This window comes from Fibrobacter sp. UWR4 (genome assembly GCF_003149045.1).
Taxonomy (GTDB): Bacteria; Fibrobacterota; Fibrobacteria; order Fibrobacterales; family Fibrobacteraceae; genus Fibrobacter.
On the sequence record NZ_QGDU01000025.1, the window covers coordinates 1 to 55,221 of the forward strand.

At 50.5% G+C, this 55,221-nt stretch carries 37 protein-coding genes; 13 read left to right on the forward strand and 24 right to left on the reverse strand.

Annotation, left to right across the window (positions count from 1 at the left end; all coding sequences use genetic code 11):
• Positions 1–123 precede the first annotated feature (123 nt).
• The gene (locus tag BGX12_RS10830) at positions 124–1,299 is read right to left on the reverse strand and encodes a mechanosensitive ion channel family protein (protein ID WP_109736075.1); all 1,176 of its coding nucleotides are present in this window, start codon (positions 1,297–1,299) and stop codon (positions 124–126) included.
• Positions 1,300–1,334: 35 nt separating this feature from the next.
• Between BGX12_RS10830 and BGX12_RS10835 the strand changes: the two genes are divergently transcribed.
• Positions 1,335–2,660, forward strand: coding sequence for a GTP-binding protein (locus BGX12_RS10835; RefSeq protein WP_109736076.1), 1,326 nt, complete (start codon positions 1,335–1,337; stop codon positions 2,658–2,660).
• A gap of 70 nt (positions 2,661–2,730) precedes the next feature.
• Here BGX12_RS10835 and BGX12_RS10840 read toward each other — a convergent pair whose 3' ends face one another.
• Genes BGX12_RS10840 through BGX12_RS10850 form a run of 3 tightly spaced genes read right to left on the reverse strand, consistent with a single transcriptional unit; the run spans position 2,731 to position 4,968 of the window.
• Entirely contained in the window at positions 2,731–3,468 is a 738-nt protein-coding gene (locus BGX12_RS10840; protein WP_109736077.1) for a glycosyltransferase family 2 protein, read from the reverse strand.
• The gene (locus BGX12_RS10845) at positions 3,461–4,519 is read right to left on the reverse strand and encodes an NAD-dependent epimerase/dehydratase family protein (RefSeq protein WP_233246369.1); all 1,059 of its coding nucleotides are present in this window, start codon (positions 4,517–4,519) and stop codon (positions 3,461–3,463) included. Before BGX12_RS10845 ends, BGX12_RS10840 begins: the two co-directional genes overlap by 8 nt.
• 14 nt (positions 4,520–4,533) lie before the next feature.
• Complete coding sequence (locus tag BGX12_RS10850; RefSeq protein WP_109736078.1) at positions 4,534–4,968, reverse strand: hypothetical protein; 435 nt, start codon at positions 4,966–4,968, stop codon at positions 4,534–4,536.
• Between the two features lie 198 nt (positions 4,969–5,166).
• On the opposite strand from BGX12_RS10850, the gene BGX12_RS10855 reads away from it, so the two are divergent.
• Positions 5,167–7,707, forward strand: a complete 2,541-nt coding sequence (locus tag BGX12_RS10855; protein ID WP_109736079.1) for a DNA gyrase/topoisomerase IV subunit A — start codon at positions 5,167–5,169, stop codon at positions 7,705–7,707.
• A gap of 88 nt (positions 7,708–7,795) precedes the next feature.
• On the opposite strand, the gene BGX12_RS10860 is transcribed toward BGX12_RS10855, so the two are convergent.
• The 4 genes from BGX12_RS10860 to dapF all read right to left on the reverse strand — a co-directional run bounded on the left by BGX12_RS10860 (position 7,796) and on the right by dapF (position 13,685).
• Positions 7,796–9,736 (reverse strand): NAD(+) synthase, encoded by a 1,941-nt coding sequence (locus tag BGX12_RS10860; RefSeq protein WP_109736080.1) that lies wholly within the window; start codon positions 9,734–9,736, stop codon positions 7,796–7,798.
• Between the two features lie 82 nt (positions 9,737–9,818).
• On the reverse strand, positions 9,819–11,336 hold the full coding sequence (locus BGX12_RS10865) for a sigma-54-dependent Fis family transcriptional regulator (RefSeq protein WP_109736081.1): 1,518 nt from the start codon (positions 11,334–11,336) through the stop codon (positions 9,819–9,821).
• A 71-nt stretch (positions 11,337–11,407) separates the two neighbouring features.
• The gene (locus BGX12_RS10870; RefSeq protein WP_109736082.1) at positions 11,408–12,616 is read right to left on the reverse strand and encodes an LL-diaminopimelate aminotransferase; all 1,209 of its coding nucleotides are present in this window, start codon (positions 12,614–12,616) and stop codon (positions 11,408–11,410) included.
• A 211-nt stretch (positions 12,617–12,827) separates the two neighbouring features.
• Positions 12,828–13,685, reverse strand: coding sequence for a diaminopimelate epimerase (gene dapF / locus BGX12_RS10875; protein ID WP_233246370.1), 858 nt, complete (start codon positions 13,683–13,685; stop codon positions 12,828–12,830).
• A gap of 267 nt (positions 13,686–13,952) precedes the next feature.
• Between dapF and BGX12_RS10880 the strand changes: the two genes are divergently transcribed.
• Positions 13,953–14,714 carry an SDR family oxidoreductase gene (locus BGX12_RS10880; RefSeq protein WP_109736083.1) on the forward strand — a complete coding sequence of 254 codons (762 nt, stop codon included), beginning with the start codon at positions 13,953–13,955 and terminating at the stop codon, positions 14,712–14,714.
• A 103-nt stretch (positions 14,715–14,817) separates the two neighbouring features.
• Entirely contained in the window at positions 14,818–15,981 is a 1,164-nt protein-coding gene (locus BGX12_RS10885) for an FISUMP domain-containing protein (RefSeq protein WP_109736084.1), read from the forward strand.
• Between the two features lie 76 nt (positions 15,982–16,057).
• Here BGX12_RS10885 and BGX12_RS10890 read toward each other — a convergent pair whose 3' ends face one another.
• Together BGX12_RS10890 and gltB are read right to left on the reverse strand one after the other, a co-directional pair.
• Entirely contained in the window at positions 16,058–17,410 is a 1,353-nt protein-coding gene (locus tag BGX12_RS10890; RefSeq protein WP_109736085.1) for a glutamate synthase subunit beta, read from the reverse strand.
• An 84-nt stretch (positions 17,411–17,494) separates the two neighbouring features.
• Positions 17,495–21,949, reverse strand: a complete 4,455-nt coding sequence (gene gltB / locus BGX12_RS10895; RefSeq protein WP_109736086.1) for a glutamate synthase large subunit — start codon at positions 21,947–21,949, stop codon at positions 17,495–17,497.
• Between the two features lie 469 nt (positions 21,950–22,418).
• On the opposite strand from gltB, the gene BGX12_RS10900 reads away from it, so the two are divergent.
• Positions 22,419–25,556, forward strand: a complete 3,138-nt coding sequence (locus BGX12_RS10900) for a GH116 family glycosyl hydrolase (RefSeq protein WP_109736108.1) — start codon at positions 22,419–22,421, stop codon at positions 25,554–25,556.
• Positions 25,557–26,360: 804 nt separating this feature from the next.
• Here the strand turns inward: BGX12_RS10900 and BGX12_RS10905 are convergent.
• The 3 genes from BGX12_RS10905 to BGX12_RS10915 are packed head-to-tail and all read right to left on the reverse strand — an operon-like array spanning position 26,361 to position 28,914.
• On the reverse strand, positions 26,361–26,921 hold the full coding sequence (locus BGX12_RS10905) for a hypothetical protein (RefSeq protein WP_146196319.1): 561 nt from the start codon (positions 26,919–26,921) through the stop codon (positions 26,361–26,363).
• Complete coding sequence (locus BGX12_RS10910; RefSeq protein WP_109736088.1) at positions 26,918–28,069, reverse strand: hypothetical protein; 1,152 nt, start codon at positions 28,067–28,069, stop codon at positions 26,918–26,920. The genes BGX12_RS10905 and BGX12_RS10910 overlap by 4 nt, the downstream gene beginning before the upstream one ends.
• Complete coding sequence (locus tag BGX12_RS10915) at positions 28,066–28,914, reverse strand: TIGR02147 family protein (protein WP_109736089.1); 849 nt, start codon at positions 28,912–28,914, stop codon at positions 28,066–28,068. The genes BGX12_RS10910 and BGX12_RS10915 overlap by 4 nt, the downstream gene beginning before the upstream one ends.
• Before the next feature lie 163 nt (positions 28,915–29,077).
• Between BGX12_RS10915 and BGX12_RS10920 the strand changes: the two genes are divergently transcribed.
• Together BGX12_RS10920 and BGX12_RS10925 are read left to right on the forward strand one after the other, a co-directional pair.
• Entirely contained in the window at positions 29,078–30,733 is a 1,656-nt protein-coding gene (locus BGX12_RS10920; RefSeq protein WP_109736090.1) for a glycosyl hydrolase, read from the forward strand.
• Positions 30,734–30,838: 105 nt separating this feature from the next.
• Positions 30,839–31,723: a phosphoribosylaminoimidazolesuccinocarboxamide synthase gene (locus BGX12_RS10925; protein WP_109736091.1), complete on the forward strand. Its 885-nt coding sequence runs from the start codon at positions 30,839–30,841 to the stop codon at positions 31,721–31,723.
• Between the two features lie 105 nt (positions 31,724–31,828).
• Here BGX12_RS10925 and ftsE read toward each other — a convergent pair whose 3' ends face one another.
• From ftsE to BGX12_RS15535, 5 genes are all read right to left on the reverse strand, one after another.
• Positions 31,829–32,518 (reverse strand): cell division ATP-binding protein FtsE, encoded by a 690-nt coding sequence (gene ftsE / locus BGX12_RS10930; RefSeq protein WP_073225386.1) that lies wholly within the window; start codon positions 32,516–32,518, stop codon positions 31,829–31,831.
• A gap of 21 nt (positions 32,519–32,539) precedes the next feature.
• Complete coding sequence (locus BGX12_RS10935; RefSeq protein WP_233246371.1) at positions 32,540–33,829, reverse strand: peptidylprolyl isomerase; 1,290 nt, start codon at positions 33,827–33,829, stop codon at positions 32,540–32,542.
• The gene (locus BGX12_RS10940; RefSeq protein WP_111361673.1) at positions 33,829–34,641 is read right to left on the reverse strand and encodes a hypothetical protein; all 813 of its coding nucleotides are present in this window, start codon (positions 34,639–34,641) and stop codon (positions 33,829–33,831) included. The genes BGX12_RS10935 and BGX12_RS10940 overlap by 1 nt, the downstream gene beginning before the upstream one ends.
• Before the next feature lie 33 nt (positions 34,642–34,674).
• The gene (locus tag BGX12_RS10945; RefSeq protein WP_109736093.1) at positions 34,675–38,760 is read right to left on the reverse strand and encodes a DUF3418 domain-containing protein; all 4,086 of its coding nucleotides are present in this window, start codon (positions 38,758–38,760) and stop codon (positions 34,675–34,677) included.
• A 239-nt stretch (positions 38,761–38,999) separates the two neighbouring features.
• Positions 39,000–39,146: a hypothetical protein gene (locus tag BGX12_RS15535; protein ID WP_158278226.1), complete on the reverse strand. Its 147-nt coding sequence runs from the start codon at positions 39,144–39,146 to the stop codon at positions 39,000–39,002.
• Between the two features lie 90 nt (positions 39,147–39,236).
• Here BGX12_RS15535 and BGX12_RS10950 point away from each other — a divergent pair, with 90 nt between their 5' ends.
• A complete protein-coding gene (locus BGX12_RS10950) occupies positions 39,237–40,376 on the forward strand; it encodes an SGNH/GDSL hydrolase family protein (RefSeq protein ID WP_109736094.1) in 1,140 nt (379 codons plus the stop codon).
• 26 nt (positions 40,377–40,402) lie between these two features.
• On the opposite strand, the gene BGX12_RS10955 is transcribed toward BGX12_RS10950, so the two are convergent.
• The 3 genes from BGX12_RS10955 to BGX12_RS10965 form a co-directional block, all read right to left on the reverse strand.
• Positions 40,403–43,855 carry an MFS transporter gene (locus tag BGX12_RS10955; RefSeq protein ID WP_109736095.1) on the reverse strand — a complete coding sequence of 1,151 codons (3,453 nt, stop codon included), beginning with the start codon at positions 43,853–43,855 and terminating at the stop codon, positions 40,403–40,405.
• A gap of 165 nt (positions 43,856–44,020) precedes the next feature.
• The gene (locus tag BGX12_RS10960; RefSeq protein WP_109736096.1) at positions 44,021–44,926 is read right to left on the reverse strand and encodes a hypothetical protein; all 906 of its coding nucleotides are present in this window, start codon (positions 44,924–44,926) and stop codon (positions 44,021–44,023) included.
• 108 nt (positions 44,927–45,034) lie between these two features.
• The gene (locus BGX12_RS10965) at positions 45,035–45,337 is read right to left on the reverse strand and encodes a type B 50S ribosomal protein L31 (protein WP_109736097.1); all 303 of its coding nucleotides are present in this window, start codon (positions 45,335–45,337) and stop codon (positions 45,035–45,037) included.
• An 88-nt stretch (positions 45,338–45,425) separates the two neighbouring features.
• Between BGX12_RS10965 and BGX12_RS10970 the strand changes: the two genes are divergently transcribed.
• The gene (locus BGX12_RS10970; RefSeq protein WP_109736098.1) at positions 45,426–46,040 is read left to right on the forward strand and encodes a hypothetical protein; all 615 of its coding nucleotides are present in this window, start codon (positions 45,426–45,428) and stop codon (positions 46,038–46,040) included.
• Positions 46,041–46,519: 479 nt separating this feature from the next.
• On the opposite strand, the gene hisB is transcribed toward BGX12_RS10970, so the two are convergent.
• The 3 genes from hisB to BGX12_RS10985 are packed head-to-tail and all read right to left on the reverse strand — an operon-like array spanning position 46,520 to position 48,641.
• Complete coding sequence (gene hisB, locus BGX12_RS10975; RefSeq protein ID WP_109736099.1) at positions 46,520–47,104, reverse strand: imidazoleglycerol-phosphate dehydratase HisB; 585 nt, start codon at positions 47,102–47,104, stop codon at positions 46,520–46,522.
• Between the two features lie 14 nt (positions 47,105–47,118).
• Entirely contained in the window at positions 47,119–48,075 is a 957-nt protein-coding gene (locus BGX12_RS10980; protein WP_109736100.1) for a RodZ family helix-turn-helix domain-containing protein, read from the reverse strand.
• Entirely contained in the window at positions 48,072–48,641 is a 570-nt protein-coding gene (locus BGX12_RS10985; RefSeq protein WP_109736101.1) for a nucleoside triphosphate pyrophosphatase, read from the reverse strand. The genes BGX12_RS10980 and BGX12_RS10985 overlap by 4 nt, the downstream gene beginning before the upstream one ends.
• A gap of 343 nt (positions 48,642–48,984) precedes the next feature.
• Between BGX12_RS10985 and BGX12_RS10990 the strand changes: the two genes are divergently transcribed.
• The 4 genes from BGX12_RS10990 to carB form a co-directional block, all read left to right on the forward strand.
• The gene (locus tag BGX12_RS10990) at positions 48,985–51,105 is read left to right on the forward strand and encodes a glutamine synthetase III (protein WP_109736102.1); all 2,121 of its coding nucleotides are present in this window, start codon (positions 48,985–48,987) and stop codon (positions 51,103–51,105) included.
• A gap of 460 nt (positions 51,106–51,565) precedes the next feature.
• Positions 51,566–53,236: a glutamine hydrolyzing CTP synthase gene (gene pyrG / locus BGX12_RS10995; RefSeq protein WP_109736103.1), complete on the forward strand. Its 1,671-nt coding sequence runs from the start codon at positions 51,566–51,568 to the stop codon at positions 53,234–53,236.
• A gap of 223 nt (positions 53,237–53,459) precedes the next feature.
• Positions 53,460–53,660, forward strand: a complete 201-nt coding sequence (locus BGX12_RS11000; RefSeq protein WP_109736104.1) for a hypothetical protein — start codon at positions 53,460–53,462, stop codon at positions 53,658–53,660.
• 16 nt (positions 53,661–53,676) lie between these two features.
• On the forward strand, positions 53,677–55,221 hold a 1,545-nt coding region (gene carB / locus BGX12_RS11005), incomplete at its 3' end, for a carbamoyl-phosphate synthase large subunit (RefSeq protein ID WP_109736105.1).

The window sequence follows — 55,221 nt, forward strand, 5'->3', positions numbered from 1 at the left end:
GAACAATCGGCCGAGAAAACGACTTGGATTTCTCACCCCATTAGAGTATATTTCTAGGCAAGTTAAACAAATTTACTTGGCGACTTAAATTCGCCAAAAAAATTCTACGAGTAAATCTACAAATTACTTTCTCAAATACCCTGCGTATTGGAACAAACTAAGTCCAAATTCCGGAAGCACTGCAATCAGGTGGTCAAAGATATCCGCCTGGATTGTTTCATAGGCCACCCACTGGGTAACATTAGCGAATGCATAAATTTCAAGAGGCAAGCCTTCAGGAGTTGGCGCCAGCTGGCGTGTCATCAAGGTCATGTCCTGCGCCACATTTTTTAAAGAGCGCAAATAGGCGGTGCAATAAGCACGGAAAGTTCCAATGTTGGTCATGTGACGGCTGTTCACCATGTCCAGCTCCGTAGGCACGGCACCCGCCCCATACTTAGCGGTAAATTCCGAAGCCAGCTCTACTCGTTTTTCATCCATGTAGGGTTTCAAGATTTCAATCTTGGAAAGGCGTTCAATTTCTTCTTCTGTCAAGAAGCGGATGCTCTGCTGATCAATGAAGAGAGAACGCTTTATGCGGCGACCACCGGATTCCTCCATGCCACGCCAGTTCTTGAAACTGTTGGTAATGAGGTCATAAGCAGGGATTACCGAAATGGTCTTGTCCCAGTTACGGATTTTCACAGAGGTAAGAGTAATGTCGATGACTGTACCATCGGCATGGTGGCGATCAATTTCAATCCAGTCCCCCTTACGCAACAGGTCAGACAGGTTAATCTGAATTCCGGAAACCACGCCCAAAATGGAATCGCGGAAAATCAACATGAGGACCGTTGCCGCGGCACCTAAGGCGGAAAGAATAAATACAGGACTTTTTCCGGAAACCTGGGAAACAATCACGATGGCACACACGCAGAAAATCGCAAGCTTAATGGCCTGGAAGATTCCATGCAAGGGTTTATTCATTGTCCGCTTGTTATTATCGTTCAGTGATTCCACCACATCAAAGATGGAACAGCCTACCGCAAAACCTACGAGGGCAAACCATACATTGGAAACGCGGATGCACAAATCATAAATCCAGGATGCCTGATCCAAAACTTCCGGAAGACCCGCACTAAAGATTCCTGCAGGAACAAGCTGCAAAACTCTGGAAAAGAACTTCTTTTCTACCAGCAAGTCATCAAACTTGTTGGGGGTCTTTTCGGCAATGCGCTTCGCAATGGGATTTACCACAAAAAAGCAGAATGCCAGGGCCACAAAGGTGGCTATGAGTAAAACCGCAAATTTAACATCCATAGCCTAAAAATAAAAAAATTGCTAGATTTGCGGCCATGAAGAAGTCAGTACCTATTACAGTGCTCACCGGTTACTTAGGAGCCGGAAAAACCACCCTCCTGAATTATGTTCTTAACAACCAGGAAGGTTATCACGTCGCAGTGATTGTCAATGACATTGGCGAAGTGAACATTGACCAGACCCTCATTGAAAAGGGCGGAAACATCACCAAGGCAGACGACGGCACCGTCGTCCCCCTTTCCAACGGTTGTATCTGCTGTTCTTTGAAGCAGGACATGCTGGAACAGATTGCCGAAATTCTTGAAACCGGCAAGTTCGACTACATTTTGATTGAAGCCAGCGGCATCTGCGAACCCGTACCTATTGCGCAGACCATCTGCATGGCTGGCGCCCAGCTGAAAAGCACCAAGGGAGAACCTCTCCCCTGCCATTTGGATAACATCGTCGCTGTTGTGGACGTACTCCGTCTCGCAGATGAATTCGGCGGTGGCGAAAAGCTCCTCCAGAAGGACCTGGAAGAAGAAGACATCGCAAACCTCCTGATCCAGCAGATCGAATTCTGCAACACCATCATCATGAACAAGGTGGATTGCCTCTCCAAGAACGACCTTGAAAAGGTGAAGGCCGTGGTGAAGGCTCTGCAGCCCACAGCAAAGATGATCGAAACCAACTTCGGTAAGGTGGAAATGAATGAAATCCTGGACACCAAGCAGTTTGATTTCGACAAGGTAGCAGAAGGAGCCGCATGGGCAATCGAACTGAACAAGATCGATGACGACCATGATGATGACGAAGACGAAGACGAAGACGAACACGATCATCACCACCATCATGACCACGACCATGATGACGAAGACCATAGCGATTGCGATCATGAACACGGCGTTTGCCATCACCATCATGATCACGACGATGAAGACCACAGCCACTGCGACCACGAACACGGTGTCTGCCACTGCGGTCATCATCACGACAAGGATCATCCCCATGGTGACGAATACGGCATTTCTACCTTCGTGTACGAACGTCGCCGTCCCTTTAACCGCAAGAAGTTCGAAGCCTTCCTGAACGACTACCCCAACAGCATTATCCGTACCAAGGGGCTTTTGTGGTTTAGCGACGAACGGGATGACAGTTTCCTGTTCGAACAGGCTGGCAAGCAGGCTACCGCACAGAATTTCGGCCGCTGGTTCGCCGCCGAGGACAAGGCTACCCAGCAGATGATTCTTTCCCAGAATCCCGACCTGAAGAAGGTTTGGGACGACGAATACGGCGACCGCATTATCCGCCTGGTGTTCATCGGCCAGCACATGGAAAAGAAGAAGATTATCGCCGTCCTGGACGATTGCCTGGACAAGTAAAAAGCCAATGCCGACCTACGTCGGCATGACCTTCAAAGATGAAAAGTGCCGGATGAACATCCGGCATTTTTTATTTCATCCAGAACCTGCGCCATACAAGACGCAGGCAACGAAGTCCGTAGGTAATTACATTCAGATTGGAAACTTCGTCTGCGTAAACCGTAGGAATGGGAAGTTCCCCCAAAGCAAACTTTCGGGCATCCGCAAGAACAATCAACTCTAAGTCAATATCAAAACTGGGGCTTAAGCGCTCCAGTTCAATAGTTTTCAGAAAGCTGGTGCGGTAAAGAATAAATCCGCTATGTCGATCCGTAAGAGGAGTCTTAAAAACCAGGTTTTCCAGCGCCGTCAGGAATGCGCCCCCAATGCGTTTATGGAGAGGCATGTTCCCCGCCTTGGCACTTCCTCGGGTCGCATGTCGGGAGCCTTGCAGCAGAGCAAATTTTTCTCCCGTAGGAGCACTAGCATTTTCAAGATGTTCCAGGAATTTATCCAGCAGATTTGCAGGATATTGACCATCCCCATGAAGGCACGCCACATACCTGTAAGATCCAGCAGTTCCTAACCGCAGGCCTTTTTTAACTACGGCACCGTACCCGCTATTCTTATCAAAGCGGAAATAAAACAGCGGGCGGTTGGGATGAGCCTTCACAAAAGCTTCATACGCCCCACGGGTATTATCCGTAGAGCCATCGTCAATGACTTGAACCTCGGAACGGGCCCACACACTTTCAGGAATAGCTGCAAGGACGTCTCCCAGAGTCTTCTCTACGTTATAGGCAGGAACAAAAATGAAGGTATCAGCCATTGCATTCCAGGGAATAATGGTTCACGAACCATTCCAGGGATTCCCTCAGGACAACGTCAAGAGGAGTCCTGGCGCGGAAGCCAACAAGGCGTTCCGCCTTACTCACATCCGGAAGGCGACGCATGGAATCTTCATAGCCAGCACCATAATATTCCTCTCCGGAAATTTCCTGCGGTTCTGGAATACTGGAAACGTCTACTCCGCGAATACCTGCGTAAATGCCACGCATCTTCTGGGCCAGTTCCGCAATGGACAACTCATTATCGGGATTACCCACATTAAAAGCCTGCCCCACGCAATTTTCGGGAGACGCCGTAAAGAGGGCGAACAGGAATTCTACCGCATCGTGTACGGAAGTAAAACTGCGTTTTGCAGCACCGCCGTTTACAAGGGCAAGGGGCTCCCCTCGCACAAGGGCGCTGGAAAAATTCGCCAGCACCCGAGGGATTCCTTCCCCATCGACGCCAGGCATATAGTCCATGTAGGGACCCACAAAGTTAAAGGGTCTCACCACCGTCCAGCAAAGTCCTTCAAGGCCAGCAATATAACGTTCCGTCAAGAGCTTTGCCGTAGCATAACTCCAGCGGGATGCCGTTACTGCGCCAAAGGTCAGGTCCGAAGAATCTTCCTTCAGGAGGTTGGAATCGGCAGATGTCTTCCCGTAAATTTCGGAAGTAGAGAAATGGAGCAGCCAGGAACCGCTTTTCCGGCAGGCATCCGCCAGACGGGCAGGATGGTCATAGTTGCTACGGATGACTTCCGCAGCTTCGTCCATGTAGCGGCTAGGCGTGCAGATTGCCGCCAGATTGATCACCACAGGATAGGCGGCCACTCGCTGAATCACCGAAGGATTGGCAAGATCCGCGCACAGGAATTCAAATCGAGGATTTGAAAGATGCTGCTGGATTCGGTAGGATTCCAGGTCCACGCCGAAAACCCGCCAATTGGTCCTTTCCAGCATTGCCTGAAGAAGATGACAACCAATAAAACCACCGCAGCCTACAACAGCTACGGTGATTGCTGGATCGTCAAATTTTAGGATTGGTTTCAAGGCGCTTGCAGCGATTATTCCGTCACGGTAAATGTAGCGGAGTTTGCACCCTTAGCCGGATTGGTGTAAGGAATCACTCGGATTAAGGCTTCCTTGGAAGGTTCAACAGATTCTTCACTCAGGACAACCTTCTCCTCGTAGCAGGTCTCGCCATCGGGCTTTTCGGGACCCACGGAGCCGTTTACCAGGCTCCTACCCTTGGTATTCGCATTGACGCGGTATTCAATATCGAAACCACCTGCGTCAAGATCAGTACCGAACACGACTGTAATCGTGTCACCGACCTTATAGGTATCACCAGCTGCAGGAGAAACCACCACAACGCCATCCTTTACGGAACAGTTGGTATCTGCGCCAGAAGAGGAAGTAGAGCCATCATCGCCACAGGCAACCAGCATGGAGGCGGCAGCAACTGCAGAAACCGCCATCAGAGAACGTACAAACTTCATGGAAAAACTCCTTATTTTTGCCGTAATATATAAAAAACCAGCGGAAAACGCCTGCGTCAAATCATTCCAAAGTAGACGTTTAACAAAGTTTTACCCATTTGAGCACCACTTTGACAGTTTGTGCCATTTTATTTTTCTACATTACGGGCCGTACGTAAAAAACTAAATTGTCCTTGTAATTTTTAAGACCTAAGATTTATGAGCGAAGAAAGACAAGATTCTACCCTAGGACTATCAAACGTAAACCATCTTGAAAAGCTTTATAACGGATGGTTTTTGGACTACGCCAGCTATGTGATTCTGGACCGCGCCGTTCCGTATTACGAAGACGGCCTCAAGCCGGTTCAGCGCCGCATCCTGCACTCCCTTTTTGAAAATCACGACGGACGCTACCAGAAGGTGGCAACCATCGTGGGTCGAACCATGGCATACCACCCCCACGGTGACGCATCCATTGGCGATGCCCTGGTGGGTCTCGGCCAGAAAGGTTTGCTGATTGATACCCAGGGTAACTGGGGTAACCCCTATACCGGCGACCGTGCAGCAGCACCCCGTTATATCGAAGGCCGCCTGACCCCGTTCGCAGTGGACGTGGTGTTCAATCCCGAAACTACGGAATGGATTCCCAGCTACGATGGTCGTAGCGAAGAACCGGTGACTCTCCCCGTCAAGTTCCCCCTGCTTTTGGCTCAGGGTGTAGACGGTATCGCCGTGGGTCTTTCCACCTACATTCTCCCCCACAACTTCCGCGAACTTTGCCAGGCAAGTATCGACTACCTCCGCGGCAAGAAGGTGGTTCTCTACCCGGACTTCTTTACCGGCGGCATTATCGACGTGTCCGACTACAACGACGGTCAGCGTGGCGGCAAGGTCAAGGTCCGTGCAAAGATCGAGAAAGTGGACAACAAGACTTTGGCCATTAAGGAAATTCCTTATGGCACCACCACCGTTAGCCTCATCGAAAGCATCGTGAAGGCAAACGAAAAGGGCAAGATCAAGATCAAGCATGTGGACGACAACACCAGTAAGGAAGTTGAAATCCTGATCCACCTGCAGCCGGGTACCGATCCCCAGGTGGCCATGAACGCCCTTTACGCCTTTACCGACTGCGAAAAGAGCCTTTCTCCCTGCACTTGCGTTATTGTGGACAAGCACCCCAAGTTCCTGGGCGTATCCGAAATTCTGAAGATGAATACGGATCACACGGTCCAGTTATTGAAATGGGAACTGGAAAACGAACGTAAGCATCTGGACGACAAGTGGCACATGACCAGTCTGGAAAAGATCTTCATCGAAAAGAAGGTCTACCAGGTCATCGAAAACGCCAAGAGCCGCGAAGAAATGGTTCAGCTCATTAACGACGGTCTTGCTCCTTATGTCAAGAAAATGCTCCGTCGTGAAGTTACCGAAGAAGAAATTTTGAAGTTGGCGGAAATTCCTATCCGCCGCATCAGCCGTTTCGACCGTAAGAAGGCAGACGAACTTTTGGCAGAACTGGACGAAAAGATCCAGCAGAACACCTACAACCAGGAACACATTACCGACTACACCATCGACCACTTCAAGAATCTCCTGAAGAAGTATGGCGAAGGCAAGGAACGCAAGAGCCAGATCGCTGAATTCGGTAAGGTGGAAGCGGTTCACGTGGCAATCGCCAATCAAAAGCTTTACGTCAACCGCAAGGAAGGTTTCCTTGGCACCGGCATGAAGAAGGAAGAATACCTCTTCGACGTGTCCGAATACGACGATCTGATCGTATTCAAGGCCGACGGTAGCTTCAAGGTTGTGAAGGTAAGCGACAAGGACTTCGTAGGTAAGGACGTCATCCTGGTGGAAAAGTTCAAGAAGGACGACGACCGCCACATTTACAACGTGATTCATCTGGACGGCAAGGATGGAGCCTACTACATCAAGCGCTTTAACGTGGGTGGCGTCACCCGCGACAAGGACTACTTCATGGGCAAGGGCAAGCCGGGTAGCAAGATCCTGTACATGTCCAGCAACATGAATGGCGAAGCCGAAGTGGTGGAAGTTACCCTGAAGCCCCGTCCCCGCACCAAGCTGAACTTCGAAGTGGATTTCAGCACCATCGAAGTGAAGGGCCGTGGCGCAATGGGCAACATCGTGACCAAGTATCCCGTAAAGTCCATCAAGCGTCTCCGTAAGGGTGTAAGTACCCTTGGCGCCCGTGTACTATACTTCGACGCACCTAGCGGAGTCATCAGCACCCAGAAGAAGGGTGACCGCATCGGTGAATTTGGAGAAAAGGACAAGGTCCTTATCGTGAAGGAAAACGGTACCGCCCGCGTTCACGATATGGCAGACCCGATTCTCGTTGGAACAGGCATCAAGTACATTCATAAGTACAATCCTGAACAGGTTTTCTCCATCCTGTACTTTGAAGGCGGAAACTTCAACTACATGGTCAAGCGATTCAATCTGGACGGCTGCCCCATGACTACGGAGTTCAGCCTGATTTCCGACCACAAGGATTCCAAGATGATTGAGTTCTTTGCCACTAACGACGCCAAGGAACTAATGGAATACCAGGTAGGTCGCGAAGTCCAGAAGGAAGAACTGGACCTTACGGAAGTAGCTGAAGTCAAGGGCTATAAGGCTCTTGGCAGCAAGTTCACCGCCAAGAAGGTCAAGCGCGTCAGCCGCATTTCTCCGGCAGATCCGTTTGACGACGGCTCCGAAGACAATGCCGCTAGCGACGATGAACCAAGTTTGTTCTAACAGCGGAAATCGCTCGTTAGAATACAAAAAGACTCTGGATTTTTTCCAGAGTCTTTTTTCGATAGCATCAACTGGTTTTGACCTAGCACTAATTTTCAAGCCAATCTGTGAAGCTTGCGTCCGAAGGCATTCTCCAGTCGGCACGGGGCGATAGACTAATGGTTCCTACCTTGGGACCGTCGGGAATGCAGCTGCGTTTGAACTGCTGGGTAAAGAAACGGCGAACAAAAAGCTTGAGGCAGCGTTCCAGTTCTTCGTCGGGATAGGAGCCGGCAAAAGCGTGCTTCGCCAGGTACAAAAGCTTGGCTGGCTCTGCACCGTACTTCGCAAAATGGTACAGATAGAAATCATGGATTTCGTAGGCGCCAAGGATGGATTCCGTCTTCTGGGCAATCTGGCCATTTGCATCGGCAGGAAGCAGTTCCGGAGAAACCGGAGTATCCAGAATATCACGAAGAACAAAGGATAGTTCGTCTGCAGTCTTTTCATCTGCAATAAAACTGCGGGCACGGTCTGCATACCAGGCAACCACATGACGCACCAATGTTTTCGGGATATCGCAGTTCACCGCATACATGGACATGTGATCGGCATTATAAGTGCTCCAGCCCAAGGCGATTTCAGAAAGGTCGCCGGTACCTACCACGATACCGCCTTCCTTGTTGGCCACATCCATCAGAATCTGGGTGCGTTCACGGGCCTGGACGTTTTCATAAGTCACGTTCAGAACTTCGGGATCATGACCAATGTCGCTGAAATGCTGCATGCAGGCATCCTTGATGCTTACGGTACGAAGTTCCACACCCAGCAGGTTTGCCATTTCTACCGCATTGTTCTTGGTGCGGTTGGTGGTTCCAAAACCAGGCATGGTGAGCACTAGTATTTCGGAAGCGGGGCGGTTCATCAACTTGAAGGTTTCCGCAATCACAAGCAGAGCCAAGGTAGAATCAAGGCCACCGCTCAATCCCACCACAGCACGCTTGGAATGGGACGCCTCCATGCGCTTGGCAAGGCCAGCACACTGGATGTTAAAGATTTCTCTGCAGTTTGCATCGCGAGCGTCAATATTCCCCGGAACAAAGGGCGTAGAGCAGATAAAGCGATTCAGTTCCTTCACATCCGGCAAGGGGCCGAATTCCGCTGCAGTAGCAAAATATGGCGTTGCATCAAAGTCCTGGAAAGAACCTTCGCTCAGGCGCTGCATATTCAGGCGCTGGACATCTACATCGGCATAAATGATTTCGGAATCACGACTGTAGTCCTTACGTTCCGCAAGCATGGAACCATTTTCAGCAATCATCAGATGGCCGCTGAATACCATATCGGTAGTAGATTCCTGCACACCGGCAGAAGAGTAGACGTAAGCAGCCATACAGCGGGCGGACTGGTTCATGACCAGGTTGCGGCGGTAATCGCCCTTCCCTACTAGAGCATCGCTGGCGGAAAGATTCAGAATCACATTGGCCCCAGCCAGGGCCAGCTCACCACTAGGCGGCACGGGAGTCCACAAGTCTTCACAAAGTTCAACGCCAAAGCAAATTTCGGAACCGCTACGGATGAAGTTGGTCACAGGTACATCGCCAAAGCCAGGGAAATCCCAAGTGATGCGGTCAGCGGAATTCAGCAGATCGCGACCACTATTGAAGTGACGCTTCTCATAAAATTCGCGCTGGTTCGGCAAATGAATTTTCGGAGTGACCGCAATCAGGTTTCCACGTTGCACAAAGGCAGCACAGTTATAGAGGCGGCCAAACATGCGCAAGGGCAAACCCACCGCCACGATCATATCGGTATCGGCGAATGCTTCCGCAATTTTCTGTAGACTCATATAGGCGTTCTTCAGCAACAGTTCCTGATGGAACAAATCGCTACAAGAATAACCCGTAATGCAAAGCTCCGGGAAAACCGTAACGGCAGCGCCTTCATCTTGAGCAAGTTTACCGCAACGAATAATTTCAGCGGTATTAAAGGCAGTATCCGCAACCTTCAGGTTGGGGCAAACAGAAGCAAATCGATAAAATCCGAACATGATTTAAATATAAAAAAGGTCCCCTGCAGGAGACCTTTTTTAACTCAAATAAACGTCCAAATTCGGCGCGGTTTTAACTCAACTACTTGTTGTTCAAGCCCAGCTTGTTCATGCGGTAGTTCATCATGCGGGGGCTGACACCCAGCTCGCGGCCTGCAGCGGAAATGTTACCGTTGTTGCGCTTGATGGCTTCGGTGATGAGTTCACGTTCGTAGTTATTCATCATCACATCCAGCGGGGCATTTTTCATTTCGGAGGAAATAATGGAGCCGGTGCTAAGGCTAGTCTGTAGCGAAGGCGGCAGGTTGTAGCTGTGGATGCAATCGTCGGCGGCTGTCAGCACGGCACGTTCCATGCAATTTTCAAGTTCACGGACGTTACCCGGCCAATGATAACTCATGAGCAAGTTGATGGCGGTTGTAGACAAACGAGCAACCTTCTTGTTGTAGCGCAAGTTCATCTTTTCGATGAAATGTTCTGCCAGCAAAATAATGTCGCTCTGGCGCTTTGCCAGGTCCGGCATAGAAATCGGGAAAATGTTCAAGCGGTAGAACAAGTCTTCGCGGAACAGTTTCTTTTCCATCAATTCTTCGAGATTGCGGCTGGTTGCAGCAAGGAAGCGCACATCGGAATGAAGTTCTTCGTTACTGCCCACGCGGCTGAAAGTCTTTTCCTGCAGGAAGCGGAGGAGCTTCACCTGGGTCTGCATGGTCAAATCGCCAATTTCGTCCAGGAACAAAGTACCGCCATTTGCAGCTTCTGCACGACCGATTCTGCGGTTCACAGCGCCAGTGAAGGCGCCCTTTTCATGACCGAAGAGTTCACTTTCCACAAGGTTTTCGGGAAGGGCGGCGCAGTTCAAGGTAATGAAAGGCTTATCCTTACGGCCGGACATGTTCACGATGGCACGGGCGATCATTTCCTTACCGGTACCGCTACCACCACGGATCAAAACCGTAGCATCGGAGGGAGCCACCTGACGGACCTGCTCGTAGACAATCTGCATTTCGCGGCAGTTGCCCACCAGATCAGAAGGATTGTTGCTGAGCATGTCGCGCAGCTTGCGGTTCTCTTCGCGGAGGGCGTCTTGCTCAGCGTGCATTTCGATGCATTCGTTGGCAGCGTCACCAGTGATGTTGGCGATAATTTCCAGAAGAGCCACGTCGCGGTCCAAATCCGTAGCGCCGTCCACCGGGCGGTCCACAGAAAGGGTACCGATCAAATCTTCGTCATGAATCAGAGGTACGCAAATGAAGGCCACCTGGCTATCGTAATTGCGGGAGCCAGTGCGGTTCAAAAAGCGGGAATCCTTGCGCAGGTCAGGAATCACATGGCTGCGGCGAGTTTCCGCCACATGGCCCGTAATACCTTCACCAATATGATACTGGCCCAGCTGCTTTTCGGCATCATCCAACCCGTGGGAGGATTCAATCTTCAGGGTATCCCCAAAACGCAGCGTAAAGGTGCCGCGAAGCATCCCCAGTTCCGAATCCAGAATGGACAGAACGTTGGACAGTAGCTTTTCCACGTTACGTTCGTGGATGATAGCAGCACTGATCTTTTGGATCACAGCGATTTCTGGGCCGATTGGTTGTTTCATAGGAGTCTCTTGGTTCGGAATCTAATTTTACATAAAATGTAAAACAAATTTTTTTCTAAGTCAACTTATTTTTAAAGTTTTTCCTTAATACGCTTCAGGGCCACCTTGGTCTGTTCGTGGTCGCCGAAGGCGGTCAAGCGGAAGTAACCTTCGCCGCAGGGACCGAAGCCCGAGCCCGGGGTACCCACCACTTCGCAGGTAACGAGCAAGCGGTCGAAGAAGTCGAAGGACTTTTCGCCTTCGGGCAACTTCCACCAGATGTAGGGAGCGTGTTCGCCACCAAATACGGTATAGCCGGCGGCGGTGAGTTCGGTGCGGATCATGGCGGCGGTGTCCATGTAGCCCTTGATCACAGCCTTAGTCTGTTCCCAGCCTACGGGAGTGTAGATGGATTCGGCGGCGCGCTGAACCACGTAGTTCACGCCGTTAAACTTGGTGCACTGACGGCGATTCCACATGGCGCGGAGCTTGCCCAGTTCGTGAGGAACGATGGTGTAAGCGCAACGGACGCCGGTAAAGCCAGCAGTCTTACTGAAGCTGCGGAACTCGATAGCGCAAGTGCGGGCGCCCGGAATTTCGTAAATGGAGTGAGGCAGGGATTCATCCTGGATGTAGCAGTTGTAAGCACCATCGAAGAGGATCACAGCGCCAGTTTCGTTGGCGTAGTCCACGAACTTCTGGAGGGTTTCGCGGCTAAGCACGGTGCCCGTCGGGTTGTTGGGGCTGCACAGGTAAATCAGCTGCACCGGGTTCTTGGGAAGGTCCGGCTGGAAATTGTTTTCGGCGGTAGAAGCCAGGTAGGTGACTTCAGAGAAATGGCCATCATCCTGCATAAAGCCGGTACGGCCTGCCATCACGTTGGAATCCAGGTAAACAGGATAAACCGGGTCGGGAATGGCAATCTTTACGTCGGCGGCAAAAAGTTCCTGAATGTTGGCCACGTCGCACTTGGAACCGTCACTGACGAACACATCGTCCGGATCCATTTCAACACCGCGGGGAGTATATTCGCCGCGGATGATGGCTTCGCGCAAGAAGTCGTAACCCTGTTCCGGACCGTAACCGCGGAAGGTGTCCTTGCAGGCCATTTCGTCAACAGCCTTGTGCATAGCTTCAATAGCGGCAGGGATAATGGGAGTGGTCACATCGCCGATACCCAGACGGATAATGTCGGCATTGGCGTGGGTGCCCTGATATTCCTTGATCTTCTTGGCGATGGTAGAGAAAAGGTAGCTGCCAGGAAGACGATCGTAAAATGGGTTAATGATAGATTCGTTCATAATTTAGGTTCCAGGTTCGAGGCTCGAGGCCCGAGTTTTTTTGTTTAAATTTTTCAAGTGAAGCGACGGATTCAATTGAGGATTGATGATTGACGATTATTTAGCTAGGCGGCTATACGACACTTTAAACTATGTTTATTAGTGGCAGTTATCCACTTTGTGGAGAAGCCGCGATTATTCTAATCATCAATTATCCATTATCAATTATCCATTATACATTACCTCTAAAGCATTCCTTCGCGGGACCGGTCATGAGGACGGGGCCGCCTTCTTCGTGCTTGATGTGGAGGGTTCCGCCATCCAGAATCACGTCGGATTCAAGGCCTACGCGGTTTGTACGCTGGGCCGCCACCAAAGTGGCGCAACTGCCGGTACCGCAAGCCATGGTAATGCCACAGCCCCGTTCCCACACGCGCATACGGATCTTGCCCGGTTCCATCACCTGGGCGAATTCAATGTTACAGCGGTCCGGGAACTGCTTGTCGTGTTCCAGAACGGGACCCCAGTTTTCCAGTTCCACCTTGTCGATGTCGTCCACGAAAATCACCGTGTGGGGATTGCCCATGGAAACCGTTTCGCCGGTAAAGTCAAAAGTATTTGCAGTCAGCTTGATGGTGCCCAGGAAGTCGCGAGGAGCACCCATATCCACACACACACGGCCATCGTCCAGAATGGTGGGCTTGATCAGGCCGCTCTTGGTGTGCAAAACAAAAGAAGTCCCGTTGCCGAGGCCACGAGACACAATAAACTTCGCAACGCAACGGGTGGCGTTACCGCACATGGCAGCTTCGGAACCATCGGCGTTAAAGATGCGCATCTCGAAATCGATGCCGTTACCCTTGCCGTCGCTAGTTGCGCGAATGTCCTTTTCGGCCACCACGTATTCTTCGGAACTCTTCAGGGGAGTCACCACCACCACGCCATCGGCACCAATACCGAAGCGACGGTCGCAAAGTTCAATGACACGCTGCTCCAGGTCCTTGCCCAAAGTCATGTCAAAAGATTCACCCGGCTCAACGAGAACAAAGTCGTTGCCCAGACCAGTCCATTTAGAGAATTTCAGAGACATAAATTGTAATCCTTATTTTCGCCATAGATACGCAAAAAACGTGCCACTTTTACATTTTTAGTAAAAGCAGCGAATTTCGTTAAATTTTAACGATTCCCGAAAATATGCGGATTTCAAGATTTGAAAGATATTACAATTTGTGTAAATACTATAATTTTGCTTTACATTTTATGTAAAGCAAAAGAAATAGGAATAAAATCTCCCCCTTTTCCGCTCATTACGGGCTTTTACATACAAACACTCTATTATTTTCTATACTTACCCGCCATGAGATACGCAGTGATTACAGGCGCCAGCTCGGGTATCGGCGCCGAATTCGCAAAAAATTTATCTGCCCGCGGTTATGGTCTTATTCTTGTAGCTCGCCGTGAGGATCGATTGCGCGCACTGGCCTCCGAATTAGGCACGCCTGCTGAAATTTTCACAGCAGACCTTTCACAGCAAACCGAATGCGATCGTCTAGGACAATTCCTGGACAATTTCGATATTGGCGTTTTCATCAACAACGCCGGTTTTGGAGATTGCGGATTTTTCCCGGAAACAGACCTGGAAAAAGAACTGCGTATGATTAACGTGAACATAGTGGCCCTGCACCTGCTTTCCAAGCTTGCAGTAAAAGTTCTTTCCAAGAAAGGAGGCCACCTTCTTAACGTGGGGTCCAGCGCAGGACTTATGCCCGCGGGTCCCTACATGGCCACCTACTACGCCACCAAGGCTTATGTGGTTAGCCTCACCCAGGCCATAGCAATTGAACTGGAAGAAGCACGATCTTGCGTTTCCGCCAGCGTCTTATGCCCAGGGCCGGTCAATACAGAATTCAATCACGTTGCAAACGTGCAATTTTCCCTGCCGGGAATTTCCGCAAAATTCTGCGCCAGCTATGCCCTAAAGCAAATGTTCAAGAAACAGACGATTATTGTCCCTGGCGTCATGATGAAGGCAGCGGGAATCGTAAGCAAAATCTTCCCCCGCCATCTTGTAGCAAAGATTGCAGGCAGTCAACAAAAGAAAAAAATCGGAAAAAAGTAAAATCAAAAAGGTCAGGCATCCAAATGCTAGACCTTTTCGGTAAACTACAAGATTTTCAAGAGTACCGCCCAGCAACTAGGTGGGATATTCATATTTTTGTACCATGAAGTTTTTGAATCTTTATTTGCTAATACTTATCGCATGTACACTCTTTTTCGCCTGCGATGATTCAACCAGCGCAAATTCATCGAACATCCAAAACGACACCGCAAAAGAAGATACGGTCTACGTCCAGGACACCATCCGCATCATTGATTCATTAAGCATTCACGACACCATAAAGGTTCCCGAGTATTTCAAGGACACCGTAAAAGTCAAGGATACCGTAAAAGTCAAGGATACCATTATCGTCCGTGACACGGTTATCAAGGAAGTCGACAATTGCACCATTTCTAACAACGACGACGGCTCCATCACCCTCACTTGCGGTGAGGACATCCATCAACTTTTTGAAGCACTCTGCGACGGGCGTCCTTACGATGCTCGCGTACAGGCTTGCAAAGACGGAAACGTCAAAGATCTCTGCGGAAACGAGGAATACGACAAGGGAACGTACCTTTGCGAAAACGGGAAACTGTACCCCTACTTTGTCGATTCCCGCGACAAGCAAGTCTACAAGACCGTGACCATCGGCGAACAAACCTGGATGGCGCAAAACCTCAATTTCAGGGCGGATTCAAGCTGGTGCGGTGGCGGCGTAGACCATACGACCACGGAAGGCGACTGCAATACTTACGGAAGGCTTTATAGCTGGACCACCGCCATGAACATTCCTGAAAAGTACGACACGACTAAAGCAGAGGGAACAGACCTTATCCAGAATCTTCACCGCGGCTTATGTCCCGTTGGATGGCACATTCCAGACATCAGCGAATGGAAGACCCTTTACAACTACGTTATGGAGCAAAATCCAGACGTACCTTACGATGTCCAGATGAAATCCGACAGTCTCTGGGAAAATAAAAGCACCGCAGATTACAAGTCTGCGGCACAGCCTGGCATGAACCTTACCGGATTCAACGTACTCCCCGCGGGAGTCAGGAGCAGATCCCCGCTCCATTGGGCGGCTGCAGTAAACAACGGCTTATTCATTAACGAATCCAACATTACCTATTTCATCACCGTCAGCGAAAGTACGGATTCTCATTTCAGTTACCAAACGTTCACTGGCTACATCTTATCAAATAACCACGCCTATCAAGTTCCAAACGAAAGCAACGGATATTCAAAAATGATGTCGGCATCCGTCCGCTGCATCAAGAATTAAGTTGACTTAATTCAACAAAGAAGGCCGCCAGCGATTTTTCGCCAGCGGCCCGTGTTGTTACACAAGGAACTCTTTATTAAAGTTTTGCTGTCTTTGCCTTTGCGTCGGCCATGGCACGAACCACCAGGGAGGCGCCGTTAGCGCAGTCACCTACCGCATAGATATTGCGGGAAGGATCCTGAACGATGGCGGTACGCGGGGTCAGTTCGAGACCCAGGTCCTTCACAATGCCGTCAGCAGGAACGCCGGTAAAGCCCATAGCCAGAACCACCAAATCCGCTTCGATGATTTCTGTAGAATTGGGAACTTCATTCGGCTTCAGAGGCTTGCCCAGCGGGCTCATTTCCCATTCCACCTTCACGGCTTCCACGCCAGCCACCTTGCCATCCTTCACAATGAACTGCTTGGAAGACACATTCCAGCGGCGTTCGCCACCTTCGTGATGGGCATAGCTGGTGCGCAGCATGTAGGGCCAGTCCGGCCACGGAGTAGACGGGGAACGGCCTTCAGGAGGCTTGGGCATGAATTCCACCTGAAGCACGCTCTTGCAGCCTTCACGGAGGGATTTACCCACGCAGTCGTTACCAGTATCGCCACCGCCGATGATCAAGACCTTCTTGCCCTTGGCATTGTACTTGTCGGGATTTTGCGGGTCGGAACCGTGCAAAAAGTCCAGAGCCAGATAGATACCTTCGGCATCGCGGCCCGGGATGTTCAAGTCACGAGCGTTGGGAGTACCGATGGCCAGGAACAGGTAGTCGTAATTCTTGCGGATGTATTCCGCAGAAATGTCCTTGCCGATTTCGCAATTACACACAAACTTAATGCCCGCAGCTTCCATCAGAGCCACGCGACGGTCAATGACTTCCTTTTCCAACTTCCAGTTAGGAATACCGTAACGGAGGAGGCCGCCAACCTTGGGCTTCTTTTCGTAGACAGTTACAGCGTAACCCTTACGGCGGAGGCTTTCGGCAGCAAAGAGGCCCGCAGGACCGGAACCGATGACAGCAACGGTCTTGCCGTTGGGAGCGGCGGCGGGCAGCTCCACCCAGCCTTCCTTGAAGGCGGTTTCAATCATGTACTTTTCCACCTGGCGAACCATGACGGCGTCATCGTTCAGCTGGCGGGTGCAGCTTGCTTCGCAGAGGGCGGGGCAAACACGTCCGGTAAATTCCGGGAAAAATGCGGTCTTGCTGATGATATCATAACCCTTACGGAGATCGCCAGCGGCAACAGCGGTATTAAATTCGGGAATGAGGTTACCCAGAGGGCAGCCTGCTCCATGGCAGAACGGAATGCCGCAATCAGCGCAGCGTCCGGCCTGAGCCTTGATTTCTTCTTCTGTGAAGAGGCGTTCTACTTCTTTCAAGTCCTTAACGCGTTCTTCTACGGGGCGGTACACGTCCTGAATTCTTTGTACTAAAGCCATAATATGATCCTTTTAAAGTGCGTTAAAAAGAAGCGACAACAGCGAAACCCTAAAATCAGGTTTCGCCGTCATCTTTAGTTGAATTTACTTTGCGGCCTGCTTTGCCAGGGCGTTGCGGTATTCCACCGGGAAGACCTTCACAAACTTCGGACGAGAGTTGTTCCAGTCTTCGAGAATGCGCTTACCCTTTTCAGAGCCAGTTGCTTCAACGTGCTGCTTGATGATATCGAGAAGTTCGGATTCACTTTCGGTACCCGGGAGCACGCTTTCCAAGTCAACGGAATCCACGTTGCAGCTCAAGTCAAAGTGACCCGTTTCGTCGTAGACGTAAGCAAAGCCACCAGTCATACCTGCAGCGAAGTTCACGCCAACGCGGCCAAGCACTACTACGCGACCACCAGTCATGTATTCGCAGCCATGGTCACCCACACCTTCGGTAACGAGCAACATACCAGAGTTACGAATACCGAAGCGTTCGCCAGCAAGACCGTTGATGAACACCTTACCGCTAGTACCACCGTAGCCGATGACGTTACCAGCGATCACGTTGTCTTCAGCCTTGAAGGAAGCGTTCTTGGACAGGCGAACAATGATCTTACCACCGCTGAGGCCCTTACCCATAAAGTCGTTGACTTCGCCTTCGATATCGAGAGTGATACCCGGGGCAAGGAAGGCGCCAAAGCTCTGACCAGCCACACCCTGCAAGTGTACCTTGATGGTATCTTCCGGCAGGCCCTTTGCACCAAAGTGTTCAGCCACTTCACCAGAAAGTTCGGTACCCACGGTACGGTCCACGTTGTGGATCATGGTAGAAAGTTCCACAGCCTTGCCGTTCTTCAAAGTTTCCTGTACGAACGGGAGAAGTTCACGACGGTCGAAGTTCACCAGTTCTTCCGGCACGTAGTTCGGGTCATGCTTCTTAATCTGTTCCTTACCGTTGCCAGCATCCACAGCGCTGAAGATCTTGCTGAAGTCCAGCTTCTTAGCCTTGTAGAATTCAACTGCGGTATTCACATCCAGGAGGTCGCTACGGCCGCAGGCTTCATCCAGGCTCCTGAGGCCAAGGCTTGCCAGGATTTCGCGGATTTCGTCGGCAATGAAGAACAGGAAGTTTTCAACGTATTCCGGCTTGCCCTTGAAGTGCTTACGGAGTTCCGGATCCTGAGTGGCGAGACCCATGGGGCACTGGTTGGTATGACACTTGCGGTCCATAATACAGCCAAGGCTTGCGAGAAGGTTGGTAGCAAAGCCGAATTCTTCTGCACCGAGAAGGGCTGCGATCACCACGTCACGACCAGTCTTCAGCTGACCATCCACCTGCAGCTTCACGCGGCCGCGGAGGTCGTTAAGAACCAGGGTCTGTTCTGCTTCTGCAATACCCAATTCCCAGGGAAGACCGGCATGCTTGATGGAAGTCAGCGGAGATGCGCCGGTACCACCGTCGTGGCCAGAAATGAGGACCACGTCAGCGTGAGCCTTGGCAACACCTGCGGCAACCGTACCCACACCCACTTCAGAAACCAGCTTCACGGAAACGCGGGCCTTGGGGTTGGAGTTACGAAGGTCATAGATCAACTGAGCCAAGTCTTCGATGGAGTAAATATCGTGATGCGGCGGAGGAGAAATGAGGGAAACGTTCGGGATGGAGTGACGGATGCGAGCCACAAATTCGTTCACCTTGTGAGCCGGCAGCTGGCCACCTTCACCGGGCTTTGCACCCTGAGCCATCTTGATCTGCAAATCCTTTGCCTTGCGCAGGTAGTCGATGGTCACACCGAAACGACCGGAAGCAATCTGACGGATGGCGCTGCTACGGATATCGCCGTTAGGAGCCGGAGTATCGCGATCCGGGTCTTCACCACCTTCACCGCAGTTGCTCATGGCGCCGTTACGGTTCATGGCGATAGCGATAGCTTCGTGAGCTTCCGGGCTCAAGGAACCAAGGCTCATGGCACCAGCAACAAAGTGCTTGATAATATCCTGGCGGGATTCCACTTCGGAAATATCGATGGGAGTAGTTTCCTTGAACTTGAAGAGACCGCGGAGAGTTGCGAGGCGCTTGGACTGATCATCGATCAGCTGAGTGTAAGTCTTGAACTTGGCGTAGTCACCACCCTGAACAGCCTGACGGAATGCGCCCAGAGACTGGGGAGTCCACAAGTGCATTTCGCCATCCTTGCGGAACTTGTACTGACCACCTTCCTTCAGGATCGGGCTTGCGTCCTTGAGGGAAATACCGTTACGTTCATCCACTTCGCGAGCGATTTCATCGAGGCCGATACCTTCGATGCGGCTTGCGGTACCCGGGAGGAACTTTTCAATAATTTCGTGATTCAAGCCAACAGCTTCGAAGATTTGTGCGCTGCGGTAGCTACGGAGAGTAGAGATACCCATCTTGGACATGATCTTCAGGAGGCCCTTGTCCACAGCCTTCACGTAGTTAGCTGCTGCGGTAACAGGACCCACATCCAGTTCGCCGGTGTGGCACATGTTGGTGATGCTCTGGAATGCAAGATAGGGGTTGATGACGGTCGCACCGAAGCCCAGGAGCAAGGCAAAGTGCATGACTTCGCGGACTTCACCGGACTGGACGATCAAACCGATTTCCGGACGGACGCCAGCTTCCACCAAGGTGCGGTTCACAGCGGCAGTAGCCAAGAGAGACGGCATGGGGACATAGCCCCAGTCCACGTTCTTATCGGAAAGAACGATAATGTTGAAACCTTCCTGAACAGCGCGAACAGCGTCGCCAGCTAGGTTCTGCAAGGCAGCTTCAAGAACTTCGCCGTTACCGCCCATGGGGAACTGCATCTTGAGAGTCTTTGCACGGAAGCACTTATCGCCGATGTTTTCGAAATGCTTGATTTCGTCTTCGGTAACGATGGGACGAGGAATCTTGATGAGGTGAGCCTGTTCCGGAGTTTCTTCCAGGATGTTGCCGTGGTTACCAATGTAGGTGGTAAGAGACATGACCAGTTCTTCGCGGATCGGGTCGATAGGCGGATTGGTCACCTGGGCGAACAGCTGCTTGAAGTAGTTGAACAGCGGCTGGGGCTTGTCGGAAAGGACGGCGAGAGCGGCGTCGTTACCCATGGAACCGATGGGTTCCTGACCGTTCTTGGCCATGGGCTGGAGGATAACGCTCAGGTCTTCTGCAGAGTAGCCGAAACGCTTCTGCTGGATCAGCAAGTCTTCCGGAACATCGGACGGGTTGATTTCGCTGAACAAACCGCGAACACTCATCTTGTTTTCGGCAACCCAACGACGGTAGGGCTTGCTACGTGCCACAAATGCCTTCATTTCGGCATTCTTCAAGATACGGTGGTTTTCAATATCCAGGTAGATGATTTCACCGGGTTTGAGACGGCCCTTTTCTTCCACGTCGGCATCGTTGATGTCAAGCACGCCAGTTTCGGAAGCCATGACGAACAGACCATCCTTACACAAAGTGTAACGTGCCGGACGGAGACCGTTACGGTCCAGGATTGCACCGGCGTTCACACCATCAGAGAATGCGACAGCGGCAGGACCATCCCAGGGTTCCATAAGCATGGATTCGTATTCGAAGAAGCCACGGACGTCGCGGCCCATGTAGTGCTTTGCACCCCAAGCCTGGGGCATCATCATGAGGATGGCATGCGGGAGGCTACGGCCAGCAGCCACCAAAAGTTCAAACATGTTATCAAGGCTTGCAGAGTCGCTCTGACCAGCAGCAATCAGCGGCAAGCACTTCTGAAGATCCTCGCCAATGCGTTCGCTCTTCAGGTGCGGTTCACGAGCCTTCAGGCTGTTCAGGTTACCGCGGAGGGTGTTGATTTCACCGTTGTGAGCCAGGTAGCGGAAAGGATGAGCCAGAGGCCAGGTGGGGAAAGTATTGGTAGAATAGCGCTGATGAACGAGAGCGATGGGGCTTTCGAAATCAGAATCGTTCAAATCCTTATAGAAGGCTTCAATCTGAATTGCAAGGAGAAGACCCTTATAGACGATGGTCTTGCTGGAGCAGGAACAAATGTACAGGCTTTCACAAGCCTTTTCAATCTGACGACGGAGAACAAAGAGCTTGATTTCAAAGGGATTCTTGCCATCAGCTTCCACCGGACCGAACTTGGAACCGTCGAAAATGTACTGACGGATATGCGGAAGGGTTTCGCGAGCGGTACGACCAATAGCCTTGGGGTCAACCGGAACTTCGCGGATCTTCAGGACCGGGCAACCTTCGGCAGCGGCAAGTTCCTTGATCTTTGCGTCATAGGAATCAGCTGCAACAGAGTTGTCCACGAAAACCATGGCCACGCCGTATTTTTCCGGAAGGTCGCTATAGAGCTTGCGGAAGAACTTATGGGGCATGGAAAGCAAAAGGCCAGCACCGTCACCCGTTTCCGGGTCGCCACCGGCAGCACCACGATGCATCAAACGCTTCAGAACAGTAATGCCCTGAAGCACAATCTGGTGCGATGCAACATTATTGATATTGGCTACGAGACCTACGCCGCAGGCGTCATGTTCGTTGGCCGGGTTGTAAAGAGCTTGAGCTTTCATTGTTTTTTCCTTGTGTTTTAATTTTTCCGCGTGCCATTTGCAAAATCCGTGCCAAATTTTCCAAAAAAACGTCCAAGGACCCAACAAAAATTGAAAAACTTTACATTTTAAGTAATATCAAGCACTTACAACAATAACAGCTGCAGTTCAGTTAGATCTTCCGCAAAATTGGCCATTTTTTATTTTACGAATTATGTAAAAACTTCTAGCGTTTTTCCAAAAATTGTAATAACACAAGAACGATAAACCACTGCAGACGAAGATTCGCACGCATTTAAAATGAATATAAAGGCATTCCATCGTTACATTCAATTTTGGGCTGAAGCAACCTGTTCCTAAAGAGTGGTGTTTACAAATTTTGTAAAACAACAGCTGTAAACACTTTCGCGTTTTTCAAAAATACTGGCGAGCCTGAAAAAGCTATAATTATGGATGAAAATTTTTAACCCTCCATTCAATGGAAATCTATATGAGCACTAAAGAATACCTTGCCGGCGCCAAGATGGCCGGTTCCGTCCAGAAGCTTATGACCCCGGGTCTTGCCGTGGAATTCATCCAGCCCTGGTACACCCCGCTTTCTACCACTCCGTCTACCACCGGTATCGCAGTGGGCGGCATTGGTTCTACCTTTACTGCAACTCCCGCAGGCACCACTCCCGTCATGAACGTAATGCCCGGTGTGCAGGTTCGTACCGAAAAGGCTTCCGATCTTCGCTTCAACAACTTCTTCTTCCGTGAAGCAGTGATTAGCGACAAGGCTCAGCTCGCGATATTCAACTTCGCAGCATTCACCACCTATCTGGGCAAGTTCGCCCTGGTGGACGCAAAGGGTAACGCACTCTTCACCGAAACGGATCAGAAGAAGGCTGAATCCAAGCTGAACAAGCTTGTTTCCGATAAGGAATTCCTGAAGAACAACATGGCCGCTTTCGAACGCTGGCATATCCAGTGGAGCGATCGCACCGCAGCTCTCCTCGCAAAGAAAGGCGCAAAGACCGAAGAAGTGAACCGTGCCGTTCTCATCGACTTCTTTGACGGTGTGGTTGGCGAAAAGATCGCTCGTCAGGGCGCCTTGACCGCTGCATGGGCAGACGACAAGACTTTCCTGGGTCAGGATGGTTACGATGCTGCTAAGATGCAGTACACCGCCCTCTACCCTGTTAGCGAAACCAAGTACGAAGGCAAGGGCGTTCAGATTACAAAGACCCAGTCCAGCTACGTGACTCCGGGTGACGAACGTCTCTCCAGCCTGCCGGTAAACGCAACTGTATTCACCTTGGAAAACACCACCAAGGAAACTCGCGAAATGACCATCGTCCAGGTTCAGGACAGTCTCTGCGGCTACTACGCCCGCAAGGACCGTCAGGGCGTGCAGGACTCCAGCTTCGTTCTGGTTCCCATGGCCAAGAACCCGAAGGCTGTTGCATTCGGCATGGAAGCAGCAGACGGACGTGAAGTCCGCGGTATCGAATTCTACAACGAAGAACAGCAGCCCGCATCTGACTTTAACGGCTGCATGGGCATTTCCGTTGCATGGAACAAGAAGGACAACCTGAATGTTTCCGTGAAGCCCATGTTCTACCAGGACGACGCCGCAGCTACCGTGAAGGCAGCCCTCCAGAGCGGTCGCGTCAACAACACCTTTGTGAAGAACGTTTACAGCGGCCGCGAAACCATCGCCGGCGCCATCGCAGTGACCGTGGTTCTCAAGCCCAAGCAGAAGGTTTCCTTCCAGTTCAACACCGTGCTGGACTTCCCGGAAATCAAGCTGGTAAAGCTCACCAGCCAGAAGAAGTACACCGCTTTCTATCCGGAAGCATACGGTCGCGTAGTCGCTATTCTTGACGAAGCTCTCGCTGCAGACAAGACTTTTGACGCACGCCTCAAGGCATTCGAAGCTCTGGTTCCCAAGGCCAAGGTTGCAAAGATCTACAAGGCCGCAAACAAGCAGGTCGAATTCAAGAGCCTCGCCATCAACACCTTGAGCTTCCTGGCCGAAGCTACCGTCTGGGACAAGGACGACCGCTTCCTGGTTCGCGAATGCGCAGACTATCCCTTCTTCAACTCTCTGGACGTTTACTTCTACGGCAGCTTCAGCCTGCTGGCTCTCATGCCCCGCCTGGACGGCGTTGTGATGAAGCGCTTTGGCGATGCAATCCTCGCCGTTAACGAAAACCGTCGTCGTCACCACGAATACGTGAACCTGCCCTTTGCAGATCTTCCGGATCCTAAGCTGGAAGGCCCCCGCGCTGTTCGCGGCGCCGTGATTCATGACCTGGGTAGCCCCTTCGATGCAGAACCGGATGCCTACGACTGGCACAACGTGAAGGAATGGAAGGATCTCGCTCCCAAGTACGTTCTGATGGTGCTCCGTCACTTCCACAAAACCAAGGACATGCAGTGCCTGGCTGATTGCAAGGAAGCTGTCTACGCAGCCATGGAATATCTTGAAAAGATGGTGAATGAAGGCGAAAACTTCCCGCTGACTCACGGTACCGACGACACCTTCGACAACCTGAGCTCTCACGGTATTTCCGTTTACTGCGGTTCTCTCTGGATTGCAGGTCTCCGCGCAGCAGCTAAGATTGCAGAACTCCTGGGCGACAAGGAACAGGCTGCCAAGTGGAACGAAAAATCCACCCTCGCAAACAAGGAATTCGACGAAGCCCTCTGGGACGAAAATGAAGGTTACTACCACTTCTTCGTTACCCCCATGGAACTGAAGGATGTAAACGTTGAAAAGTACGCAAAGCTCCGCGAAGCCGTGAAGGAATCTGTTGAACTTCCGGAATGCCCGAAGGCTGGCGTTGCAGCAATCAACGCTTGGCTCAACTCTGGCGAAATTCCCTCTGACGTTGAACTTTCCAAGTCTGAACTCCGCGGCCTCAAGAAGGCATGGCTCACCGCCCAGTGCAAGGAAGCCTTCACCGCTTCCTGGGAAAAGAAGATTGCTAACGACTGCGACGACGTGTTCGTTGACACACTCCTCGCCGACACTTACCTCCGCATGCTGGACCTGAAGCCCATCTGCGATGCTTCCAAGGCCAAGAAGAACCTGCTGAAGGTCTTCAACACCAACTACAAGGCCAACAGCCCGCTGATCGGCGCCGCAAACCTGGTTCACAAGGATGGCAGCCCGCTGGATGAATTCAACTTCCAGGCTCACGACGTTTGGATTGGCATTCAGTACAGCGTCATGACCGCTTGCATGATGCACGGACTCGTGAAGGAAGCTGCTGATCTGGGCGACTCCATGACCCGTAACCTCTACGATGAAGCTAAGGTTCCGTTTGCTGCACCGGAAGGCTTTAACGGTTCTTGCCGCCTGCACGCTGCCGCTCTCGTGGCAAACTTCGGTTTGTCTCAGGCCGCTGCAGACAAGATGCACAAGGCACTCCTCGCCAAGGGCGCACTCCTTGCTGATTCCCGCATTAGCCCGAAGCTGCCCCGCAACGTGGCCGCCTTCACCAAGGCATACGGCGCTATCGCTAAGGATGCAAAGGTTGACGCCGAAAAGTTGTTCACCCTCATGCACAGCACCGCTCTGAAGTACACCGCTGGTAAGTACTTCCGTCCTGGCATGGTGTTCGCTCTGCTCTATAAATAATCTTCGTTCCTCAAGGTAAGCTCGGACGTTCACAGGTCCTCGCCCCTTTGGGGCTGCGGATTGTTCACTTACCGACTTACCTTGCTCCACTACGAACTTATTTATATCGTTCGCTATTGTGAATGAACATCAAGAAGCGTCTGGTTACAGGCGCTTCTTTTGTTTGGCTTAACGACACACCTCCTTCCCCTGCACAATTACTTATACATGCCGTTTTTGCGGTTGTTCGCTCTGCTCTATAAATAATCTTCGTTCCTCAAGGTAAGCTCGGACGTTCACAGGTCCTCGCCCCTTTGGGGCTGCGGATTGTTCTCTTACCGACTTACCTTGCTCCACTACGAACTTATTTATATCGTTCGCTATTGTGAAAGAACATCAAGAAGCGTCTGGTTACAGGCGCTTCTTTTGTTTGGCTTAACGACACACCTCCCTCCCCTACGCAATTACTTATACATGCCGTTTTTGCGGTTGTTCGCTCTGCTCTATAAATAATCTTCGCTTCGCAAGATAAGCTCGGACGTCCACAGGTCCTCGACCACTTTGTGGTCTGCGGATTGTTCACTTACCGACTTATCTTGTTTCGCTACGAACTTATTTATATCGTTCGCTTTTGTGAATGAACTTAAGGAAACGTCTGGCTACAGGCGTTTCTTTTTTTTGTATAGCAAACTTTGGCTTAGCAACTTAATTGTAGTTGAGCTATTTTTTCGGTAAAACATCTGGAGAGATCCAGATGTTTTTCTTGTAAAAAGCAAAGAGGCGTCTGGGTTTCCAGGCGTCTCTTTTTAATGTTGCTTTGGGAGGTTATTTCTTAGTTGCGCATCGGGTGGCGATGTCCATGATATCTTTCTCCAGCTGATCGGGATTTTCGAAGACTTCCTTCATGAACTTCTTGACAGTGTACTTCTGCTTAATGTTCTGAACAACGCAGGAGCATGCACCGGAACCTACGCCACCGCCAAGGCATTCCTTGCTAATGGCATTTTCCATTTCCTTGGGGAACTGGGGCGGCAAGCATGTTTCAAGGAGTTCGAATCCTAGCTTGTTCATCATTTCTTCGTTTTCGCTTTCGTTTAGAAACTTCAGGAGAAGCTGCTGATTCTTGGCAAGACCATCATAGGCACAGCTACAAGTTTTTGCAGCGCCATCGGCACCCAGCCAGGCAACAGCTTCCGCAGTGCAGGACTGTACGAAATTTTCACGGAACATATCGTTCATCAGGAGCATCTGTACCAAAAACAAGTCATCTTCAGAAAGTTGAATTTCCTGATTTGTGGACAGATTACTTTGTGCGGATTGAGCGTTCTGTGCGAACGACATTCCCATTACTAGCAGGGGTATTACAGCGAGTCTTTTAAAAATCATGGCGTATAATATACAAAGTTCACGCCTTCGAACACGATTTTATCCACCTGAAGGAAGGAACCTTCCTGAATGAAAATGCTAAAGAGGGCAATTTCCTCTGCAACATCACTCCACGACTGCTGATTGACAGAAGGTCTTACGATTTCATCGCCAGTTTTTAGCACGACCTCGGTCCATTCTTCGGAGGGTTCCACATTCCAGAGCGCCTTATTAAAAGTATTCTCGGCAATCATCTGGCGGTGTTCCAGAGCCAGGGAGAAATTACAGTCGCTTCGATAAGTAATTCGCACGGCTGTCAAGCCGCTCATGTCAAAGAAGGTCGAATCAGTTCCCAGATGGGATCCCAGAATCACCATGCCGGAATCGCCTACGTCAAAGGTCGCAGAAAGGAATCGGCCCTGTTCCGCAGAGGAATCCAGAACCGCAGAAAACGGTTCTTTTTCACCAGGTCGCACCCACTTGCTATCCCCAATGGAAGTAAAATACCAGCCATGGTTCGGATAATATTTGGCCAGGTTATTTAGGCTATCACCATCCTCGAAATCCTCGAAGGTAAATATGCCTGCGCTATCCAGAACTATGGAATCAGGTTCCGTCTTAGGAGCAACAAGCAGGGTGTCCACAGCCTCCCCCGCTTCTAAGGACATTTCCGCTATAGAGCTATCCCCAAGCATCAGGCTAAAGTCACCTGCAGGAACATGGGCAAAAACAAAGGCACCATCCTGGTAAGATGCGGAATAGGGAGTGCCGGAAAGCATCATCTGTAGTTCCATGGCCAAGGCACTATCGGCACGGACAACCACAGACGCAGACGGAGACAGAGTCACGACGCTATCGTCCACATCAAAATCATTCCAGACCATTAGAGATGAGTCGCTACCGGCAATACCTTCTAGGTAGCAATCCTCCGAAGGAGTCTGCAAGTAAGCCATACCAGATTCATCGGTAACGGCGGAGTCCAGCTTGGCAAGGCCAACCCTGGAATAAAGGTTCACACGGGCGTGAGGCAAAGGCTGCTGGCCATCATCAGCCACACGGAGGGCAATGCCATTCGTAGTCTCGCTGGTAGCGCCTGCAGTACTGGATTCAGAGCCCGAGCAGGCCCATACCAACAAGGACGATGTCAAAGCAGCTAGCAGACGTTTCATGGTTCATCCTTCTTCATCATGGGGAACATCTGGAAATTTAGTTGAAAAACACTATCGCATTGTTCAGCCGGCATGGAATTGACCACATTTACGATGGACTTGCGAGCTTCCGCCAGAATGGTTCGAATCTGTTCGATTTTGGAAGAATCCAGGGCCATTGTCAAGGTACTGATATCCCGACTTTCCTTGGGAATATTTTCGATGGACTGTCGGGCAAGTTCCGTCACGCTTTTCTGATATTCACTGATGGATGCGCTAAGCCAGTGATCCTGAGTACGTACATGAGTTTCAGAAGGAACGATGCGACCATCAGAGCGAATTTCTGCAAGACCTAGCTGGAGAAGAGCGTCCACAGCAGTTGTCACCTGATTGGCGGTAAGCCTGGGAATGCAGGAATTCCCTAATGGGGCTGCATCCTGTTCACCATAATATTCATAAACATCCAGGGCGGAACGGATTACCGGGTAAAACCACTGCTGGAAATAGCGATAGCGGGCTTCGTCTAGCATACGGCAGCGAGAAGGTCGCATTTTCTGCAACGCCTCGAAATGCTTTCGGATATTTTCCGGTGTTTTCGCCTTGCTGTAGGCAACCATCTCCCTAAAGTACTCGGACTTGCCTTCCTTGAAATTAAAAAAGGCAATGATGGACTCCACGGAACTTTCGGACAGATGTCTTTTAGACTGTAAAATTTTCAGCAAAAGGCTAGCGTCAATGTCCACAGCAGAAGCAAACACGCGATAGCTGAAAGACGGATCCAGAGACTTTTCCAATTCGTAGAAATCCCGCAAAAAGACGCGGTAATCCAAGTAATCATATACATTTATTTTATTTCTAGCAAACATAAAAGTCTCTATAAAAATAGCATTTCTACATATACATCTATATTTATGACAGGAACGAATGTAAAAATTTTAACAATAATGTAGACATTTTTGTCCACACCTTTTTAATAAAGAGACTCCCCTTTGGTCCCACAGAGTTTAGTTTAAGGGGAAAGGAGTTCTTATGATTACAATGAAAATCGTTCTTTCTTTTGGATTGGCAGCAGCAGTTACAGCAAGTGCCGTTCAATACGAAGCGGAATCTGCCACCCTGGGCGGTACCGCAAAGGCAGTCTCCAGCGCAGGTGCATCGGGTACAGGCTACGCTGACCTGCAGGAAGGTTCCATCACTTTCGCCAATGTCCAGGCAGAAAAAGCCGGAAAATACAGCGTCAAGATCCACTACAAGGCCGGTGATTACAAGGCTAACTATATTGTGGTAAACGGAGCCACTTCCGGATCCGTGGATTTTAACGCAGCCGCCAATTGGACAGACGTAGAAGCCGTCGTCACCTTGAAGGCAGGAACCAATTCAATTGCCATTGAAAAGTATTGGGGATGGATTAGCGTGGATTACATAGATGTATCTCCCTACCAGAGCGCCGCTTTTGACATTAGTGCAGATCCTATAACGCCTAATGCAACAGCAAGCGCCAAGAAGTTGTACAGTTTCCTTCGCGAGAACTTCGGCAAGAAAACGATTAGCGGCATCATGACTGGCGACATGTCCGGTTACACCAAAGGCGCTGATTTCCGAACTCACGAAGACCCCAAGGACATTTTCACCCGTAGCGGCAAGTATCCTGCATTGGTGGGAGTAGACTTCCTGTTTGCAACAGGCCCCAAGGCTTCCGAATCCTGGTATACGGAATACACTGAAAAGGGCATTTCACTCGCAAAGGACTTGTGGGAACGCGGTGGTATTCCGGCCTTCACTTGGCACTGGAAGGACCCTCTGGACCAGAAGGATGCTTTCTACATCCAGAGCGCAGCAGGCTCTAACGAATATACCGATTTCGACTTTTCCACAGGCTTTAAGCCCGGTACAACCGAATGGAATACCGAAAGTGCAGCCTATAAGGGAATCATCGACGATATCGATCATATTGCCGATTACTTCCTGGAATTGCAGGAAGCTGGCGTCGCAGGCATTTTCCGCCCCCTTCACGAAGCTGGCGGTAAGTGGTTCTGGTGGAGCATCAACAGCGGAGATCAGTTCGCCGCTCTCTACCGCCTGGTATTTGACCGCATGGTAAAGGTCAAGGGCGTTCGCAACATGATCTGGGTATACAATCCCGAAAACAGCACCGTCACCAGCTGGGATCCGGGTAGCGAATACTACGACATTCTTTCTATTGACATCTACAACAAAGCCAACGACAACTCCAGCAACGCAGGCGCCTTTGAAAAGTTCAAGACCGCAAGCGGCGCCAAGAAGATTATTGCCCTCTCCGAAAACGGCCCCATCCCCGACGTGAACAACATGCACGCCGACGAAGCCGTATGGAGTTGGTGGATGCCCTGGTACGGTTCCTGGAGCGGGACCTGGCCTGGGGAAACATCCAATGCCCTCTGGAAGAGCAACATGGCTGATGAAAGAATCATCACCTTGGAAGATATGCCCGGCTGGGGAACTTACACCCCCAGCACCGGAGATTCTCCCCTGCGCTTGACCAAGGACCTTGAATTTAACGGATCTTCTCAAATTACGGGCGTTTACAACCTGAAAGGCCATTACATGGGAACCGAAAGTTCCATGAGCAAGTTGCCCCAGGGACGTTACATCGTCCGTAGTCAAAAGGATGGCAAAACCAATAGTTCTCTCTACATAAAGAAGTAATTCTACTCCCATCCCATAGTCGCCGGCCCAATGGTCGGCGATTTTTATTTTGACGTAATAAAATAAGGTAGCAAAACCAGCAGTTTTTACTAAATTTGGAGTACTATGAGCTTAAAATTCGAAACCCCGATTACTGAAGTCCCGCTGTTCCACCAGGGTAAGGTACGCGATATGTACGACCTGGGCGACAGCTTCCTGATGGTTGCTAGCGACCGTCTTTCCGCCTTTGACGTGGTTCTCCCCACCCCCATTCCGGGTAAGGGCAAGATCCTGAACCAGTTGTCCCTCTTCTGGTTCAAGCAGCTTGGCATGAAGAACCACCTGATCACTGCAGACGTGAATGAATATCCGGAAGTGCTGAAGAAGCACGCCGACTACCTCCGCGGCCGTTCCATGATCGTGAAGAAGGCTCGCCGTCATTCCGTGGAATGCATCGTCCGCGGTTACATCGTGGGTTCCGGCTGGAAGGACTACCAGAAGACTGGCCGTATTTGCGGTCACGTTCTCCCGTCCAACCTGCAGCTCTGCCAGAAGCTTGAACAGCCGCTCTACACTCCCAGCACCAAGCCGGATGTAGGCCACGACGAAAACATCAGCTTCGAACAGACCTTCGACATCGTCGGCGAAAAAGTTGCAACCACCTTGAAGAACATGTCTCTGGACATCTACACCAAGGCTCGCGACTATGCAGCATCCAAGGGTATCATCCTGGCTGACACCAAGTTCGAATTCGGTGAAATCGATGGCGAAACCGTCCTGATCGACGAAGTTCTGACTCCGGACTCCAGCCGTTACTGGCCGGCAGACAAGTACCAGGTCGGCAAGAACCAGGAAAGCTTCGACAAGCAGTACATCCGTGACTGGCTCGAAACTCTTGACTGGGGCAAGTGCTATCCGGGTCCCGAAATTCCGGCAGACGTGGTGAAGAACACTCTCGACAAGTACATCGAAATCTTCGTACGTCTCACTGGCAAGCAGCCTGAGTTGTAAACCGTTCGCGTAGTACGTTAAGTACTCGCTATCAAAAAGACCTGTCTTCTAGACAGGTCTTTTTGTTTAAACAGCCGATGCTGAGAATTCTCAGCATGACCGCAATTAAAGAATATCACGATTAAGCAGTTCGCCGTGATCCAAGGTCAGGCGGCGAAAGGGACTGTTCATATAGAAATCAGGATTATGGGTAGCCATCAGAACGGTAGTACCGCGAGCGTTGATTTCCTTGAAAATCTTGAATACTTCCTCGGCGTTTTTCGGGTCCAAGTTACCAGTAGGTTCGTCCGCCAGGAGAAGGTAGGGATTATGCACCATGGCGCGGGCAATGGCCACACGTTGCTGTTCACCGCCAGACAGAGTGTAAGGCATAGCAAAGCGTTTCTGGCTAATTCCAACAAGTGCAAGAGCATCGAACACAGCGGCGTTAATGGTCTTAGTAGGAGCACCTACAATGCGAAGGGCCAAGGCCACATTTTCAAACACATTGCGATCCGGCAACAGCTTGAAATCCTGGAAGATAATGCCCATCTTGCGACGTAGGGACTGAATATACTTGTCAGCAGTATTCTTGCTATCGTAAAGGCAATCTTCGGTGAACTTCACCATGACCTGACCGCCACGCTCCACGTCAGGACGTTCGTCCATATAAATTAACTTCAGGAGCGTAGACTTACCTGCACCAGAGTGACCCGTCAGGAAAACGAACTCCCCTTTACGGATACGGAAGGAAACGTTGGAAAGAGCCTTCCAATTTTCCTCGTAAGATTTGGTGACATGGTTAAAGTGAATCATGACGCAGCAGAGCCCCTATGACTATTCCGTCAGGCGGATATCCACAAGGACTTCCTTACGCCACTTCTTGACCAGTTCCTGAAGTTTTTCATTCTCCAGATGATTGGACGTCAACGTTTCAATCTTTCCGTAGTCTTCTTCCAGAGTGAGTTCGCGAATCTGGCGCATGTCGTCCAGACGGAACAAATGGTAGGCACCATCAATCAGGACAGGTTCGGAAACCTCCCCCACCTGCAGTGCGGAAACAGGGTCTACATAAGCGGGAACCATCTCATTCTTCTGGAACCACCCCAGCTTACCGCCAGCGTAGTTGCTGGACTTGTCTTCGCTGAACTTCTTTGCGGCAGCGGCAAATTCTTCAGCAGTCTTCAGGCTCTTCTGGAGAGAGTCTGCAAGGGCAATTACATTTGCAGTATCCTGAGCGGTGGGAATCGTACGGAGCAAAATCTGAGCGGAGCGGACACCGTCTTCCTTACGGCCAAGCACGCGAGCAATGTGCCAGCCCAAAGCAGTCTTCACCGGAGTAGCGGCATACTGGCCATTCTTCAACTGGTCCAGGGCACGTTCAAATGCAGGGTCCAGCTGACCACGCTTATAATAGCCCAAGTCACCGCCCTTACCGGCAGTACTATCCTGAGAGTGAGCCTTTGCAAGAAGTTCAAAACTCATACCCAAGTTCAAGGTATCAATCAAGGCTTCAGCATCCTGCTTCACGGAATCCACAATAGCCTGATTAGGAAGAATGGGCAGCTGAATGTGACTCAGATAGACACAGTTATACTGACGAGGAATGGAGTCCTTGTAGTCCTTATAGTAGGCTTCCACTTCCTTACGGGTCGGGGAAATGGAACCCACATGACGCTGACGGACTCGAGTCATTTCCACATTGTTACGAATCTGCTTGGAAAGCATATCACGATACTGAGCCATACTCATGCCCAGCTGAGCGCGGATAGCCTTTTCAAGAGTAGTCAGACTAATGTTCTGGCTTGCGGCAAGCTGCTGCAAGTGGGAGTTCACACGCTGATCCACTTCAGCTTCGCTCACAACAATGGAGTCGCGATCAATTCGAGACAGAAGAACCTTTTCTTCGATCAGGCGATCCAGCACGTACTGTTTCTGATCCGCTTCGGACATGGCGGAGCCTTCCGGAGTTTCCTGGAAACGATAAAGACTATTCAGGAATTCAGAACGCATAATGGGCTTGCCATCCACGACGGCAGCCACGCCTTCCATAAGCACTGGTTCGGCCAGCGCAAAAGAGGCGACAGCGCAAAGAGCGAGAGTTACACGACTAAATACGTTCATCATTATTCCTTTTCACTAAAAACTTTCAGCTTGGAAAAAATCGGGCGGGCGTTCTTCCACTGATCCTTTAGACGTTCCATCACCATGTTCTGGTGTTCAACCCAGGCACGTTCCGTAATGTCTTCCACCACTTCCGCATAGGGCAGAACGTCAGCAGAATCCAGGCGAGAAGTTACCACGGCAATTTTCAAGGCACCGCCACAAACCTTCATGGCAGAAATCTTACCCAAGGTGACCTCCGTGAGAGAGGGGATCATGCAGGTGTCCGGAGACACGGAAACGGAATCAAATCGTTCCACCCGCTTCATGAGCCAGTTTTCTGCAGGAGGCGCAACAAAACTCTTGGACTTGTTCATCTTGTAATATTCGTTGGCCTTGCCCCATTCCTTGAAGTAAATGATGGCACCGGAAATCACGTTCTTACCACGGAGGTACAGCTCCGGATGTTCATTATAATAGGCAAGCTTTTCCGCATCTGTCACGATCATGGTATCCAGGTAGCTCTGGAGGAAATAATCCACGACCAACTTGCGGGTAGCGATTTCAATCTGGGACTTCAAAAGGGAATCGTTCAGGATACCACTCTTGGTGGCTTCCTGGAAAATGGTTTCCTCGTTGATCCAGCGTTCCATAAAGGAAAGCTTCGCATGATCATCCATCGTATCCCAATCCGGGTGAAGTCTACGGATGTCGGATTCCTTAAGTTTGGTATCACCGACGGAAATCACCACAGGATCTTCCTTGCCGAACGGCAAATCACATGCGGTAAGGACCGCAAGCATCAACGCAAAAAAGAAAAAGGGCAAAAATTTCATCGAGACAAATTTAGAAAATTCAGTAATTCGAAATTACTTCAATTTCCCAAAAAGTCCCTTCAACTTGGTCAAGGACTGGGTATCCACTTCTTCCTGGTCATCATCGGCCTTACGTTTGAAGCGAAGCACTTCAAAATCCTCCAGCATGGATCGGCCCTGGAGGTACATTTCCGGGAATTCCTTGTCATCGGAACTCATACGTTCCACATCGGACAAAAGGTCTCTTGCCTTTTTCAGCTCGTGATCCTTCAGGAATCTGGACTTCAGGAAAGGACGGAAGGAATCGCGAAGGGAACGGGCATCCAGAAGGTCCTTAATAGAGTCTTCGGAGGTATTATCCATGGTTTCTCCAAGGACAACCAGTTCGGAAACCTGGCGGACTCTTTCGAACAAAGTATGTTCTTCCTGATAGAGTGCAACCAACCTGGAAACGAAGGGGGTACAGACATCATTCACATGATCCTTCCCCTGACGCATGGCGACGCTAAATTCACGAAGGGCATCCCAGCATTTGACGAACGCTTCTGCGCCGATCAAGCCGGCTTCATAGGTTGCACGGACCAGAGCCAATCGGGTTTCTTCATCTTCCGTGCGGGTAGTTGCCGCAAGGTTGCGGAAATCCTTCATCTTCTTTCCGCGGGAGAATTCCAGGCCCGAGAATCGCATGCAGCGATTTACATCCAGGCCATCTGCAATGAGGGATTTTGCCACCCAGATTTTCATCACGGTATGAAAGTCATCGGCGTATACACCGCCTGTTTCCAGCATATTCAGGCGGTCAGCGACGCCGGATGCAACCGTCTCGGCATTTCGATTATTTGCATCATCCTTACCGCCGGATTCCAGGCGCTTACGGAAGTTCTGCCAGAACTTGGATTCCTCGGATGTCATCAGGGCGGAATCGCCTAGACGCCAGCCAAAGCGGGAATTTTCCAGAGGGAAATCAATTCCGTAGGTTACCACCACCGGACGCACCGCCAGGAAAAAGCGGAAACTACCCCACTCGGGAGAAAGCTCCACCGGGAATTTTTCAGCAACACCATTCTTAAAGACATTCAAATGCAGTCGCAAATGATTTTCCCTTTCCGGCGTTACCGTAGGGATGTCGCATTCCAAATTCTTCATCTCCCCGAATACTTCGTAAAGAAGTAGCATGGGCGCCTTATGGGGAGATTCCTTCAGTTTATCGCAGAAGGCATCGTCAATGGCTGTACGTTTAGCATCCATCTGCTTCTTGGATGCCTTAGGCATTTCGCGAATAATGGATTCCATCATCCATTCTCGCCACTGATGGATGGACAAAGCCAAAAGCGCAGGTGTGGTTTCCGCCAACAGGTCGTACGGGAATTTCAAAGTAATACCGTCACAACTCTTGGTAGCATCAAAAACCATTTCGCCTGTAACCATGCGGGCAACAGATGAAGAGGGACGCCCATTCCAGTCGAAACCCATAATACGGAAGCTTTCTACGGAGCCTCCGTTTTCAGCAGTTGGCTTTTCATTCTGGGCGTTGCCATGACCTCGCCCGTCACGGCCCTTAAGGCCGCCAAAATCCATGCGGTTACGGAAACCGCTATCCGTATAGCTGACGCCGGATTCGCTCTGGTCCAGCCAGAACTTTTCATCGAACTTCAGCCATTGATCGCCCTTCTCCGCAAGATAGGCTTTCAAAGTGCGGATGGAATTCACCTTCGGGGCGATTCGGACGTAATAATCTACTAAGGCATCTTCGTGAGGCGCCAGGCCAAACTGACGTTTGCGGGCTTCCAGGGCGTGAAGATTTTCCACCACCCGTTCGTTATGAACCATGAAGGGGAACGGCCTTGCAATATCGCTCATGACCACCGCCTCACGCCAGAAAATCTGGGCGCAGTCCTCGGGATTGACGCGGGCGTAATCTACGCGATGGCCTCGACTAATCACAAGACCTCGGAAGGAAACTTCCTCCACCGCTTCCACAAAGCCACGTTCCTTATTCCAGACAGGGGCAAACCAGCGGCGAGTGCAGAAAGGTTCTGCCACCTGCATAATCCATTCCGGCTTAATTTCGGCGGCCTTGGTCAGGAAGGTTCGGCTAGTCTCTCGGACTTCCGCACTAAAGAGCCATTCCACACTCTTGGCGTAAAGATCGCTTCCCGGGAACACATGGGTTTCCCTACCACTTACAAGACGATAACATCCGTTTTCAATATCGCGGCGAGCAATGCCCCCCAAGAAACCGGAGAGCAGCGCAATGTGCAAGTTATCGGCATGGAAACCTTCAAGAGGGCAAGTCCTGTTTTCAAATTTTGCATCCAGAATACGGCCGAACTGTTCGTAAAGATCGATCCATTCACGGCAACGCAGGAAATGGAAAGAATTCTTATCGCAGAACTTACGGAGCTTATTCCAGGACTTTCCATCCCATTCTTCGCAGAAGGCGTTCCACATACTGACATAAGTCAGGAAGTCGCTCTTGTGACCTGCAAACTTCTTATGGAGACCGCGAACGCGTCCACGTTCAGGCTCTTCATTGGGAACCACACGGGGGTCCTGGATCGAAAGGGCGGAACAGACAATGAGGGCGGGCTGCAAAACACCGGCGTCACGGGCTCGCAATAGAACTGCAGACAACGCCACGTCCATCGGAAGCTTCGTCATATCGCGACCAAGCTTGGTCACGCTGCCGCTAGCATTATCCGCCGTCAGAGCCCCCAGTTCAAACAGAGTCTTGTAGGCGCCACGGAATGCAGAATGCGGCGGACTCTGCAGGAAGGGGAAACTTTCCATTTCCAGACCAAGACTGCGAAGCTGCAGCACCACGTTGGCCAAATTGCTACGGCGGATTTCCGGTTCCGTAAAATCATCCCGCTTTTCAAAATTCTCGGGGGAATACAGTCGGATACAGACGCCTGGCTTCACGCGGCCCGCACGACCGGTGCGCTGGCGGGCGCTGGCCTTGGAAATTTCCTCTACAGGAAGTCCCTGGATTCGAGCCTGAGCGTTATATCGGGAAATACGGGCCATACCCGTATCCACCACATAGGCTATGCCCGGAATGGTTAGAGAGGTTTCTGCAATGTTGGTGGCAAGGACCACACGAGTCTTGTTGGTACTCTTGAAAATACGACGCTGCTCTTCGGGGCTCATGCGGCCATACAGCGGGAGAACGTCAAAGCTGGCGGCATCCAGATCCGGCTTCAATTCGTTGGCCAAGTCCTGAATAACACGTTCCGTCGGGAGGAAGCACAGCAGGTGATCCCGATGGCGGCTTTCCAAATCCAGAATGGCGTCCCTAGCCTCTTCTATCAAGCCGGAGTCGCCCTTGCCGGACGCATCGCGAGGACCATCATCTTCGCCATCATTTTCCCAGGGACCGCCGCGGAATCCCTTCGGTGCCAGCGCGCCCGCTCCACGAGAACCACCGCGGAAATAATATTCCACATCCACAGGGAACGTGCGGCCTTCCGCTTCCAGCACACAACTGTTGTCGTAGAACTTTTCAAAGAGGGCGGCATCCAGAGTTGCAGATGCCACAATCAACTTGAAATCCGGACGTTGCTTCAGCACCGACTTGAAAATCCCCAGAAGGATATCGATGTTCAAGGAACGTTCGTGAGCTTCATCGATGACGATGGCGGAGTACTGCTTGAAAAGACGATCTCGACGGAACTCCTGCAGAAGAATACCATCGGTCATGACCTTGATGGGAGCATCATTTGTACCCTGCTCCCAGAAACGGATCTTGGTACTGACCAGTTCATCCGCCTTCAGTTCTTCACGCAAGCGGTCCGCGATGGACATGGCCGCAAGCCTGCGGGGCTCCGTCACGCCAATCTTGAAAAGCGGCTTACTGGATTCTGCGTCATTTTGAAGCGCTTTTCCTCCGTCATTCTGAGGCGCTTTCCCTCCGTCATTCTGAGGCTGCGCAGCAGCCGAAGAATCCAGGGACGGACTTTTCTTGACGCATTTCTCTACGAAATATTCCAGCAGGAACTTCGGTAACTGCGTAGACTTACCGGAACCTGTATCCGCCTTGACAATGACCACCTGGTGAGTATCCAGCAAATGCAGGAAATCCTCCCGCTTCTGCACCACAGGAAGTTCAGGATACTCGATTTTCAGGACGTCAAGATTCATGTGCTTTTAGAAATTAGAGATTAGAGAGGTTAGAGACTAGAGATTAGAAACTAGAATCCAGAGATTTTAGGGTATAGGGTTCAGGGGATAGTGATTAGGGATATTAAGAATACTCCATCGGGCTATTTAAAGACGAAACTTCCTCAAAATCACAAGCACTTGCATCCTGCGGCCCTAGCCCCTAGAACCTAGCCCCTAGCCCCTAAAATGCCCTAGCCCCTAAAATGCCCTAGTCCCTTTTAATCCTTAATATGTCCGCATTTGTCGCAGGTGAACTTGTAGCTGTTATCAGGATCCACCACCATGACGCCATCGCAATCAGGTTCTTCGCAAGGCAATTCACCAGGCATCACTTCGCGATAAGTTTTCTTTTCTTCGTCGTTCATAATCAAACCTTCAAATTTACGTTCCAAAGATAAAAAACTAAATTTGGGCAGTCAAACGCGGGCTTCCCGCAAATACAGACGGAGTGAAAAATGTCCGAAACTAAATACACCAAATGGGTCGCCTGCTGGGGAAACGCAACTTCCATCACGGACCGCACTGCAGCAGTTTACGCAAAGGACATTACCCTACGCTACCCCATCCGCATCTGCTTTTCCGGAAGCAAGCTCCGTTTCCGTTTTTCAAACCTGACCGGTACAGAACCTGTAGAGGTGACAAGCGCCTTTGTATGCCGCAATTCCCAAGCGCCTGTAATGATTACGTTCAACAAAAATACAAGCGTATCCATCCAGCCGGGAAAGGAAATCCAAAGTGACGAAATTCCTTTTGATGTCACCGCAGGCGAAACCGTAAATGTGAGCCTATATTTCGCAGGTTACACACAAATGAACGCCGGCACCCTCATTACAGGTCCGCTTTCTTCCGGTAAATACACCTACGGCAATTACGCAACTGCAGAAGAGTTCCCCGCAGAACTGACCCGCAATACCAACTGGTTCTATTTCCTCAACACCGTGGACGTTCTGACGGAGGAATCCAATCACGCACTGGTCTGTTTCGGCGACTCCATTACCGCACAAAGCTGGCCCGACTACCTGGCCCTTGAGGCTTGGAACGCAGGGAAGCGCAACGTGTCCATCATCCGTCGGGCCGTCAGTGGCACCCGCATCCTCCGTGAATACAACTGCATTACCTACGCCGCCTACGGATTGAAAGGCGCCACCCGCTTCCCCATCGAGTTGAATGTGGCAGGTGCATCCGCAGTCATTATCCAGCACGGCATTAACGACATCATCCATCCCGTTGGCGTGGAGGTGAACAAGTTCCGCCCCTGGAGTGACATGCCCACTACCGAGGATTTAATCCAAGGCGTTCAGGACATTTACATCAAGCACGCCCGCCAGCTGGGCCTTAAAGTTTATAGCGGCACGTTGCTTCCCATTTTCGGGTGGCGCACCTATAACGAAAACCGCGACGTCATCCGTAACGCCTTTAACGAATGGTTGAGAACGTCCAGCGAATTCGACGGTTGCGTAGACTTCGACGAAGCCGTCCGCGATGGTGCTGACCACAAGAAATTTGCAGAAGGTTTTGATTCCGGAGACCACCTCCATCCCAGCGAAAAAGCCTATCAGGCCATGGCTGCAGCAGCTTTAAAAATTCTTCAATAAGCCATTAATAATTTTAAATACAAACATTAGGACAGGCCCAGACGTTCCTTAGCTATTTTCTTACCGGTCTGGAAATCGCTCTTGCCGGAACCCAGCTTGGGAAGGTCATCCACTTTAATCACATAAGCTGGAACCATCAGTGGCGGGAGGCCAACCTGACGGATACGATCCCTGGCTTCATCTTCCGTAATGTCGCCGGCGAACAAGAGGGCAATCTTTTCGCCCTTGGCGCCATCGGGAACAGGTACGGTAAAGTGGTCCACACCGTCAAAGTAATTAGTTTCAGAAATCTTGAAGTCTACAGACCCCAGGGAAACCATTTCCCCGCCAATCTTTGCAAATCGGCTATAGCGATCCACAATGGTCAAATAGCCATCTTCATCCACATGCCCCTTGTCGCCGGTCTTGTACCAACGTTTTCCATTAATCACAGCAATAGCCTGGCTAGTTCTTTCTGGATCTTTCAGGTAACCCTTCATAATTTGGGCACCACCAGCTAGAATCAATCCATCTTCACCGACTGGCAATTCCTCCATCGTATCAGTATCCACAATACGGAACTGAGTTCCCGGCAGCGGAGCTCCTACAGTACCAGGCTTATTGCCCTGTAGCACCGTCTTCCAGTCATCCATCAAAACGTCCTTGGTATTTACTGCAGACACAGGAGTGGTTTCCGTACAGCCAAAGCCTTCAAAGATTTCCAGTTTGAATTTGGTTCTATACAGCTGGCGGACATCCTCTCGAATTTTTTCTGCACCGGCAAAGATGTTACGTACATGGGAGAACATCAAGGGATGTACATACTTGCTGACGCCCCACATACGCAGGAATGTACCAGTAGCGAGCAAGATGGAAACCTTGTACTGGGCGCAGACGCGGCCAATAAGACGTGCGTCAATAGGATCCGGAACAGGTACCACAGGCACACCTTCCACCATGCAGAGCATCGTCGTCACGCAGAAGCCAAAGGCATGAAACATGGGAAGGCTTCCCAGGAACACATCAGAAGCAACCAAGTTCAAGGCGCTTTCGCACTGTTTAATATTGCCCATCAAGTTGAAGTGGGTTAGCTCCACTCCCTTGGGGCGCCCTTCGGAACCAGAGCTAAAGATAATGGTAGCCACGTCATCCAAAGAAACCTTCTTAATGAAGCGCTTTTCCAGGTACCAGGCAGGTAAAGCCACCGTGCGGAGTAAATTCAGGACCAGGGTAGATTTCTTCAGCATTCCCTTCAGGTCTTCCATATAGTAGACCTTGTAATTCTTCAGAAGAGAATCCATGTCCAGACCTTTCTGCTTCAGTTTGTCAATAAAAGCCTTTGCCGTAATGATGGTTTTTACTTCTGCGGTTTCGCAACAGTAATTCATCACGTCTGGAGTATTGGTATAGTTCAAGTTTAGAACGGTCTTTGCCCTGATCTGGCAAGCCATATTCATCATGAGTCCAGGAGCTGAAGGAGGTATCAGAAGCCCCACGTTCTTTTCACCCTTGGTCAGCTTCTCAACCAAGCCACCGAAAGAAAATACGGCTGTAGCAAGCTTGTATCCGGAGAAATGGTTTCCATCCAGGCTATAAATGGCAGGACCACTCTTCACGTATTGTTTTACTGTACGGATCCATGCAGAAGGCAGCGGGCGCAACTGACGGATGGATGATTCCCAGGCCGTAATGGAAAGTTCCTGCACCATGCGTTTTACAGCCACCGGGCTTGCATCCAAAGGAAGTTCTTCCCCAAAAGATACTGTAATGATGCGGCCGCCGGAATGGACCAGTTGCTTCAAGCCGTCATCAGCCTGTGAAAAGGCACTCCCCCACAAGCCCTGAACGTAGAACGGCATCAACTTCACCTTAGGGACGTCCTTGAGGGCAGAAGAATAATCCAGGCGGAAACGGTTCATGTTACCCGTAGACGTCATAACATTTTCCGGGAACATCACCACAGCTTCTCCACGAAGGAGTGCATCATGAGCATCCGCCATCGCCTTTTCAGGATTTTCAATATCCAGATCGATGGTATTCATCTGGCTCAGCAACAGACGGATATACCACTTCTCGAAGGGACGTTTCGTCATGACGAAACGCAGCCTGCGGGGGCTAGCCATCTGGATCAAAGCCCAGTCGATATAGGAAATATGGTTACCCACCAAGAGAACTGGTCCTTCCCAAGGAATCAAGTCAGCACCATGAACCAGGAATTTATAATGAACAGAAAGTACAGAACGCATCAGCTGGCGAAGTAAAGTCTGGGGCATCGCCCACAAGGCCCACACAGTCGCAGCAAGGCAAACAATCCCCAGCACAAAGAAAAGATTCATGCGGGATACGCCCATAAAATTCATAAAGCAGGTAACCAGGAAATAAAAAATCAGAATACACAAATTCTGGACGCCATTGCTAATGGCAAGCACATGTCCAGCAGAGCGGGGCTTGGTGTTGTAGATCAGCATGGTGAACATGGGGATCACGTACAGACCACCACAGAATCCTAGCAATGCTAGGGCAATGGAATTGTAAGGACGAGGAATAAAGGGAATAAGGAAAATCAGGATGGCAGCACCAGCGGTACCCATGGGAATCAGCCCCATTTCCACAAAGTGCTTGCACATGCGGCGAGCATAATAACAACCGACGATAAGGCCTGCCACCACACCTACAATGGCGTAGTTCACGGAACTATCTTCCCTAAAGAGGGAGCCGGTACTGAACATATCGCGAGCAACAAAGAGCAGCAGGAAAATCATGACCCAGAACATGGACAGACCAATAATGGACTGACGGAGGGAACGATTGGACCATGCCTTGCGAAGCTTGCGGCGAGTGTAGCCCAAGTTATAATAACGTTTCCAGGGGAACTTCATTTCCGCATCGTAACAACCGATGGAGGGAAGCCCCAGGGAGAAAAGAATACTAAGCAACTCAAGCCCTGCAACAGAAGCGGCTATAGGCATAAGGGTCGGAGCCAACTGAGTAAAATCGACTGCGGATGCAGGCGCCAGCATTTCAAAACCAAAGGCGGTAAGGCCTGCGACCACAATCAAGCTGACAAAGGTCACCATGTAAGCACTACTGGTCCCTACACTAAGGAACTTTACCCCTACCAGTTCCTTGATGATGGCATTCTTTGCCGTAGATTGAATAGCCTGCAAGGAGAAGAACAAGGCAAAGGCAACCATACTGAGAGCTACGTTACCGATGGCAAAGCCCCCCACAAAGGCGAAGGTCACCAGGAATAGCAAGATAGACGTAATTCGTAGGACCTTTTCCTTAGGATACTTGTCGGAACAATAACCCGATGGCGTAATCAGTATTGCACATGGCAACAAAATCAGGACATGTATCAGATAGAACTGCCAGGATGCAGTTGAAAAATGATTCAGACGATTAAGAATCAATTCCATCAAGGAGATGACAACCGTAGCAGCAGCTACCTGGGAAAAGACTATACCAAGAAAGGGAAGCACGCCTCTGATGTTCTTCATTAAAAAACCTTAGATAAAAAGTTCCATGATTAAAATAAATAGGACAAGACCAAAAGCACGTCTATTTATGGTTACAAAAAAAAGAACTCGATAACGAAAACGCTATCGAGCTCAAAAGCCAGAGCTTTTAGCAGATTTTTGGCGTTTGCAATCGCGACGAAAGCCTTACTTGACTTCGAAGTAGTAAGTCTGCAGGGTCTTGCCGTCCTGAGACAGGCGGATGATCTGCTTACCCTTCGGCAGATTGCCGGAGATGGAGTAGAGGTTTTCTGCACGGTATTCAACCTTCAGGTCAACCTTCTTGGCAACGTCGGCGAAGAGAGCGGTCTTTTCGTCGGCGGTAACACCCTTACAGTCCTTATGATCAGCAACCTTGCCTTCAACAGCCGGATAGGAGACTGCGATCAGCGGAGTAGTTACGGAGCTTGCGTTCACGAAGAGAACGTCGAGACCTGCATCCACCACACGCGGTGCGTTGAGGGCGAGCATCTTGCTAGCCGGTGCAGCTGCTGCCGGAGCGGCCTTACCCTTCTTGCCCTTCTTTGCGGGCTTCTTGTCTACCTTGCCCGGAATCTTAGGAGCGTTGGACAGATCGGGGATGTTCAGGTTGAAACCAGCAACGGAAGCGTCACCGCAGTCAAGACGGTAGTTCACCCAGTCACCACTGGAGATCTTTTCCGGAGTTTCGGTCTTGGTCTTGTACAGACCCGGATCAATCTTGTTGTCGTATTCGTACAGAGTGACGGTGAGGTTCGGATTTTCTTCGGTGGTTTCGATGTCATACTTACTGTTTACGAAACCAGCGCGCTTTGCGCTAATCTGATACTTACCAACGGGAACGTTTTCGAAAGTGAACTTACCAGTGCGGATTTCCTGGCTCTTTACTTCGTCCTTCTGGTACTTGGGGCTGTGAGTACCGAAAGTGGTGTTGGGCATCCAAACGGTGGGAACTTCAATGTTCTTGCCGGTGAAAGCGTCGATAACCTGACCATCAATAGTACCAGTCTTTTCGCAACCAGTCATGGCCATAGCAATGAGAGCTGCGCCACCCAGAATAAGCTGTTTTTTCATATTGTATTCCTTTTAAAATTTAAGACTTCTCAAGTATAAAAAAAAACCTTCCATTTGGTGGAAGGTTTTTCTGAAAAATCAAAATTATTTGGCGAAACTGCCTGGTAATTAAGCTTCTTCTTCCTTGGCAGCCGGAGCAGCCTTGCGGGTCTTGCGCTTTGCACCAGTGATGTTGCCAGCGAAACGCTTGTTGAAGCGATCGATACGACCAGCGGTATCCACACGATGCTGCTTACCAGTCCAGAACGGATGAGTATCTGCAGTAATTTCGAGGGAGATCACACTGTATTCTACACCATCGATAGTCTTCTTTTCGGCGGAAGACTTCGTGGAGCGGGTGATATATTCTTTACCCGTATTCGCATCGACGAACACGACCGGTTGATAGTTAGGGTGGATACCGTCTTTCATTGTTTACTTCCTGTGAAGTTATAAGTTGATTGACCAAATTTAGAAGAAAACCCTCTTTTTGGCAAGTCAAATATAGTATTTTTGGTCTATGAATCTAAAGTTTATGCTTTTTTCACTGCCTATCACCATGCTTTGTGCCTGCGGTAACGACACAACCGTGGCAAAGTACATCGTGACAGACCAGAAAGTGGTCCTTGAGGAATGGCCCGACGAAGCCTATATTGCAAGTCTAGATTCCATCCTGGCAGCAGAACCCATTAAAAAGCAAAAGGAAATCTCCACCAGCATTTCCATGAACGCCCATGAGGCGCCCATCTTCAAACTGCCACCCCAGGTCACAGGCAAAAAGGACAGCAAATCCAAGACCGATTCCAAGAAGAAGGCAGAACAGTCCAGGGCCAATAATCCTCAGGCAAACACTGCCAGTATTAAAACTAAGTCCGACAACAGCGCAGAAGCCTTCGCCGATCGCTTTACAAACGGCCTGGCAAAACTTCAGTCCGACCCCAACAATGCAGGTCTCTACAAAATGGCATCAGCCAACGATGGCGACGACGTGATGAAGCTGCTTCGCCGAACCTATGGTTCCGCAGTCCTTACCCTCCCCCGCTTCTTTGTCATGAGCCAGCTCAAGTCCGTTAACCCCGGGCTGAATCTGGAAAATCTCAACGCAGGCGACAAGGTCAAACTCCCGAAATTATAACCCAGGCACAGACCTCACGAACAAAAATTAGCCCTCGAAGTATCCAACTTCAGGGCTATTCTTCTTTTGAGGAGGAAGCTACGCTTCCCCTCAAACAAAAAAAGGATGCGCCGAACAGACGCAGTCTGTGATAGCGCATTCCTTTTTTTCGGGGAGTCCAGAGGGGCAGAGCCCCTTTGCATCCACACCTCACCCAATTTCACATCTCGACATTTTTGAGGAGGAAGCTACGCTTCCCCTCAAACAAAAAAAGGATGCGCCGAACAGACGCAGTCTGTGATAGCGCATTCCTTTTTTTCGGGGAGTCCAGAGGGGCAGAGCCCCTTTGCATCCACACCTCACCCAATTTCACATCTCGACATTTTTGAGGAGGAAGCTACGCTTCCCCTCAAACAAAAAAAGGATGCGCCGAACAGACGCAGTCTGTGATAGCACATTCCTTTTTCCGGGGATTCCAAAGGGGCAGAGCCCCTTTGCATCTACAAAACGCCTTTGGAGCTGGGCACGCCCTTCACGTTTCGGCTAGGAGCGACAGCCATAGCAACGGCGCGAGCCAGAGCCTTGAAAATGCTTTCCAGGCAGTGATGATTGTCGTTACCGTAGAACAGTTCCACATGCAAGTTCATGCGGGCATTTTCAGCAAGGCTCTTGAAGAAATGTTCAAACATACTCGCTTCAATACCGCCAGCCATAGCTGCGGGCAACTTTACGTTCCAGACAAAACCAATGCGATTGCTGAAGTCAATGCACACGCGGGAAAGAGCTTCATCCATAGGAACAAAGTAAAAGCCGTAGCGTTCAATTCCCTTCTTGTCGCCCAGGCATTCTACAAAAGCCTGACCCAGCACGATTGCGATATCTTCCATGCTGTGGTGCATATCCACATGGACATCGCCATTGCAGGTCAAATCCAGATGGAAGCCACCGTGAACCTGGAACAAGTTAAGCATGTGATCCAGGAAACCATTACCGGAATTGATTACGCCCGGAGTGCAATCATCCAAGTTCAGGGTAAGGGTGATATCAGTTTCGTTAGTCTTACGAGCGATGCTAGAAGTACGCATTGTCTACCTTCAAATTACTTGACAATCTGACCGCCGAAAACGCGGAACTTCACCACGCGACCGAAGCGAACTTCGGGCAGTGCGGTTTCCACACCGTTCAGGATCATCTTGGAAATTGCTCTCGGTTCACCGATGGTCACAAACAGAGTATCCTCGGTGTTGTAGGCCATCTTCATGCCGGCCTTGGAAATGTTAGCTTCCTTCACGAAGCGGTCAGAATTTTCACGACGCTTCATACCAACCCAGGAGGTTGTTTCGCCAGAGCCAATCAATTCGATGTTTGTCTTGTTGGTCGGTTCGGCAACAGAATCCTTCTTGGAGTCAGAGGAGATGAAAATCGTTGCGGAGGCCGGAAGATCGGACTTTTTCACGGCTTCATCGACCACAGCCTGACTGACGGACTTCACGGAAGTATCCTTCTTTGCAGGTTCCGCCACAGGAACAGAATCAACGGCAACCTTTTCTGCACCTTCGGGAATTTCGGGCTGTTCAATGGAATCCACAGCCACGACCTGATTTTCGGCAGGAGGTTCAGACTTCATGAAATCAAAGTTGGTCACATCCAGAAAATGAGAGGCGACCAGGAATGCCAGTCCAATCAAGGCAATCACGATAGTGACAGCCTTGCTGCCACCCTTCTTAATTTCGCCTTCAGCAACCGGGGCAATTCTTTCGTGGCTGGATACATCCTGGAATTCATCCGCAGTCTGAGCACCAGTTTCTTCGGCATACCAAGCAAGAACCTTCTTGGGATCCAGATTCAACTTGGCACTGACAGAATTCAGGTAACCACGAGCATAGGCTGCAACCGGGAAAGCCTTCCAATCACCAGCTTCAATAGCCTTCAAATACGCAACTGTGATTTTAGTCACAGCGGAAAGGTCCTGATGGCTCATGCCACGTTCATTACGGATTCGGGCAATGTAGTCACCGAGACGTTCATTAGACATCTTGTCTTCTACAAAATTCATACGTGCACTCCTGCTTCACCCAACACCTGGAGGGTTCTTGCCACCGGCAACCCCACCACATTGTAATAACATCCATTTATAGCTTTAATAAGCCGCGCACCGGCAGTCTGAATGCCGTATGCACCCGCCTTATCCAACGGGTCCTTAGAATTTACATATTCCTGAAGTTCCTCGTTGGTGTTATTTCTGAAAATCACCTCAGTTTTCTCGTCAGAACTGTTCAGGATGACGCCATCCTTCGCAATGGCAACGCCGGTAATCACCGTATGGCCGCGACCATTCAATTTCTGTAACATCTGGAGGGCATCCATTTCGTTCTTGGGCTTACCCAGCGGCACACCGTCCAGGAACACCAAAGTATCAAAGCCCAGCACAATTTCGCCCTTTTCCTGACGGGAAACGGCAAGAGCCTTGATTGCAGCATTTTCCTTGGGAAAATCCAGCGGATTCGTGGAGGTAGGCTTTTCTTCCTCGCCAGAGACTACAACTCGAAAGTCTACACCGATGAGTTTTAGGATTTCGGATCTACGGGGAGATCCACTAGCAAGAACGACCTGTGTTTTCATGGCGCCAAATATAGGAAGTTCATAAGGTCCTCAACCAGTTCGAAAACCTGTTTTTTTGCAAAAATTCCGTAAATTTAAGAACCTGCGTCGTATTTTACAAAATATGTAACACCACTTAATACATTTACAATTTTTGTAACTGAATCACAATTTGAAAATTCCGTATTTTTTCGTTCCGCCAGGGTTTTACATTTTATTTCCCGCAAAATCTGTAAAATTAAAGGGCTTTTACAAAGTTTCGCTTCAACTCCTAAAAATTGGCACGGCTTTTGCGATACCTAGGCCGAAAACAAAAAGGTGTAAAACCTTCAAGAGTTTTAAAAAACATAAATAGGAGTTCATTATGAGCAACCAGTATAGAATGAGTGCGATCACTGAAATCGCAGAAGCACCGGCAGCAGGCATCATGGCTGCAAGCCCGGCATCCATCGACATTTACGGAGAAGACGTATTCAACTCCGAAGCCATGAAGGCTTACCTCCCGAAGGACGTTTGCAAGAAGCTTTTCGCCACCATCGAAGGTGGTGTTGCTCTCGACCCGAGCATCGCAGGCGAAGTCGCTCACGCCATGAAGAAGTGGGCAATGGACCGCGGCGCAACTCACTTTACTCACTGGTTCCAGCCCCTTACCGGTTCTACCGCTGAAAAGCACGACTCCTTCCTTGAACCGGAAGGCGACAAGGCCATCATGGCATTCTCCGGCAAGAACTTGATCGTGGGCGAACCGGACGCATCCTCCTTCCCCTCCGGCGGTATCCGTTCCACTTTCGAAGCCCGCGGCTACACCGCTTGGGACCCGACTTCCCCGGCTTTCATTAAGCGTCACGGCAACGGAGCAACTCTTTGCATCCCCACCGCATTCTGCTCTTACACTGGCGAAGCTCTCGATAAGAAGACTCCGCTTCTCCGTTCCATTCAGGCTCTCCAGAAGTCTGCTGACCGCTTGATGGGTCTCTTCGGCCTTGAAAAGCAGAAGGTCACCGTTACTCTCGGTGCAGAACAGGAATACTTCCTGGTGGACAAGAAGTTCTACCTCCAGCGTCCGGACCTTTACCAGGCTGGCCGCACTCTGTTTGGCGCACCTTCCGCAAAGCACCAGCAGATGGAAGACCACTACTTCGGTTCTATCCCGGCTCGCATCTTGAACTTCATGCACGAAGTTGAAGAACAGCTCTGGAAGTTGGGCATCCCGGCAAAGACCCGTCATAACGAAGTGGCTCCGGCCCAGTTCGAACTCGCTCCCATGTTCGAAGAAGTGAACCTGGCTTGCGACCACAACATGCAGATTATGGAAGTCCTCCGTAACGTCGCTGACGAAAACGGTCTCGTTTGCTTGCTCCACGAAAAGCCCTTCGCAGGCATCAACGGTTCCGGCAAGCACAACAACTGGTCTGTGAACTACGGTAAGATCAATCTCTTGAACCCGGGCAAGGACCCGCACCAGAACGCAATCTTCCTCACCACTCTCTGCGCAGTTGTCTATGCAGTTGACACCCACGCTGACTTGCTGAGAATGTCCGTTTCTGGCGCTGGCAACGACCATCGTCTCGGCGCTAACGAAGCTCCTCCGGCAATCATCTCCATGTACCTCGGCGACCAGCTTGCTGACGTCGTCGAACAGCTGGAAAAGGGCGAACCCAAGTCCAGCAAGCAGGGCGGTGCAATGAAGCTCGGTTCCGACATCCTTCCGCCGCTCCCCCGTGACGCTACCGACCGTAACCGTACTTCTCCGTTCGCATTCACTGGCAACAAGTTCGAATTCCGTGCACCGGGTTCCAGCCAGTCCTGCTCTGAACCGAACGTTATCCTGAACACCATCGTTGCCGAAGCATTCGACATGATCGCCGACAAGATGGAAAAGGTTTCCAAGGCCAACTTCCACAAGGAACTCCAGAAGCTCCTGCAGTCCATCATCAAGGAACACAAGCGCGTGATTTTCAACGGCAACGGCTACACCGACGAATGGGTTGCCGAAGCCGAAAAGCGCGGTCTCCCCAACATCCGTACCACCATGGAAGCTCTTTCCGCTCTCACCAAGAAGGAAAACGTTGCTCTCTTCAAGAAGTACGGCGTGTTCAACAAGGTGGAACTGGAATCCCGTTACGAAGTTAACCTGGAAGACTACCACAAGCGCGTGGACATCGAAGCCAAGGTTGCTTACGACATGGCCAAGAGCATCGTCCTCCCCCAGGTTGTCAAGGCTTACTCCGAAGCTCTCAAGGTCAACGAAATGGCCGTGAACCAGGGTCTGGTTTCCGTCGACGGTTACGCCAAGGAACTTGGTGAAGGCTACAAGGCCCTCGTCGAGGAAATCGCGGTCATGGAAAAGGCTATCGCTGGCAAGCATCAGCTGAAGCTGGAAGCTATGGTATCCCTCCGCAAGGTGGTGGACAAGCTGGAAGGCATCATCAGCGACGAACAGTGGCCTCTGCCCAAGTATCGCGAAATGCTCTTCATTTACTAATGAAAAGCATGGCCACCCGTCGAAGGTGGGTGGCCCAATGCCACTTCATCTACTAATCGCGCACACTTTGAACCTCATAATGAAAAACGTCACGCGAATGCGTGGCGTTTTTTTGAACCTCATAAAACAACCGTAAGCCGAGAGTCGCGACGACAAGCAAGCTTGTCGGCATGACCGAGGCTAGGCTGTTGCGTCAAAGGAGCAAGGAAGCGTCGCACCTCTCAGGTGCGGCGTTTTTCTTTTAAAATTCTAGATGGACATCACCCATAAACAATGTTTACACGATCTGTAACATAAAACTCAGGTTTTACATTTTATGTAATTCAATTTCTTTCAATTTGTTTTTACAATTCTTGCAAAGCCTTATAAAAGGCCAACTTAGGATTTTGGCACAGTTCTTGCAATATATAGCCAGTAAAAGGAAAGTAATTACAAATATTGTAACACAAGGTAAGTTGTTATGGCATTACAGTACCAGTATAACGGCAAGACGAAATTCATTATTGTGACCGGGGGTGTCATCTCCGGACTTGGCAAAGGGGTAGCGGCAGCGTCCATCGGGGCGCTGCTTTCTGCTAGAATGAAGGTGGTTCCCGTCAAGTGCGACGGTTATCTGAACACCGACCCGGGCACCATGAACCCCACGGAACACGGCGAAGTGTTCGTGCTGGACGATGGTGGCGAATGTGACATGGACTTCGGTCATTACGAACGCTTTTTGAATGTGACCGCCAAGAAGGACTGGAGCCTTACCATGGGTCGTATTTTCAAGATGATCCTGGACAAGGAACGTCGCGGCGACTACCTGGGACACACCGTCCAGTTCATCCCCCACGTCACCGACCTGATCAAGGAACAGTTCTACCGCATTGCCGACCAGGAAAAAGCAGACGTATTGCTGATCGAAATCGGCGGTACCGTGGGCGACTTGGAAAATCAGTTCTACATTGAAGCAGCCCGTCAGCTTTCTCACGACGTGGGCCGCACCAACGCCATGTTCGTTCACCTTACTTACGTGCCTATTCCTAGCGGCGTAAATGAACAGAAGTCCAAGCCCACCCAGATGTCCGTACACGACCTGAACCGTCTGGGTATTTATCCGGAAATTGTTATCGGACGCTGCGAAGAATATATCAAGCCCCACCTGAAGGAAAAGATTGGCCTGTTCTGCAACCTGCCTGCGGACCATGTGATTTCCGGTGTGGACGTGCAACACGTTTACGAATGCCCGCTGGTCTACGATGCCGAAGGCATTCCCGAAATTCTCGCCAAGCGCTTGAATATTTATGCTCCGCCAAAATTGGATCAGTGGAGCAAGCTGGTGGAATCCCTCAAGCGCAACTCCGTAACGCCCCGTAAGACATTGACCGTGGCTATTTGCGGTAAATATATGGCTCTGGAAGATTCCTACGCATCTGTGGTGGAAGCTATCCGCCATTCTTCCGCCCACTTGGACCTGCGCGCAGACATCCGCTGGGTAGACACCGAAAAGATTGAAAACGGTTCCATTTCCGTCGAAAAGGCCTTGAAGGGCGTCGACGCTGTCATCGTTCCGGGCGGTTTCGGTAGCCGCGGTATCGAAGGCAAGATCATGGTCATCCAGTACGTCCGCGAAAACAACATTCCGTTCCTGGGAATTTGCTACGGCATGCAGCTTTCTGTGGTGGAATTCGCCCGCAACGTTTGCGGAATGAAGGGTGCTGGCACCGTTGAAATGGAAAGCGCCACCTACCATGTGGAAATGCCTGTCATCGCCTACTTGCCTGGCCAGGAACACATCAAGGACATGGGCGCCACCATGCGCTTGGGCGGTCACGACATTTTGATTAAGGAAGGCTCCAAGGCCCAGGAAGTTTACGGCTCCGCTGTAGCCCGCGAACGTTTCCGCCACCGCTACGAAGTGAATCCGGAATTCGTCTCCCAGATCGAAGCTGGTGACCCCTCTGGAAAGATTGCCCAGAAGCTCATCTTCTCTGGCAAGGCTTCCGGCGAAGACATCATGCAGATTATGGAATTGACGGATCACCCGTATTTCATGGCCTGCCAGTGCCATCCGGAACTGAAGTCCTCCCTCATTCACCCGGCCCCGCTGTTCCTCGGACTGCTTAAGGCCGCCGATGAACGGGTGTAGTGGTTCGACAAGCACGCCGACCTTCATAAAATTCTTGCTTGATAAAAAGACTGGTCTTCGGGCCAGTCTTTTTTACATCTACTTGTCTATCAACGAGTTACAAATTTTTCAATAAAAAATTGCGATTTTTGCCGACAATATCGTAGCTCATTTTTTGCGCAATACGCCCCACAAAGCCCTTTCAGTTTTTGTAAATAAAGCTATATTTGCACAAGTTTAACCCTTGAAGAATAAGCGTTTGGCGAAGATGGCAAAAATTGTAAAGCACATGAATAAGCGAACCTACACCACCGGTTGTGGTTCCCATGTTGTTTCTGCCATTCCCGTTTCCGCTATTTCCAAGATCGTTGATTTTATTGAAGCTGGACCTTTTGGTTCAGCTCTCTTTTTATGCGGCAAAAACCGCGCGAATTTTAGTTGTTAACACACGGAGATAAAAAATGAAGATCGAAGGTATCGATAAGGTTCTCATCATCGGCTCTGGTCCTATTGTCATTGGCCAGGCTTGCGAATTCGACTACTCTGGCACCCAGGCCTGTAAGGCTCTGCGTGAACAGGGTTACAAGATCGTGCTGGTGAACTCTAACCCGGCAACCATCATGACCGACCCGGTCATGGCCGACGCCACTTACATCGAACCGCTGAATCTCGAACGCTTGGAACAGATCATCGCCAAGGAACGTCCCCAGGCATTGCTCCCGAACCTCGGCGGTCAAACTGGCTTGAACCTGTCTTCTGCCCTGAACAAGGCTGGCATTCTGGACAAGTACGGCGTGAAGGTCATTGGCGTAAACCTGGACGCTATCGAACGCGGCGAAGACCGTGAAATCTTCAAGGCTACCATGCAGCAGCTGGGCATCGACACCCCGCGCTCCGGCATTTGCCACTCTGTTGAAGAAGCCGAAAAGATCGTTGCTGAAATCGGCTACCCTGTGGTGGTTCGCCCGGCATACACCATGGGTGGTGCAGGTGGCGGCTTCTGCTACAACGTTGAAGAACTCCGTACCATTTGCGGTAACGGCCTTGAACTTTCCATGACTCACCAGTGCCTCATCGAAGAATCCATTCTCGGTTGGGAAGAACTGGAAGTTGAAGTGGTTCGTGACTCCAAGAACCAGATGATCGCTATCTGCTTCATCGAAAACATTGACCCGGTGGGCGTTCATACTGGCGACTCCTTCTGCGCCGCCCCGTTCCTCACCATCGACAAGAAGCTTGAAGAAAAGCTGAAGACCGACGCTTTCAAGATTGTTGAAGCTATCGGCGTGATCGGCGGTACCAACGTTCAGTTCGCACACGACCCGAAGACCGGCCGCGTGGTGATCATTGAAATCAACCCCCGTACTTCCCGTTCTTCTGCTCTTGCTTCCAAGGCAACCGGTTTCCCCATCGCTCTCGTTTCTGCAAAGCTCGCTGCTGGCATGACCCTCGACCAGATGGACTACTGGCGCGACGGCACCCTCGAAAAGTATACTCCGAGCGGTGACTACGTTGTGCTGAAGTTCGCTCGCTGGGCATTCGAAAAGTTCCGCGGCGTTGATGACTGCCTGGGCACCCAGATGAAGGCTGTGGGCGAAGTCATGGCTATCGGTAAGACCTATAAGGAAACCCTCCAGAAGGCAATCCGCGGTCTGGAAAACGGCCGTGCAGGTCTTGGCTTTGCTAAGGACTTTAACAAGAAGACCAAGGAAGAACTTCTCGACATGATGAAGACCGCTTCTTCTGAACGTCACTTCCAGATGTACGAAGCCATCCGTAAGGGTGCAACCGACGAAGAAGTCTTCGCAGCAACTTACGAAAAGGCTTACTTCGTACAGCAGATGCGCGAACTGGTTGAACTTGAAGAAAAGATGCTCAAGACTCCGGGTCGCATGCCTTCTGACGAACTCCTGATCCAGGCCAAGAAGGACGGCTTCGGCGATAAGTACATCGCAAAGATCCTCGGCATCCGTGAAAAGGACGTTCGTGCAAAGCGTATCGAACTT

What these genes read in the sequence shown, in the direction of transcription:
- BGX12_RS10900 (WP_109736108.1), top strand. Translation starts at nt 22,419, where the DNA reads ATGAGCACTAAAGAATACCTTGCCGGCGCCAAGATGGCCGGTTCCGTC.
- BGX12_RS10980 (WP_109736100.1), bottom strand. Translation starts at nt 48,075, where the DNA reads ATGAATTTTGTAGAAGACAAGATGTCTAATGAACGTCTCGGTGACTAC.
- BGX12_RS10870 (WP_109736082.1), bottom strand. Translation starts at nt 12,616, where the DNA reads ATGAACGAATCTATCATTAACCCATTTTACGATCGTCTTCCTGGCAGC.
- BGX12_RS10905 (WP_146196319.1), bottom strand. Translation starts at nt 26,921, where the DNA reads ATGATTTTTAAAAGACTCGCTGTAATACCCCTGCTAGTAATGGGAATG.
- BGX12_RS10835 (WP_109736076.1), top strand. Translation starts at nt 1,335, where the DNA reads ATGAAGAAGTCAGTACCTATTACAGTGCTCACCGGTTACTTAGGAGCC.
- BGX12_RS10920 (WP_109736090.1), top strand. Translation starts at nt 29,078, where the DNA reads ATGATTACAATGAAAATCGTTCTTTCTTTTGGATTGGCAGCAGCAGTT.
- BGX12_RS10945 (WP_109736093.1), bottom strand. Translation starts at nt 38,760, where the DNA reads ATGAATCTTGACGTCCTGAAAATCGAGTATCCTGAACTTCCTGTGGTG.
- BGX12_RS10890 (WP_109736085.1), bottom strand. Translation starts at nt 17,410, where the DNA reads ATGGCTTTAGTACAAAGAATTCAGGACGTGTACCGCCCCGTAGAAGAA.
- pyrG (WP_109736103.1), top strand. Translation starts at nt 51,566, where the DNA reads ATGGCATTACAGTACCAGTATAACGGCAAGACGAAATTCATTATTGTG.
- BGX12_RS10880 (WP_109736083.1), top strand. Translation starts at nt 13,953, where the DNA reads ATGAGATACGCAGTGATTACAGGCGCCAGCTCGGGTATCGGCGCCGAA.
- BGX12_RS10885 (WP_109736084.1), top strand. Translation starts at nt 14,818, where the DNA reads ATGAAGTTTTTGAATCTTTATTTGCTAATACTTATCGCATGTACACTC.
- hisB (WP_109736099.1), bottom strand. Translation starts at nt 47,104, where the DNA reads ATGCGTACTTCTAGCATCGCTCGTAAGACTAACGAAACTGATATCACC.
- gltB (WP_109736086.1), bottom strand. Translation starts at nt 21,949, where the DNA reads ATGAAAGCTCAAGCTCTTTACAACCCGGCCAACGAACATGACGCCTGC.
- BGX12_RS10925 (WP_109736091.1), top strand. Translation starts at nt 30,839, where the DNA reads ATGAGCTTAAAATTCGAAACCCCGATTACTGAAGTCCCGCTGTTCCAC.
- BGX12_RS10830 (WP_109736075.1), bottom strand. Translation starts at nt 1,299, where the DNA reads ATGGATGTTAAATTTGCGGTTTTACTCATAGCCACCTTTGTGGCCCTG.
- BGX12_RS10940 (WP_111361673.1), bottom strand. Translation starts at nt 34,641, where the DNA reads ATGAAATTTTTGCCCTTTTTCTTTTTTGCGTTGATGCTTGCGGTCCTT.
- BGX12_RS10840 (WP_109736077.1), bottom strand. Translation starts at nt 3,468, where the DNA reads ATGGCTGATACCTTCATTTTTGTTCCTGCCTATAACGTAGAGAAGACT.
- BGX12_RS10990 (WP_109736102.1), top strand. Translation starts at nt 48,985, where the DNA reads ATGAGCAACCAGTATAGAATGAGTGCGATCACTGAAATCGCAGAAGCA.
- BGX12_RS10860 (WP_109736080.1), bottom strand. Translation starts at nt 9,736, where the DNA reads ATGTTCGGATTTTATCGATTTGCTTCTGTTTGCCCCAACCTGAAGGTT.
- BGX12_RS10965 (WP_109736097.1), bottom strand. Translation starts at nt 45,337, where the DNA reads ATGAAAGACGGTATCCACCCTAACTATCAACCGGTCGTGTTCGTCGAT.
- BGX12_RS10950 (WP_109736094.1), top strand. Translation starts at nt 39,237, where the DNA reads ATGTCCGAAACTAAATACACCAAATGGGTCGCCTGCTGGGGAAACGCA.
- BGX12_RS10850 (WP_109736078.1), bottom strand. Translation starts at nt 4,968, where the DNA reads ATGAAGTTTGTACGTTCTCTGATGGCGGTTTCTGCAGTTGCTGCCGCC.
- ftsE (WP_073225386.1), bottom strand. Translation starts at nt 32,518, where the DNA reads ATGATTCACTTTAACCATGTCACCAAATCTTACGAGGAAAATTGGAAG.
- BGX12_RS10910 (WP_109736088.1), bottom strand. Translation starts at nt 28,069, where the DNA reads ATGAAACGTCTGCTAGCTGCTTTGACATCGTCCTTGTTGGTATGGGCC.
- BGX12_RS10985 (WP_109736101.1), bottom strand. Translation starts at nt 48,641, where the DNA reads ATGAAAACACAGGTCGTTCTTGCTAGTGGATCTCCCCGTAGATCCGAA.
- BGX12_RS10960 (WP_109736096.1), bottom strand. Translation starts at nt 44,926, where the DNA reads ATGAAAAAACAGCTTATTCTGGGTGGCGCAGCTCTCATTGCTATGGCC.
- BGX12_RS10865 (WP_109736081.1), bottom strand. Translation starts at nt 11,336, where the DNA reads ATGAAACAACCAATCGGCCCAGAAATCGCTGTGATCCAAAAGATCAGT.
- BGX12_RS10915 (WP_109736089.1), bottom strand. Translation starts at nt 28,914, where the DNA reads ATGTTTGCTAGAAATAAAATAAATGTATATGATTACTTGGATTACCGC.
- BGX12_RS15535 (WP_158278226.1), bottom strand. Translation starts at nt 39,146, where the DNA reads ATGAACGACGAAGAAAAGAAAACTTATCGCGAAGTGATGCCTGGTGAA.
- BGX12_RS10955 (WP_109736095.1), bottom strand. Translation starts at nt 43,855, where the DNA reads ATGAAGAACATCAGAGGCGTGCTTCCCTTTCTTGGTATAGTCTTTTCC.
- BGX12_RS10970 (WP_109736098.1), top strand. Translation starts at nt 45,426, where the DNA reads ATGAATCTAAAGTTTATGCTTTTTTCACTGCCTATCACCATGCTTTGT.
- dapF (WP_233246370.1), bottom strand. Translation starts at nt 13,685, where the DNA reads ATGTCTCTGAAATTCTCTAAATGGACTGGTCTGGGCAACGACTTTGTT.
- BGX12_RS10935 (WP_233246371.1), bottom strand. Translation starts at nt 33,829, where the DNA reads ATGATGAACGTATTTAGTCGTGTAACTCTCGCTCTTTGCGCTGTCGCC.
- BGX12_RS10855 (WP_109736079.1), top strand. Translation starts at nt 5,167, where the DNA reads ATGAGCGAAGAAAGACAAGATTCTACCCTAGGACTATCAAACGTAAAC.